The organism is Streptomyces sp. NPDC004788 (genome assembly GCF_053601115.1).
Map to the genome: position 1 here is coordinate 1 of NZ_JBSGBF010000038.1, position 57,517 is coordinate 57,517.

Annotated in this window: 49 protein-coding genes, 1 tRNA gene, 1 other RNA gene and 1 pseudogene (1 of these 52 cut by a window edge); 40 read left to right on the forward strand and 12 right to left on the reverse strand. The window is 72.4% G+C overall.

Features of this window, described 5'->3' with window-relative positions; translation table 11 throughout:
* Positions 1-137: 137 nt before the first annotated feature.
* Positions 138-323 (reverse strand): hypothetical protein, encoded by a 186-nt coding sequence (locus tag ACWEJX_RS18590; RefSeq protein WP_451608515.1) that lies wholly within the window; start codon positions 321-323, stop codon positions 138-140.
* A 234-nt stretch (positions 324-557) separates the two neighbouring features.
* Here ACWEJX_RS18590 and ftsE point away from each other — a divergent pair, with 234 nt between their 5' ends.
* From ftsE to ACWEJX_RS18620, 6 genes are all read left to right on the forward strand, one after another.
* Complete coding sequence (gene ftsE, locus ACWEJX_RS18595) at positions 558-1,247, forward strand: cell division ATP-binding protein FtsE (RefSeq protein ID WP_403800706.1); 690 nt, start codon at positions 558-560, stop codon at positions 1,245-1,247.
* A gap of 19 nt (positions 1,248-1,266) precedes the next feature.
* Positions 1,267-2,187 carry a permease-like cell division protein FtsX gene (ftsX, locus tag ACWEJX_RS18600; RefSeq protein ID WP_403800709.1) on the forward strand — a complete coding sequence of 307 codons (921 nt, stop codon included), beginning with the start codon at positions 1,267-1,269 and terminating at the stop codon, positions 2,185-2,187.
* A 79-nt stretch (positions 2,188-2,266) separates the two neighbouring features.
* Positions 2,267-3,454 (forward strand): S41 family peptidase, encoded by a 1,188-nt coding sequence (locus tag ACWEJX_RS18605; protein WP_451608516.1) that lies wholly within the window; start codon positions 2,267-2,269, stop codon positions 3,452-3,454.
* Positions 3,455-3,472: 18 nt separating this feature from the next.
* Complete coding sequence (gene smpB, locus ACWEJX_RS18610) at positions 3,473-4,015, forward strand: SsrA-binding protein SmpB (RefSeq protein ID WP_451608517.1); 543 nt, start codon at positions 3,473-3,475, stop codon at positions 4,013-4,015.
* A 141-nt stretch (positions 4,016-4,156) separates the two neighbouring features.
* Positions 4,157-4,525: a transfer-messenger RNA gene (gene ssrA, locus ACWEJX_RS18615) on the forward strand.
* Between the two features lie 132 nt (positions 4,526-4,657).
* Positions 4,658-5,743 (forward strand): hypothetical protein, encoded by a 1,086-nt coding sequence (locus tag ACWEJX_RS18620; RefSeq protein WP_451608518.1) that lies wholly within the window; start codon positions 4,658-4,660, stop codon positions 5,741-5,743.
* An 83-nt stretch (positions 5,744-5,826) separates the two neighbouring features.
* Here the strand turns inward: ACWEJX_RS18620 and ACWEJX_RS18625 are convergent, their stop codons facing one another.
* Positions 5,827-7,113, reverse strand: a complete 1,287-nt coding sequence (locus ACWEJX_RS18625) for an MFS transporter (protein ID WP_451608519.1) — start codon at positions 7,111-7,113, stop codon at positions 5,827-5,829.
* 84 nt (positions 7,114-7,197) lie between these two features.
* On the opposite strand from ACWEJX_RS18625, the gene ACWEJX_RS18630 reads away from it, so the two are divergent.
* From ACWEJX_RS18630 to ACWEJX_RS18645, 4 genes are all read left to right on the forward strand, one after another.
* Positions 7,198-8,181 carry a LysR family transcriptional regulator gene (locus ACWEJX_RS18630; RefSeq protein WP_451608520.1) on the forward strand — a complete coding sequence of 328 codons (984 nt, stop codon included), beginning with the start codon at positions 7,198-7,200 and terminating at the stop codon, positions 8,179-8,181.
* Positions 8,182-8,280: 99 nt separating this feature from the next.
* A complete protein-coding gene (locus ACWEJX_RS18635) occupies positions 8,281-9,636 on the forward strand; it encodes a nitrate/nitrite transporter (RefSeq protein ID WP_451608521.1) in 1,356 nt (451 codons plus the stop codon).
* A 128-nt stretch (positions 9,637-9,764) separates the two neighbouring features.
* Entirely contained in the window at positions 9,765-11,177 is a 1,413-nt protein-coding gene (locus ACWEJX_RS18640) for a uroporphyrinogen-III synthase (protein ID WP_451608522.1), read from the forward strand.
* Positions 11,178-11,216: 39 nt separating this feature from the next.
* Positions 11,217-11,753 carry a GNAT family N-acetyltransferase gene (locus ACWEJX_RS18645; RefSeq protein WP_451608523.1) on the forward strand — a complete coding sequence of 179 codons (537 nt, stop codon included), beginning with the start codon at positions 11,217-11,219 and terminating at the stop codon, positions 11,751-11,753.
* Here ACWEJX_RS18645 and ACWEJX_RS18650 read toward each other — a convergent pair.
* Positions 11,750-12,586: an MmyB family transcriptional regulator gene (locus tag ACWEJX_RS18650; protein ID WP_451608524.1), complete on the reverse strand. Its 837-nt coding sequence runs from the start codon at positions 12,584-12,586 to the stop codon at positions 11,750-11,752. The genes ACWEJX_RS18645 and ACWEJX_RS18650 overlap by 4 nt on opposite strands.
* A gap of 395 nt (positions 12,587-12,981) precedes the next feature.
* Between ACWEJX_RS18650 and ACWEJX_RS18655 the strand changes: the two genes are divergently transcribed.
* From ACWEJX_RS18655 to ACWEJX_RS18670, 4 genes are all read left to right on the forward strand, one after another.
* The gene (locus ACWEJX_RS18655) at positions 12,982-13,578 is read left to right on the forward strand and encodes an ABATE domain-containing protein (RefSeq protein ID WP_451608525.1); all 597 of its coding nucleotides are present in this window, start codon (positions 12,982-12,984) and stop codon (positions 13,576-13,578) included.
* 63 nt (positions 13,579-13,641) lie between these two features.
* On the forward strand, positions 13,642-16,038 hold the full coding sequence (locus ACWEJX_RS18660; protein ID WP_451608526.1) for a HelD family protein: 2,397 nt from the start codon (positions 13,642-13,644) through the stop codon (positions 16,036-16,038).
* A 443-nt stretch (positions 16,039-16,481) separates the two neighbouring features.
* Complete coding sequence (locus ACWEJX_RS18665) at positions 16,482-17,918, forward strand: malic enzyme-like NAD(P)-binding protein (RefSeq protein WP_451608527.1); 1,437 nt, start codon at positions 16,482-16,484, stop codon at positions 17,916-17,918.
* A 373-nt stretch (positions 17,919-18,291) separates the two neighbouring features.
* Positions 18,292-18,573, forward strand: a complete 282-nt coding sequence (locus ACWEJX_RS18670; RefSeq protein WP_389218793.1) for an HU family DNA-binding protein — start codon at positions 18,292-18,294, stop codon at positions 18,571-18,573.
* A 184-nt stretch (positions 18,574-18,757) separates the two neighbouring features.
* On the opposite strand, the gene murA is transcribed toward ACWEJX_RS18670, so the two are convergent.
* The gene (murA, locus tag ACWEJX_RS18675; RefSeq protein ID WP_403800769.1) at positions 18,758-20,098 is read right to left on the reverse strand and encodes a UDP-N-acetylglucosamine 1-carboxyvinyltransferase; all 1,341 of its coding nucleotides are present in this window, start codon (positions 20,096-20,098) and stop codon (positions 18,758-18,760) included.
* Positions 20,099-20,360: 262 nt separating this feature from the next.
* Between murA and ACWEJX_RS18680 the strand changes: the two genes are divergently transcribed.
* The 15 genes from ACWEJX_RS18680 to ACWEJX_RS18750 all read left to right on the forward strand — a co-directional run bounded on the left by ACWEJX_RS18680 (position 20,361) and on the right by ACWEJX_RS18750 (position 38,242).
* Positions 20,361-20,921, forward strand: a complete 561-nt coding sequence (locus ACWEJX_RS18680) for a YqgE/AlgH family protein (RefSeq protein ID WP_451608528.1) — start codon at positions 20,361-20,363, stop codon at positions 20,919-20,921.
* Between the two features lie 29 nt (positions 20,922-20,950).
* Positions 20,951-21,238 (forward strand): DUF3039 domain-containing protein, encoded by a 288-nt coding sequence (locus ACWEJX_RS18685; protein WP_451608529.1) that lies wholly within the window; start codon positions 20,951-20,953, stop codon positions 21,236-21,238.
* Between the two features lie 186 nt (positions 21,239-21,424).
* Positions 21,425-23,059 carry a beta-N-acetylhexosaminidase gene (locus ACWEJX_RS18690; RefSeq protein ID WP_451608530.1) on the forward strand — a complete coding sequence of 545 codons (1,635 nt, stop codon included), beginning with the start codon at positions 21,425-21,427 and terminating at the stop codon, positions 23,057-23,059.
* 265 nt (positions 23,060-23,324) lie between these two features.
* Positions 23,325-24,224 (forward strand): FAD binding domain-containing protein, encoded by a 900-nt coding sequence (locus ACWEJX_RS18695; protein WP_451608531.1) that lies wholly within the window; start codon positions 23,325-23,327, stop codon positions 24,222-24,224.
* Complete coding sequence (locus tag ACWEJX_RS18700) at positions 24,221-25,501, forward strand: 2Fe-2S iron-sulfur cluster-binding protein (RefSeq protein WP_451608532.1); 1,281 nt, start codon at positions 24,221-24,223, stop codon at positions 25,499-25,501. The genes ACWEJX_RS18695 and ACWEJX_RS18700 overlap by 4 nt, the downstream gene beginning before the upstream one ends.
* Positions 25,502-25,527: 26 nt before the next feature.
* On the forward strand, positions 25,528-27,807 hold the full coding sequence (locus ACWEJX_RS18705) for a xanthine dehydrogenase family protein molybdopterin-binding subunit (protein ID WP_451608563.1): 2,280 nt from the start codon (positions 25,528-25,530) through the stop codon (positions 27,805-27,807).
* 68 nt (positions 27,808-27,875) lie between these two features.
* Positions 27,876-28,439 (forward strand): hypothetical protein, encoded by a 564-nt coding sequence (locus ACWEJX_RS18710; RefSeq protein ID WP_451608533.1) that lies wholly within the window; start codon positions 27,876-27,878, stop codon positions 28,437-28,439.
* A gap of 22 nt (positions 28,440-28,461) precedes the next feature.
* A complete protein-coding gene (locus ACWEJX_RS18715) occupies positions 28,462-29,949 on the forward strand; it encodes a hypothetical protein (RefSeq protein WP_451608534.1) in 1,488 nt (495 codons plus the stop codon).
* A 17-nt stretch (positions 29,950-29,966) separates the two neighbouring features.
* Complete coding sequence (mycP, locus tag ACWEJX_RS18720; protein ID WP_451608535.1) at positions 29,967-31,328, forward strand: type VII secretion-associated serine protease mycosin; 1,362 nt, start codon at positions 29,967-29,969, stop codon at positions 31,326-31,328.
* 142 nt (positions 31,329-31,470) lie between these two features.
* Entirely contained in the window at positions 31,471-31,926 is a 456-nt protein-coding gene (locus tag ACWEJX_RS18725) for a hypothetical protein (RefSeq protein WP_451608536.1), read from the forward strand.
* A gap of 5 nt (positions 31,927-31,931) precedes the next feature.
* Positions 31,932-33,785, forward strand: coding sequence for an alpha/beta hydrolase (locus tag ACWEJX_RS18730; RefSeq protein WP_451608564.1), 1,854 nt, complete (start codon positions 31,932-31,934; stop codon positions 33,783-33,785).
* Positions 33,786-33,886: 101 nt separating this feature from the next.
* The gene (locus ACWEJX_RS18735) at positions 33,887-34,366 is read left to right on the forward strand and encodes a hypothetical protein (protein WP_451608537.1); all 480 of its coding nucleotides are present in this window, start codon (positions 33,887-33,889) and stop codon (positions 34,364-34,366) included.
* Positions 34,367-34,768: 402 nt separating this feature from the next.
* Complete coding sequence (locus tag ACWEJX_RS18740; protein WP_451608538.1) at positions 34,769-35,191, forward strand: hypothetical protein; 423 nt, start codon at positions 34,769-34,771, stop codon at positions 35,189-35,191.
* 21 nt (positions 35,192-35,212) lie between these two features.
* Complete coding sequence (locus tag ACWEJX_RS18745; RefSeq protein WP_451608539.1) at positions 35,213-37,573, forward strand: hypothetical protein; 2,361 nt, start codon at positions 35,213-35,215, stop codon at positions 37,571-37,573.
* Between the two features lie 24 nt (positions 37,574-37,597).
* Complete coding sequence (locus ACWEJX_RS18750; RefSeq protein ID WP_451608540.1) at positions 37,598-38,242, forward strand: hypothetical protein; 645 nt, start codon at positions 37,598-37,600, stop codon at positions 38,240-38,242.
* A 42-nt stretch (positions 38,243-38,284) separates the two neighbouring features.
* On the opposite strand, the gene ACWEJX_RS18755 is transcribed toward ACWEJX_RS18750, so the two are convergent.
* Positions 38,285-38,355 (reverse strand) — tRNA-Cys (locus ACWEJX_RS18755).
* A gap of 189 nt (positions 38,356-38,544) precedes the next feature.
* Between ACWEJX_RS18755 and ACWEJX_RS18760 the strand changes: the two genes are divergently transcribed.
* From ACWEJX_RS18760 to ACWEJX_RS18780, 5 genes are all read left to right on the forward strand, one after another.
* The gene (locus ACWEJX_RS18760; RefSeq protein WP_451608541.1) at positions 38,545-40,047 is read left to right on the forward strand and encodes an MFS transporter; all 1,503 of its coding nucleotides are present in this window, start codon (positions 38,545-38,547) and stop codon (positions 40,045-40,047) included.
* 272 nt (positions 40,048-40,319) lie between these two features.
* The gene (locus ACWEJX_RS18765; protein ID WP_451608542.1) at positions 40,320-40,502 is read left to right on the forward strand and encodes a hypothetical protein; all 183 of its coding nucleotides are present in this window, start codon (positions 40,320-40,322) and stop codon (positions 40,500-40,502) included.
* Positions 40,499-40,924: a type II toxin-antitoxin system death-on-curing family toxin gene (locus ACWEJX_RS18770; protein ID WP_451608543.1), complete on the forward strand. Its 426-nt coding sequence runs from the start codon at positions 40,499-40,501 to the stop codon at positions 40,922-40,924. Before ACWEJX_RS18765 ends, ACWEJX_RS18770 begins: the two co-directional genes overlap by 4 nt.
* 316 nt (positions 40,925-41,240) lie before the next feature.
* A complete protein-coding gene (locus tag ACWEJX_RS18775) occupies positions 41,241-43,031 on the forward strand; it encodes a DEAD/DEAH box helicase (protein ID WP_451608544.1) in 1,791 nt (596 codons plus the stop codon).
* Positions 43,032-43,549: 518 nt separating this feature from the next.
* Entirely contained in the window at positions 43,550-44,191 is a 642-nt protein-coding gene (locus tag ACWEJX_RS18780) for an IclR family transcriptional regulator (protein WP_403800816.1), read from the forward strand.
* Between the two features lie 46 nt (positions 44,192-44,237).
* Here the strand turns inward: ACWEJX_RS18780 and ACWEJX_RS18785 are convergent, their stop codons facing one another.
* Positions 44,238-45,278 (reverse strand): winged helix-turn-helix domain-containing protein, encoded by a 1,041-nt coding sequence (locus tag ACWEJX_RS18785; protein WP_451608545.1) that lies wholly within the window; start codon positions 45,276-45,278, stop codon positions 44,238-44,240.
* A gap of 85 nt (positions 45,279-45,363) precedes the next feature.
* Between ACWEJX_RS18785 and ACWEJX_RS18790 the strand changes: the two genes are divergently transcribed.
* Together ACWEJX_RS18790 and ACWEJX_RS18795 are read left to right on the forward strand one after the other, a co-directional pair.
* Positions 45,364-46,572 carry an acetylhydrolase gene (locus tag ACWEJX_RS18790; RefSeq protein WP_451608546.1) on the forward strand — a complete coding sequence of 403 codons (1,209 nt, stop codon included), beginning with the start codon at positions 45,364-45,366 and terminating at the stop codon, positions 46,570-46,572.
* Positions 46,573-46,607: 35 nt separating this feature from the next.
* Complete coding sequence (locus ACWEJX_RS18795) at positions 46,608-47,411, forward strand: S16 family serine protease (RefSeq protein ID WP_451608547.1); 804 nt, start codon at positions 46,608-46,610, stop codon at positions 47,409-47,411.
* Here ACWEJX_RS18795 and ACWEJX_RS18800 read toward each other — a convergent pair.
* From ACWEJX_RS18800 to ACWEJX_RS18815, 4 genes are all read right to left on the reverse strand, one after another.
* Entirely contained in the window at positions 47,344-48,663 is a 1,320-nt protein-coding gene (locus tag ACWEJX_RS18800) for an MFS transporter (RefSeq protein ID WP_451608565.1), read from the reverse strand. The genes ACWEJX_RS18795 and ACWEJX_RS18800 overlap by 68 nt on opposite strands.
* A 143-nt stretch (positions 48,664-48,806) precedes the next feature.
* Positions 48,807-48,983: a hypothetical protein gene (locus ACWEJX_RS18805; protein WP_451608548.1), complete on the reverse strand. Its 177-nt coding sequence runs from the start codon at positions 48,981-48,983 to the stop codon at positions 48,807-48,809.
* Positions 48,984-49,028: 45 nt separating this feature from the next.
* On the reverse strand, positions 49,029-49,652 hold the full coding sequence (locus tag ACWEJX_RS18810) for an ArsR/SmtB family transcription factor (RefSeq protein WP_451608549.1): 624 nt from the start codon (positions 49,650-49,652) through the stop codon (positions 49,029-49,031).
* Between the two features lie 143 nt (positions 49,653-49,795).
* Positions 49,796-50,275, reverse strand: a complete 480-nt coding sequence (locus ACWEJX_RS18815) for an Lrp/AsnC family transcriptional regulator (protein ID WP_389206670.1) — start codon at positions 50,273-50,275, stop codon at positions 49,796-49,798.
* 121 nt (positions 50,276-50,396) lie between these two features.
* On the opposite strand from ACWEJX_RS18815, the gene hppD reads away from it, so the two are divergent.
* Positions 50,397-51,542, forward strand: coding sequence for a 4-hydroxyphenylpyruvate dioxygenase (gene hppD, locus ACWEJX_RS18820; protein ID WP_403800837.1), 1,146 nt, complete (start codon positions 50,397-50,399; stop codon positions 51,540-51,542).
* A 125-nt stretch (positions 51,543-51,667) separates the two neighbouring features.
* Here hppD and ACWEJX_RS18825 read toward each other — a convergent pair whose 3' ends face one another.
* A complete protein-coding gene (locus ACWEJX_RS18825; protein WP_451608550.1) occupies positions 51,668-53,239 on the reverse strand; it encodes a hypothetical protein in 1,572 nt (523 codons plus the stop codon).
* Positions 53,240-53,337: 98 nt separating this feature from the next.
* Between ACWEJX_RS18825 and ACWEJX_RS18830 the strand changes: the two genes are divergently transcribed.
* Positions 53,338-54,717: an FAD-binding oxidoreductase gene (locus ACWEJX_RS18830; protein ID WP_451608551.1), complete on the forward strand. Its 1,380-nt coding sequence runs from the start codon at positions 53,338-53,340 to the stop codon at positions 54,715-54,717.
* 115 nt (positions 54,718-54,832) lie between these two features.
* On the opposite strand, the gene ACWEJX_RS18835 is transcribed toward ACWEJX_RS18830, so the two are convergent.
* Entirely contained in the window at positions 54,833-55,327 is a 495-nt protein-coding gene (locus ACWEJX_RS18835; protein ID WP_451608552.1) for an SsgA family sporulation/cell division regulator, read from the reverse strand.
* A 320-nt stretch (positions 55,328-55,647) separates the two neighbouring features.
* Between ACWEJX_RS18835 and ACWEJX_RS18840 the strand changes: the two are divergent.
* Positions 55,648-55,767: pseudogene (locus ACWEJX_RS18840) on the forward strand (DUF2510 domain-containing protein); the annotation flags it as partial.
* A 1,017-nt stretch (positions 55,768-56,784) separates the two neighbouring features.
* Positions 56,785-57,517 carry the 5' portion of an RDD family protein gene (locus tag ACWEJX_RS18845; RefSeq protein ID WP_451608566.1) on the forward strand. Its footprint extends 173 nt past the window's final position, so 733 of the gene's 906 nt are visible here — the first part of the coding sequence; it begins with the start codon at positions 56,785-56,787; the stop codon falls past the right edge of the window.

Consider the following 57,517-nt stretch of genomic DNA (forward strand, 5'->3'; position numbering starts at 1 on the left):
ACCGCTCCCTCCCGCTTCTCGTGCCGGGGGGGCGCCCCGCCGTCTGAGGTCGCTCAGACTCGCGACCTGGTGAGGGCGGGCAGCGCAATCCAAGCGCTCCCGGCCCTCTCGTACGTCCAGGGGGTGTCCTCGGGCCCCTACACGCCCTGCGCCACCACCAGCAGCGCCATCGCGGCCAGCAGGGCGATCACCAGGGTCAGCAGCATCGCCGGCGTCAGGCCCGTCGGCTGGGGCAGACGCTCGCGGTTCGCGCGGCAGACGGGGCAGCGGCCCTCGGCGACGGGCGCCGCGCAGTTGGCGCACACCAGACGGTCATAGGTCATGCGCTCTCCTCCTCCCGCACGGGGGTGCTTACAAGAAGAACGCTCGGAGCGACCCCGGCGTTCCCCTACCACTGTGCCAGCTCCGGCGCGTTTCGGCGCGCCCCGCGGAATCCGGCCGGCGGGACCCGGGAGGACGAAAAGGATAAAGCGTACAAGCCTGGAGCGCGACTGCACGGGCCATCCCCGTTCGCGTAGTGTCACGCACACCTACTCCCGGCCGACCGTGGTGCATCCGTGATCCGATTCGACAACGTCTCCAAGTCCTATCCGAAGCAGAACCGCCCCGCGCTCCGGGATGTCTCCCTGGAGATCGAGAAGGGGGAGTTCGTCTTCCTCGTCGGTTCGTCCGGCTCCGGAAAGTCGACCTTCCTGCGGCTGATCCTGCGCGAGGAGCGCGCCAGCCAGGGCCAGGTGCACGTGCTGGGCAAGGACCTCGCCCGGCTCTCCAACTGGAAGGTGCCGCACATGCGCCGCCAGCTGGGCACCGTCTTCCAGGACTTCCGCCTGCTCCCCAACAAGACCGTCGCCGAGAACGTGGCCTTCGCCCAGGAAGTCATCGGCAAGCCGCGCGGCGAGATCCGCAAGGCAGTGCCGCAGGTGCTCGACCTGGTCGGTCTCGGCGGCAAGGAGGAGCGCATGCCGGGCGAGCTGTCCGGCGGTGAGCAGCAGCGCGTCGCCATCGCCCGGGCCTTCGTCAACCGCCCGATGCTGCTGATCGCGGACGAGCCCACCGGCAACCTCGACCCGCAGACCTCCGTCGGCATCATGAAGCTGCTCGACCGCATCAACAGGACAGGGACCACCGTCGTCATGGCGACCCACGACCAGAACATCGTCGACCAGATGCGCAAGCGCGTCATCGAGCTCGAGGGCGGCCGGCTCGTCCGCGACCAGGCCCGCGGCGTCTACGGCTACCAGCACTGACGGGCGGGGGAGAAGTCACATGCGCGCCCAGTTCGTGCTCTCGGAGATCGGCGTCGGTCTCCGCCGCAACCTCACGATGACCTTCGCCGTCATCGTCTCCGTCGCCCTGTCCCTCGCCCTCTTCGGCGGCGCCCTGCTCATGCGCGAGCAGGTCAGCACGATGAAGGACTACTGGTACGACAAGGTCAACGTCTCCATCTTCCTCTGCAACAAGAGCGACGCCGCCTCCAGCGCCAAGTGCGCCAAGGGCGCCGTCACCACGCAGCAGAAGGACCAGATCGAGGCCGACCTCAAGAAGATGACGGAGATCGTGGAGACGGTCCACCACGAGTCCGCCGACGAGGCGTACAAGCACTACAAGGAGCAGTACGGCGACACGGCCATCGCCTCCGTCGTCACCCCGGACCAGATGCAGGAGTCGTTCCGGGTCAAGCTGAAGGACCCCGAGAAGTACAAGGTCGTCGCCACCGCCTTCGCCGGCCGCGACGGCGTTGAGTCGGTCCAGGACCAGCGCAACATCCTGCAGAACCTCTTCGACCTGATGAACGGCATGAACATCGCCGCCCTCTGCGTCATGGGCCTCATGCTGATCATCGCGCTGATGCTGATCGTCAACACCGTGCGCGTCTCCGCGTTCAGCCGGCGCCGCGAGACCGGCATCATGCGCCTGGTCGGCGCGACCAACTTCTACATCCAGATGCCCTTCATCATGGAGGCCGCCTTCGCCGGCCTCCTCGGCGGCGGCGTCGCCTGCGTGCTGCTCCTGGTCGGCCGCTACTTCCTCATCGACCACGGCATCGCCCTCGCCGACAAGATGCAGCTGGTGAACTTCATCGGCTGGGACGCGGTCCTCTCCAAGCTCCCGCTCGTCCTCGCGATCGGCCTGCTGATGCCGGCGCTCGCCGCGTTCGTGGCGCTGCGCAAGTACCTCAAGGTGTGACAGTTCCCTCCGGGTGACGCGATGGCGTCGTGCGGCCAACCGCCGTGCGGCGCCATCTGCTTGTCCTACAGTGGGCGGCATGCGTGCCGGTGCCGGCCCCGAGTTCTGTCGACGGCCCCGCGGAGTTCTCCGTGGGGCCGCTCTGACGTTGGTCTTCGCCGGAGTGATCGGCACCGCCGCCGCCACCGGTGCGCTGCCCCGGCAGCAGGACCCCCGGGAGACTCCCGGTGCCGCGCCCTCGCCCCGTACGGTCACCGCCGCCGGCACCGTCGACCGGGAGGCCCTCGCGCGGGCCGCCGCTCAGGCCGTCGCCGACGGGAAGTCCGGGAAGAAGGCGGCGGAGGAGTTCGTCAGCCGCAGCGGGGACCGGTGGGGGGCGGTGTACGACAAGAAGGAGTACGCCGAGTTCGAGCAGACCCTGGACGGCGCGTACACCGGGGTCGGGCTGTCCGCGCGGCGGGGCGCCGACGGGCGGGTCGAGATCAGCCGGATACGGGGCGGCGGGCCCGCCGAGCGGGCCGGGCTGCGGGTCGGGGACCGGCTGACCGCGATCGACGGGCGGCCGGTCGGCGGGCTGAGCGTCTCCGAGATCGTCTCGCTGCTGAGGGGCGAGGGCGTCACGGGTTCCACCGTGACCCTCGGCGTCGAGCGGGGTCGCGCCGGCTGGACCGAGACGCTGCGCCGGGCCCGGCTCGTCACCGATCCCGTCACCGTCCGGCGGCTCGCCGACGGCACCGTGCTGATCCGGGTCGCCGCCTTCACCAAGGGCACCGGCGAGCGCGTCCGGCAGGCCGTGCGCACCGCGCCGGCCCGGGCCGGCGTCCTGCTCGACCTGCGCGGCAACTCCGGCGGCCTGGTCGCCGAGGCCGCCACCGCCGCCTCCGCCTTCTTCGACGGCGGCCTCGTCGCCACGTACGACGTCGACGGCACCCAGCACGCCGTGTACGCGGAAGCCGGCGGCGACACCGCCCGCCCCCTGGTCGCGCTGATCGACGGCGGCACCATGAGCGCGGCCGAGCTGCTCACCGGCGCCCTGCAGGACCGGGGCCGGGCCGTCACGGTCGGCTCGCGGACCTTCGGCAAGGGCTCGGTGCAGATGCCGAGCACGCTGCCGGACGGCTCGGTCGCCGAGCTGACCGTCGGGCACTACCGCACGCCCGCCGGGCACGCCGTCGACGGCCACGGCATCACCCCGGACGTCGCGGTCGTCGGGCAGGCGGAGGAACGGGCCCGCACGGTATTGAGTGGCCTCGGAGGGGCCTCGTAGTGCGAAAATGACCGCACTATGGCAAAGGGACTCGTCAACGTGCAGGGCAAGCCTGCGAAGAAGAAGACCCAGGACAAGGGGCCGGAGCGCAAGCTCATCGCGCAGAACAAGAAGGCGCGGCACGACTACCACATCCTGGACACGTACGAGTGCGGTCTGGTGCTCATGGGCACCGAGGTGAAGTCGCTGCGGATGGGCCGGGCGTCGCTGGTCGACGGCTTCGTCCAGATCGACGGCGGAGAGGCCTGGCTGCACAACATCCACGTGCCCGAGTACTCCCAGGGCAGCTGGACCAACCACTCGGCGAAGCGGAAGCGGAAGCTGCTGCTGCACCGCGCCGAGATCGACAAGCTGGAGCAGAAGGCGTCCGAGACGGGTCACACGATCGTGCCGCTCGCGCTGTACTTCCTGGGCAGCCGGGTGAAGTGCGAGATCGCCCTGGCCAAGGGCAAGAAGGAGTACGACAAGCGGCAGACGCTGAAGGAGAAGCAGGACACGCGCGAGGCGAGCCGTGCGATCGCGGCGGCGCGGCGGCGGCAGCGGGCGGCGGAGGCCAGGTAACCCGGGCCACCGGGGGACAGCCACCGGTCACCCGGGCGACCCGGGCGGCAGCCGCCGGGAATACGCTGGCGACCGTCGGCGTTGGTCACGTACGATGGGCCACGCACCTCACAGAGGGTGCGCGGATTGAAAAATCAACATGGGGATGATCGGTTTCGACAGCGGATGTCGAAGCAGGGGAAGCGTGTCGAGGAAGCGGCAATGATCTCGTTAACCACGCGCCGAAACCAATAATCGCCAACACCAAGCGCGATTCCTTCGCCCTCGCTGCCTAAGTAGCGACTTGCGAAGTGTCAGCCCGGGGCTGTTCCCGACCCGGATCCTGGCATCATCTAGGGGACTAAACCTTGATCCCGGTCACGGGGTGAAGAGGGAAACCAAACAGTGACTGAGCCCGTTCCGGACTTGTCTGGGTGATCCGGAGGGCCGAGAAACTCGTACCAGACTGCACACGGAGAAGCCCTGATTCCGCACCGTTGGACGCGGGTTCGATTCCCGCCATCTCCACTCATCCCATGTGGGCGAAGGCCCGGCAGCAGCAGCTGCCGGGCCTTCGTCATGTCCGCCCTCTTGCCGGACTTGGTCTGGACCTGCCAACCTGCGGTCGCCGCCCCCCACGCCACGGCACCCCCGGAGGTACGTATGCGCCACAAGGGACTCCTCGCGGTCCTGCCCATGCTCCTCGCCCTCCTCGCCCCCACCGCCTCGCCCGCCTCGGCCACCGCCGCCGCCCCCGTCCAGGTCTACGGCGCCTGGCACTGCGGCGACGACTACTGCACCTGGTCCACCGTCCGTGACGTCGCCGAGTTCGACGCGAAGAACCACTGGCTGATCGACCGCGGCGACGGGCGCCCCTCCGTCAACCTGGTCGTGCTCAGCTTCGTCGACCCGCTCAAGCTGCTGCACCGCACCACCGACGCCGGCACCGCGAGCGGCGTGCCCGTCGGCATGAGCCGGGAGATCGTCCAGTACTTCACCTCGCACGGCATCCGCGTGATGCTCTCCGTCGGCGGCATCACCTACACCGACGCCTGGGACGCCGCCCTCGCCGAGGATCCCGCGCAGCTCGGGCGGAACGCGGCGGCCGTCGCCGCCGACCTCGGCGTCGGCATCGAGATCGACTACGAGCAGAACACCGCGCCGAACCTGACCGGGCTCCAGTCCTTCATCGACGCCTACCGCTCCGTGCACCCGTACGACGCCGGCGGCACCGACCCGGCCGCCCGGCTCACCATCGACACCGCGGCCGGCGACCGCTGGCTCATCGACCTCAACCGCAAGGCCACCGCCGACTGGCTGCGCACCGACCGCCCGGTGCTCGACTACGCCAACGCCATGGTGCCCGCCCGGCCCACCTCCGCGAGCTCGCACATCGCCAACTGGCAGGAACACCTCGACGGCAAGCCCCAGTTCTCGCCGCCGGTCGCCCCGCTCGCCCCGGCCAAACTCACCGCCGGGCTCTACATCGCGTACGGCCGCAGTCCGCTGCCCGAGTGCACCGACTACGCCAACTCGCTGCAGAAGGCGACGGGCGACTGGGTGCGCGGCGCGGCGCCGAACGGTGCCGGGACGACGGCAGGGCTGCTCGGCTACATGTTCTGGGCGGCCGAGAAGCCCTCGACCCGCGGCCTCGGCACCCAGGAACCGGACGGCTGCGCGGGCGGGGTCGGGGGAGGGGCCACCGCTTTCGGGGTGCAGCCGCCGATGGGGCCGCTGCGGCAGAGCTGAACCGCCCGGTCGGCCCACGCATGGCGACCGGCCCGGTCCGTGCGGCCGGCGCCGCGACCGGCCCGGTCGTGCGGCCGGCGTCGTCAGTGCGATGCGCGGCGGCCCGTGCCCGTCGCCGCGCACACCACCCCCGCCACCGCCGCCGCCAGCGGCGGGACCAGGTAGCCGTACGTCGCCGTCGGGGCGTGCTCGGCGAGCCAGCCGCCCGCGGCCGAGCCCGTCGCGATGCCGCCGAGGAGTGCGGTCACGGCCAGGGTCATGCCCTCGTTGAGCTGGGCCTGCGGGGTGAGGCGCTGGACGAGGGTCATGCCCGTGACCATGGTCGGGGCGGTCGCCATGCCCGCCAGGAGCAGGGCGCCCGCGAGGGCGGGGAGCCAGCCGGTGGAGGCGGCGGCGAGGAGGGGGAGGGTCATCAGGGTTGCCATGGCCGCGAGGCAGATGGCGAGGCCGGGTGCGCGGCGGACGCGGCCGTAGAGCAGGCCGGCGGCGCAGGAGCCCGCCGCCTGGAGGGCGAGGACGGGGCCGGCGGCGGGGCCGTCCACGTAGGCGAGGGTGACCACCTCCATCGAGCCGAAGACCGCGCCGGTGGCGAGGAACACCACGAGCAGCGCGGGCATGCCGGGCACCCGCAGCGGCGAACCGGACGCGGCGGCGGTGCGCGGGGCGACGGGCGGTTCGGTGGTGCGCTGCGCGGCGAAGAGCAGTACGCCGGCGAGGAAGAGGGCGGCGGCGACGAGCGTGCCGGCCTCCGGGAAGAGCGAGGAGCAGAGGAACGCGGCCAGGACCGGGCCGAGCATGAAGCACAGCTCGTCGGCGGCCTGTTCGAAGGCGTTGGCGGTGTGCAGGGCGGCCTTGGCGTCCGGGGCGTCCCTGAGCAGATGGGCCCAGCGGGCCCGGGACATGCCGCCGGTGTTGGGGGCGGTGGCGGTGAGCGCGGTGGTGAGGAAGAGGGTCCAGGCGGGTGCCTGGGCGTGGGCGCAGAGGAGCAGGACGAGCCGGCCGAGGACCGCGTGGACGGTGGCGGGCACGGCGACCCGGGCCTGGCCGTGGCGGTCGACGAGCCGGGCGATCCAGGGCGCGGTGAGCGCTCCGGCGGCCATGCCGGTGGCGCTGACGGCGCCGGCGAGGGCGTACGAGCCGTACGCCCCGGCGATCATGACGACGGCGCTGACGCTGAACATGCCCATGGGCAGCCGGGCGATCAGATTGCCGAGGGTGAAGGCGCGGGCGCCGGGGAGGGCGAACAGGCGGAGGTAGGGGTTCGCGGGGGTGCGAGGGGTACGGCGAATCCGAGCGGGGGTCTCGCGGTAGCGAGGAGTGAGGGCGGGGCCCGCGGGGGTGAGCATCAGGTCCGGGGTGCTTTGCGGCATGGATCAAGGGTCATTTGGCATGGCCCTGGCGGTCCAACACCAAATCGGTCGCCATTCACGCACTTCTGTTGTTGACTGCGGCAAGTGAGCCCCGCCAACGACCTCGACCCCCGTCTGCTGCGCGCCTTCGTCGCCGTCGCCGCGGAACTCCACTTCACCCGCGCCGCCGCCCGCCTCTTCGTCGCCCAGCAGGCGCTCAGCCGGGACATCCGGCGCCTCGAACGCGACCTGGGCGCCGAGCTGTTCGTCCGCAGCACCCGGCAGGTCGCGCTCACCGCCGACGGCGAACGGCTCCTGCCGTACGCGCACAAGGTGCTCGCCGCCCACGACGAACTCGCCGACGCCTTCCGCGGTGAGGTCCGCGCGCTGCTCGTCGACCTCAACAGCGCGGGCCTCGCCCACGAACGGGTGCTCGCGCGGGCCCGTGAACTCGCCCCGCACCTGGAGCTGATGGCCCGCTACGAGAGCGGACTCACCGGCGCCGTACGGGAGATCCTCACCGGGCGGCTCGACGCCTCCTTCGGGCGGTACGGCGGGCTCGCGCCCGAGCTGCGGGCCCGGGTCGAGGCGCAGTTCGTGCGGTACGAGCCGATGGCCGTGCTGCTGCCCGAGGGCGACCCGCTCGCCGGCCTCGCCGAGGTCCCGCTCGACGCGCTCGCCGGCCGGCAGGTCTACGCGGGCGCCGGCAACGACCGCACCCCCGAGTGGACCGACCTCGCCGCCCGGCTCTTCGAGGGCCGCGGCATCCGGGTCGCGCCGCCCGCGCCGCTCGTCGTCGGCCGGGAGGAGTTCCGGCGGGTCATGGCCAAGGCCCCGACCCCGGTCCTCGCCGTCGTCGACTTCCCGCCGATGCCCGGCAGCGTCCTGCGGCCCCTCGTCGACCCCGTGCCGCTGTCGCCGGTGAGCCTCGTCTGGCGCCGGGGCCTGCGCCACCCCGCCCTCGACGCCCTGCGCCGCGCCGCCGCCGAGATCGGCGCCCGGGAGGGGTGGCACGCGCGCCCGCCCGGCTCGTGGCTGCCCGACGGGGAAGCGCTGGGCGCGCTCACAGCAGCCCCGCGCTCCGGGTGAGAGCAAGGTTCCGTCCCCGTCACCTCACGGCGCCGCCCCCGGAAACGCGGCGTTCCTAGCGTCGGTCGGACAAGGGAACCGACAGCGCGGAGGTGCGAGATGGGCGGCCGGTGGATCGAACACTGGGAGCCGGAGGACGAGACCTTCTGGCGGGAGCGGGGGGAACGGACCGCGCGCCGGAACCTGTGGTTCTCGGTGCTCTCCGAGCACATCGGCTTCTCCGTCTGGAGCCTGTGGTCGGTCATGGTCCTCTTCATGGGGCCGCAGTACGGGATCGACCCGGCGGGCAAGTTCTTCCTGATCGCCACCGCGACCCTCGTCGGGGCCGTCATCCGCGTCCCGTACACCTTCGCCGTCGCCCGCTTCGGCGGCCGCAACTGGACGGTGTTCAGCGCGCTGTTGCTACTGCTGCCGACGGGCCTCGCGTACGCGGTGATGGAGCCGGGGACCTCGTACGGGACGTTCCTGCTCGTCGCCGCGCTCACCGGGGTCGGCGGCGGCAACTTCGCCTCCTCCATGACCAACATCAACGCCTTCTTCCCGCTGCGGAAGAAGGGCTGGGCGCTCGGGCTCAACGCGGGCGGCGGCAACATCGGCGTACCCGTCGTCCAGCTCGTCGGGCTGCTCGTCATCGGCACCGCCGGGGCCCTGCACCCGCGGATCGTGCTCGGCGTCTATCTGCCGCTGATCGTGGTCGCCGCCGTCTGCGCCGCGCTGTTCATGGACAACCTGGCGCCCGTGAAGAACGACACCGGCGCCGCCAGGGAGGCCGTGAAGGCGCGGCACACCTGGATCATGGCCTTCCTCTACATCGGGACCTTCGGCTCGTTCATCGGCTACAGCTTCGCCTTCGGGCTCGTGCTCCAGACCCAGTTCGGGCGCACCCCGCTCCAGGCGGCCTCGCTCACCTTCATCGGCCCGCTGCTCGGCTCGCTCGTCCGGCCCGTCGGCGGCGCGCTCGCCGACCGGCACGGCGGCGCCCGGATCACCCTGGCCACCTTCGCCGCGATGGCCGTCGCCGCCGGGGTCGTGCTCTACGCCTCCGTCGCCGGGTCGCTCGCCGTGTTCCTGGTCGGCTTCGTCGCGCTGTTCGCGCTCAGCGGCCTCGGCAACGGCTCCACGTACAAGATGATCCCGGCCATCTTCCTCGCGCAGGGCTACGAGAAGGGGCTCGGCGGCGAGGCGGCCGAGGCGCACGGCCGCCGGCTGTCCGGCGCCGCCATGGGGCTCATCGGCGCGGTCGGCGCGCTCGGCGGCCTCGGCATCAACCTGGCCTTCCGGGAGTCGTTCAGCTCGACCGGCTCCGGCACCGGCGCCTTTGTCGCCTTCCTCGTCTTCTACGCGGCGTGCATGACCGTCACCTGGGCGGTATACCTTCGCCGGCCGTCCACCGTGGCGCCCGTGCCCGACACGGCGGCCGACGTCCTGCCGTCGCGCGCCGCCGCCGAGGTGTGAGCCGGAGGGATGCGTCACAGTGGTCGCGGAGGGCCGTAACGACCAGGAAATACGGGTGAACCCGGACCGACATCCCGGCCCGGCAGTGTCGGCGGGCGTGGACGAGCCAGGCAGGGGATGAGCACGGCATGGGCGATCAGGGCGTGGGCGAGCAGCAGGCTGCGGACGAGCAGCAGGGCGCGGATGAGCGTGGCGCCGCCGAGGAGGTCGCGGGCGAGCGGCCCGGCGGCGACCACGGCGTCGGCGAGCAGACCGTGGGCGAGCGGGGCGTCGGCGACCAGGCCGCGGGTGGGCAGGGCGCGGAGGCCGCGGGTGGCCAGGCCGCGGGTGGGCAGCAGGCGGGCGAGCCGGTAGCGGACGAGCAGCAGGCGGGCGACCAGGCCGCGGGCGCCCCCGGGCCGGGTGGGCACGGGCCCCTCGCGGGCTTCACCGTCGGCGTCACCGCCGCCCGGCGCGCCGACGAACTCATCGCGCTGCTGCGCCGCCGCGGCGCGGCGGTCGTCCACGGCCCCGCGCTGCGGATCGTGCCGCTCGCCGACGACACCGAACTCCTCGCCGCCACCAAGGACCTCATCGACCACGCCCCGGACGTCGTCGTCGCCACCACGGCGATCGGCTTCCGCGGCTGGATCGAGGCGGCCGACGGCTGGGGCTTCGGCGAGGCGCTCCTCGACCGGCTGCGCGGGGTCGAACTCCTCGCCCGCGGACCCAAGGTGAAGGGCGCGGTGCGGGCGGCCGGGCTCACCGAGTCCTGGTCGCCGTCCTCCGAGTCGATGGCGGAGGTCCTCGACCGGCTGCTCGGCGAGGGCGTCGCCGGCCGGCGCATCGCGCTCCAGCTGCACGGCGAGCCGCTGCCCGGCTTCGTGGAGGCGCTCACCGAGGGCGGCGCGGAGGTCGTGCCCGTCCCCGTCTACCGCTGGATGCCGCCCGAGGACCTCGCCCCGCTCGACCGGCTCCTCGACGCCACCGTGGCCCGCGCCCTCGACGCGGTGACCTTCACCAGCGCCCCGGCCGCCGCCTCGCTCATCGACCGGGCGCGGGAGCGCGGGCTGCTCGACGAGCTGGTGACGGCGCTGCGGCACGACGTGCTCGCGGTGTGCGTGGGCCCGGTGACCGCGTTGCCGCTGCAGGCCCTCTCCGTCGACACCCACCAGCCCGAACGCTTCCGGCTCGGCCCGCTCGTCCAGCTGCTCTGCCGCGAACTGCCCGCCCGGGCCCGGGTGTTGCCGGTCGCCGGGCACCGCGTCGAGATCCGCGGCCACGCCGTCCTCGTCGACGGCGCGCTGCGCCCCGTGCCGCCCGCCGGGATGGCCCTGCTCGGGCTGCTCGCCCGTCGCCCCGGCTGGGTCGTCGGCCGCGCCGAGCTGCTGCGCGCCCTGCCGGGCGCGGGCCGCGACGAGCACGCCGTGGAGACCGCGATGGCCCGGCTCCGTACCGCCCTCGGCACGCCGAGGCTCATCCAGACCGTGGTCAAGCGGGGCTACCGGCTCGCGCTCGACCCGGCGGCGGACACCAAGTACGGGGCCGAGGAGGGCCGTTAGCGCGTCGCGTCGGCCCGCGCGGGCGTTTACGGTACGCGGATGAGCACCGTACGGATCAGACCCGCACGCCCCGAGTCCCCCGCCGACGCCGCCGCGCTCGCCGCGGCCGTGTCGCGCAACCGCGCGTACATGCGGCCCTGGGAGCCGTACCGCCCCGAGGCGTACTACACCCCGCAGGGCCAGGCCGAGCGGCTCGGCGACGGAGCCCGGCGCTGGTTCGCGGTGGACGAACTCCCCGAGGGGGAGCGGGTCGTGGGTGTGGCGATACTCTCCGGGATCGTCCTCGGCCCGTTCCGCAGCGCTTCGCTCGGCTACTGGGTGGACCCGGAGTACGGCGGCCGGGGCCTGGCCACCGCCCTGACCGAGGAGGTCTGCCGGGCCGGCCGCGAGGAGCTCGGCCTGCACCGGATCGAGGCGTCCACCCTCCTCGACAACCACGCGTCCCAGCGGGTCCTCGCCAAGTGCGGCTTCGAGCAGATCGGCACCGCGCCCCGCTACCTGCACATCGACGGCGCCTGGCGCGACTCCCACCTCTTCCAGCGGATCCTGCACGACGACCCGCCGCCGCTGCCTTAGAACTCCGAGGCGCGGGCGCGGAGCATCGGGGCGCGGGCGTGGGCCTTCTGGAGGCCCGGGCGGAAGATCATGATGATCAGCCGGGCGCCCGGCGCGGTGAGCGGCTGGGCGGCGCAGATCGTGACGTGGCCGCGGCCCAGGAGGGCGTGGTGGATCGGGCGTTCGTCACCGTCCGGGTGGATGTGCGCGCCGCCCGCCTCCCACAGCGGGCCCAGCTCCGGGTCGTCCCGGACCTCCCGCTCGATCCGCCGCAACGTCTCGTCGTCGCGGCGCGCGGCGATGGCGGCGTGCAGCTGGGGCAGGATCAGCGGGGCCCAGCCGTGCCGCCAGTCGATGAGGGTGGTGTCGCGGGCCTCCTTGTCGAGGAGCATCCAGCGCATGGTGTTCGCCGGGGCCCGGCCGCCCGGGTACATGTCGGCGAAGTGCCGGTTGTGCGCGAGGAGGTTCCAGGAGGCGTCGGTGACGTACGCCATGTGCGAGATGCCGTCGACGGCCTCCTGCCACACCCCGGGCACCTCCAGGCCCGAGGAGGCGTGCAGCGGCCCGGGCGGGTCGCCGATCCCCGCGTACCGGCACAGCGACACCCACTCCTGCTCGTTCAGGCCGAAGAGGCGGGCGACCTGGCGGAGGTAGTCGGCGGGCGGGTTCGGGTAGCGGCCCGTCTCCAGGCGGTTGTACGTGTCGACCGCGCGCAGCGTCAGCTCGTCGACCTGCTGCTGCGAGAGGCCGCGGGCGCGGCGGCCGCGACCGGTCGGCCGGGAGAGGCCGTGCGCCTCGGGGGCGATCAGCTCGCGGCGCTCCTTGAGGAGGGCCCGTAGTGCCGTCTTGTTCACCACACCCCCTGTGCCTGTGCATGTACGTTGCGCTTTGTGCCTTGTCTTGATTTTCCCGTGTGCGAATTCGTAGGAAAAACGGCTCGTAGATATTAAACCGTTCAACGTTCATGCTGGCGGTGCCTCGCGCTGACCTGCGAGGACTCCACGGACGACCGGACGGCAACCCCCCGAGCCGTTCGGTTTCCAGTCGGCCCGGGCGGCTCCCCCGTACGCCCGGGCCGACTCATTTTCCGCCGTTTCCCGCGCCTCCCCGGCCACTGCCGGGCACGCGCCCCCTGGCCACACCCGGCTCCCGGTAGCACCCTGATGACGAGTCCGACGACGAGTCCGACGACGGGTCCGGCGACGGGTCCGACGACGGGTCCCGGCGAGGCGGGAGGGGTGGCGTGGGCATGGCTTCTCGGGCGGCGGGGTTCGTGTCCGGACGCGTCTGCCTCGACCTCGCCGCCGAACCCCTCGACCGGCCCGAGACCCTCGCCCGCTTCCTGCGCGCCACCGGCCTCGTCCCGCCCGCCGTCCGCCTGCGCGCCCTCGACAGCCGGTGGCTGCGCGCCTTCCGCGAGCTGCGCGACTGCGTCGCCGACCTGGTCACCGCCCAGGTCGAGGGCCGCCCGGTGCGGCCCGCCGCCCTGGAACTGCTCAACGCGCTCGCCGCCGCGGCCGCGCCGCCCGCGCCTCGCGCCGTACCCACCCGCTCCGGCCGTCTCGTCCGCACCCTCAGCCGCGAACCCGACTGCCGTGCCCTGCTCGCCGCCGTCGCCCGCGACGCCGTCGACCTGCTCACCGACCCGGCCGCCCGGGTCCTGCTGCGCCGCTGCGAGGGCCCCGGCTGCCGCCGCTGCTACCTCGACACCTCGCGCGGCCGGCGCCGCCGCTGGTGCTCCAGCGAGGCGTGCGGCAACCGCGCCCGGGTCGCCCGGCACCGCGCCGCCCGGCTGGAGAACCCGGACCACGGCGCGGCGGCCCGCCGAGAAGGGGCCCGCCCCTGACATATCGCCCCTGGGTGGCGTACGCTCGACGGCTGCCCAGTGCACGTCAGAAGGGGGCCCGAGGTGGCCGCGCAGGAAGCCGTCGACACGGTCAGGGACCGTGAGATCGGTGTCGAACAGGAACATCTGGATCAGGTCTACCGCCGCCTCGAGGAGAAGATCCACGAGGCCGAGTTCCTGATGACCGACGCCGCCAAGCGCGGCCAGGTCGGCACGCCCGGCGCCCTCGCCGAACGCGACGCCCAGGTCTTCCGGGCCGGCATCCACCTCAACCGGCTCAACAACGAGTTCGAGGACTTCCTCTTCGGCCGGATCGACCTGCTCCACGGCAAGGACGGCAAGAAGGGACCCGACGGCGCCTACACCTCCGTCGAGCCCGCCGACGACGCCGTACGCCCCGACAGCACCGCGGACATCGGCGAGACCCTGCACATCGGCCGCCTCGGCGTCCTCGACTCCGACTACGCCCCGCTGGTCATCGACTGGCGCGCGCCCGCCGCCGCCCCCTTCTACCGCTCGACGCCCGTGGACCCGGGCCGGGTCGTACGGCGCCGGGTCATCCGCTCCAAGGGCCGCAGGGTGCTCGGCGTCGAGGACGACCTGATGCGCCCCGAACTGAAGGCCACGCTCGACGGGCGCGAGCTGCCGGTCATCGGCGACGGCGCCCTCATGGCCGCGCTCGGCCGGGCCCGCAGCCACACCATGCGGGACATCGTCTCCAGCATCCAGGCCGAGCAGGACCTGGTCATCCGGGCGCCCGCCGCCTCCGTGACCTACGTCGAGGGCGGGCCGGGCACCGGCAAGACCGCCGTCGCCCTGCACCGCGCCGCCTACCTGCTCTACCAGGACCGGCGCCGCTACGCGGGCGGCATCCTGATCGTCTCGCCGACCCCGCTGCTCGTCTCGTACACCGAGGGCGTGCTGCCCTCCCTCGGTGAGGAGGGCCAGGTCGCCATCCGCGCGCTCGGCTCGCTGGTCGACGGCGTCGAGGCCGACGCGTACGACGAGCCGGCCGTCGCCCGGATCAAGGGCTCGTCGCGGATGCTCGCCGTGCTGCGCAAGGCCGCCCGCGGCGCCCTGGAGACGCCCGCGCCCAGAACGCCCGCGCCCAGAACGCAGGCGCACGCGCAGGCGCAGACGCAGCTCGCGATCGGGGACGAAGCGGGCGAGGACGGCGACGAGGACGAGACCCCCAAGGCACCGGCCGGCACGCCCACCCTGCTCCGCGTCGTCGCCTTCGGCCGCCGCCTGGAGCTGGATGCCGACGAGCTCAGGCGCATCCGGCACAACGTGCTCGGCGGCACCGCACCGGTCAACCTGCTGCGGCCGCGCGCCCGCCGGCTGCTGCTCGACGCGCTGTACGCCAAGTCCGGCGCCGCCGGCCGGCACAGCGACCCCGAGCTCGCCGCCGAGCTGCGCTCCTCCTTCGACGAGGACGTGTCCACCGAGGACTCCTTCCTCGGCTTCCTCGACGCCTGGTGGCCGGAGCTCACCCCGCGCCTGGTGCTCGACGCCATGGCCGACGAGAAGCGCCTCGGCCGCTGGGCGCGCCGGGTGCTCAACCCGGGCGAGGTGCGCCGTCTCGCGCGCTCGCTGCGCCGTCCCGGCCTGTCGGTGCACGACGTGGCGCTCCTCGACGAACTGGCCACGCTCCTCGGCACGCCGGCCCGGCCGCGCAAGAAGCGCGAGTACGACCCGCTGGACCAGCTCACCGGCCTGGAGGAGCTGATGCCGGTACGGGAGGAGACGCAGCGCGAGCGGGCCGAGCGGCTCGCGGCGGAGCGCACGGAGTACGCCCACGTCATCGTCGACGAGGCCCAGGACCTCACGCCCATGCAGTGGCGCATGGTCGGCCGCCGCGGCCGGCACGCCACCTGGACGGTCGTCGGCGACCCGGCCCAGTCCTCCTGGTCCGACCCGGACGAGGCCGCCGCGGCGCGCGACGAGGCCCTCGGCACCCGGCCGCGCCGCCGCTTCGAGCTCACCGTGAACTACCGCAACCCGGCCGAGATCGCCGAGCTCGCCGCCAAGGTGCTCGCGCTCGCGATGCCCGGCAAGGAGGCGCCGAAGGCGGTGCGCTCCACGGGCGTCGAGCCCCGCTTCGTACCCGTGGCCGAGAAGGGCGAGCTGGCCGAAACCGTACGGTCGGAGGCGGAGCGGCTGCTCGGCGAGGTCGACGGCACGGTCGGCGTGGTCGTCGCCATGGACCGGCGCAGGGAGGCGGCCGGCTGGCTGGCCGGGCTCGGCGACCGGGTGGTGGCGCTCGGCTCGCTGGAGGCGAAGGGCCTGGAGTACGACGCCACGGTGGTCGTCTCGCCCGCGGAGATCGCGGACGAGTCGCCGGCCGGTCTGCGGGTGCTCTACGTGGCCCTCACCCGGTCGACGCAGGCGCTGACGGTGATCTCGGGCGACCGGGACCTGCCGGACGCGGACGGCGTGCCGGACCTCCTGCGGGACTGATTTCAAGTCATCCCGCGCCGGAGGAATCGCGTGCGCGGGTGGTTTGTTAGCCTTGTCGTGACACCGGCTCGATCCAAGCCCCCGGGCCCAACCTTCGTCCCTCAGAGGGACCACTTGCCGCGAGGCGAGCATGGCGGGTCGGTGTCACTTGCTTGCAGAGGTCCTCGTCACCTTCGGGTGACGGGGACCTCTTCCGTTTCCCGCCCGCTCTCCCGGCTGCCCTCCCTTCCGCTCTCCCGGTCGCTTCATCGGGTCGCTTCTCCCGGCCGCTTCCCCGGCGGCCCTTCTGTTTCCGCACCGTCTCTCGTATGGTGGAAACTACTTTCCGAAAACGAAAAGACCGTATTACCTGCTACCGGCAGGTAGGTGCGACGATCGGAGGGCGCCGCCGGGCAACCAGCCGGTCGGCGTAGCAACGAAGCTAGGGAAAGAGGAACACGGCCATGGCAACGGCGCCCAGCGTCTCGTACTCGATGACGGTCCGGCTCGAGGTGCCCGCGAGCGGCACCGCGGTCTCCCAGCTCACCACGGCGGTCGAGTCCCACGGCGGTTCCGTCACCGGTCTCGACGTCACCGCGTCGGGCCACGAGAAGCTGCGCATCGACGTCACCATCGCCGCGACCTCCACGGCCCACGCCGAGGAGATCGTCGAGCAGCTGCGCGGCATCGAGGGCGTCACCCTCGGCAAGGTCTCGGACCGTACGTTCCTGATGCACCTCGGCGGCAAGATCGAGATGGCGTCCAAGCACCCCATCCGCAACCGGGACGACCTCTCCATGATCTACACCCCGGGCGTGGCCCGGGTGTGCATGGCGATCGCCGAGAACCCCGAGGACGCCCGCCGCCTCACCATCAAGCGCAACTCCGTCGCAGTCGTGACGGACGGCTCCGCCGTCCTCGGCCTCGGCAACATCGGCCCCAAGGCCGCCCTGCCCGTCATGGAGGGCAAGGCGGCCCTCTTCAAGCGCTTCGCCGGCATCGACGCCTGGCCGATCTGCCTGGACACCCAGGACACCGACGCCATCGTCGAGATCGTCAAGGCCATCGCCCCCGGCTTCGCGGGCATCAACCTGGAGGACATCTCCGCGCCCCGCTGCTTCGAGATCGAGGCCCGGCTGCGCGAGGCCCTCGACATCCCGGTCTTCCACGACGACCAGCACGGCACCGCGATCGTCGTGCTCGCCGCGCTGACCAACGCGCTGCGCGTGGTCGGCAAGGGCATCGGGGACGTACGGGTCGTCATGTCCGGTGCCGGCGCCGCCGGTACGGCCATCCTCAAGCTGCTCATCGCGGCCGGCGTGAAGCACGCCGTCGTCGCCGACATCCACGGCGTCGTGCACGCGGGCCGCGAGGACCTGGTGGACGCCGCGGCCGGCACGCCGCTGCGCTGGATCGCCGACAACACCAACCCGGAGGGCGTCACCGGCACCCTCAAGGAGGCCGTCGTCGGCGCCGACGTCTTCATCGGCGTCTCGGCCCCGAACGTGCTCGGCGGCGAGGACGTGGCCGCGATGGCCGAGGGCGCGATCGTGTTCGCGCTCGCGAACCCGGACCCCGAGGTGGACCCGGCGATCGCCCGCCAGACGGCCGCCGTCGTCGCCACCGGCCGCTCCGACTTCCCGAACCAGATCAACAACGTGCTGGTGTTCCCGGGTGTCTTCCGCGGTCTGCTCGACGCCCAGTCCCGCACGGTGAACACCGACATGATGCTGGCCGCGGCCACCGCGCTCGCCGACGTCGTCACCGAGGACGAGCTGAACCCGAACTACATCATCCCGTCGGTCTTCAACGACAAGGTCGCCGGCGCCGTCGCCGGCGCGGTGCGCAACGCGGCCAAGGCGGCGGGCGCCGGCGCGAACAACGGCGTCAACGGCGTCTGAGGCTCCCCGGGGTGCGGTGGCGGCGCGGTGCCCGTGCGGGTGCCGCCGAGCGTGTCGCGAGTCGCCGCACCCCAAACCCGCCTTTAGGGTGGTAGTCCGGCTCCGCACCGTCCGCGCGGAGTCGACGCAACGTCACCAGTACGGGCCACTGGCGCTTTTCGTGTGACCCCAGAGGGTGCCGGATTGGCGTTCCCGCCGCTGGTGGGGGCAGGATGCGGTCTGGGCGCGAGGGTCCGGCACCAGACCCGGGTCCGGGGAGTGTCCGAGGGCCCTGGCAGCATCGGCTTCGCAGTGCCCATCATGCGGCCCCGCCGCGTGGCCCGCCTCACAGGCAACCCGCCTCACAGGCAAGAAGAAACACGGGAGTAAAGAAATGAACCGCAGTGAGCTGGTGGCCGCCCTGGCCGACCGCGCCGAGGTGACCCGCAAGGACGCCGACGCCGTGCTGGCCGCCTTCGCCGAGATCGCCGGCGAGATCGTCGCCAAGGGCGACGAGAAGGTCACCATCCCCGGCTTCCTGACCTTCGAGCGCACCCACCGTGCCGCTCGCACCGCGCGCAACCCGCAGACCGGCGACCCGATCAACATCCCGGCCGGCTACAGCGTGAAGGTCTCCGCGGGCTCCAAGCTCAAGGAAGCCGCCAAGGGCAAGTAAGGCCTGTAGGCAGCGCGCCGAGGCCGTAGAGGCGGCCTGAGGCAAGCAGAAGGGCGGCCACCCTGTCAGGGGGTGGCCGCCCTTTCGTTCGTCCGCCTGTCGTCCGTCTGCGGGCCCTGGGGCGTCCGCCTGCGGGGCCCCGGGGCCTGTCCGTCCTCTGCGGCGGCCCTGGGGCCTGTCCGTCCTAGACGAGCGCGCTGCCCGGCAGCTCGACCTTGGCGCCCAGCTCGACGAGCTTCTCCATGAAGTTCTCGTAGCCGCGGTTGATCAGGTCGATGCCGTGCACCCGGCTGGTGCCCTGGGCGGCGAGGGCCGCGATCAGGTACGAGAAGCCGCCGCGCAGGTCGGGGATGACCAGGTCGGCGCCCTGCAGCTTGGTCGGGCCGCTGACGACCGCCGAGTGCAGGAAGTTGCGCTGGCCGAAGCGGCAGGCCGAGCCGCCCAGGCACTCGCGGTACAGCTGGATGTGGGCACCCATCTGGTTCAGCGCCGAGGTGAAGCCGAGCCGCGACTCGTACACCGTCTCGTGCACGATCGACAGGCCGGACGCCTGGGTCAGGGCCACCACCAGCGGCTGCTGCCAGTCGGTCTGGAAGCCGGGGTGCACGTCGGTCTCCAGGGCGATCGCGTTGAGCGAGCCGCCCGGGTGCCAGAAGCGGATGCCCTCGTCGTCGATCTCGAAGGCGCCGCCGACCTTCCGGTACGTGTTGAGGAAGGTCATCATCGAGCGCTGCTGCGCGCCGCGGACGTAGATGTCGCCCTCGGTCGCGAGCGCCGCCGACGCCCAGGAGGCCGCCTCCAGGCGGTCGGAGAGGGCGTGGTGGTTGTAGCCGCCGAGCTTGTCGACACCGGTGATCCGGATGGTCCGGTCGGTGTCGATGGCGATGATCGCGCCCATCTTCTGCAGCACGCAGATGAGGTCCTCGATCTCCGGCTCCACGGCCGCGTTCGACAGCTCGGTGACGCCCTCGGCGAGGACGGCGGTGAGCAGCACCTGCTCGGTGGCGCCGACGGAGGGGTACGGCAGGGCGATCTTGGTGCCGCGCAGCCGCTGCGGGGCCTCCAGGTACTGCCCGTCCGCGCGCTTCTCGATCGTCGCGCCGAACTTGCGCAGCACGTCGAAGTGGAAGTCGATCGGCCGGCCGCCGATGTCGCAGCCGCCCAGGCCCGGGATGAAGGCGTGGCCGAGGCGGTGCAGCAGCGGGCCGCAGAAGAGGATCGGGATCCGCGAGGAGCCGGCGTGGGCGTCGATGTCGGCCACGTTGGCGGACTCGACGTGCGTCGGGTCCATGATCAGCTCGCCCGGTTCCTCGCCGGGGCGGACCGTCACGCCGTGCAGCTGGAGCAGCCCGCGGACCACCCGGACGTCACGGATGTCGGGGACGTTGCGCAGTCGGCTCGGCTCGCTGCCGAGCAGGGCGGCGACCATCGCCTTGGGCACGAGGTTCTTCGCGCCGCGAACGCGGATCTCGCCCTCCAGCGGGGTTCCGCCGTGGACAAGCAGGACATCGTCTGTGCCGGTCATGGATCTCGCGTTCCGGGTCGTCGGTCGGGTGGCCAGAGAAAAGGGTAAGGGGCGATCAGACCCCGATTGTGTGGCCGAGGGGGCCTCGCGAATGTAATGAATGAGGCACAACACCCTCCGTCTACGTGATCTTGCGGAGCGTCACCGTCCACTTGTCCCCGGTCCGCACCCCGGAGCGGGGCGAAGCCGCGACGGCGCACGCCTACCCCGGACCCGGCCGGACAACCCCCGCGATCGCCGAAGATGCGGGATCATGTGTCGCATGACCGAGGTGTCCTCGCTCACAGGCCGGCTGCTCGTCGCGACACCCGCCCTGGCGGATCCCAACTTCGACCGCACGGTGGTGCTGCTGCTCGACCACGACGACGAGGGCTCCCTCGGCGTGGTCCTCAACCGCCCGACGCCCGTCACGGTCGGCGACATCCTCGCGCCCTGGGCCGCGCTCGCCGGCGAGCCCGGCGTCGTCTTCCAGGGCGGCCCCGTCTCGCTCGACGCCGCCCTCGGCATCGCCGTCATCCCCGGCGACGAGGGCCCGCTCGGCTGGCGCCGGGTGCACGGCGCGATCGGCCTGGTCGACCTGGAGGCCCCGCCCGAGCTGCTCGGCCCGGCCATCGGCGCCCTGCGCATCTTCGCCGGATACGCGGGCTGGGGCCCCGGCCAACTGGAGACCGAGCTCCGCGACGGCGCCTGGTACGTGGTCGAGTCCGAGCCCGGCGACGTCTCCTCGCCCCGCCCGGACACCCTCTGGCGCCAGGTCCTGCGCCGCCAGCGGGGCGAGCTCGCGATGGTCGCCACGTACCCGGACGACCCGTCGCTCAACTGAGGCCCCGCGCTTTCAGTACCCTGGGCCTCATGAGCACTCTCGAGCCCGAGCGCGGGGCAGGTACGGGAACCCTCGTCGAGCCGACGCCGCAGGTTTCCAGTGGTGACGGCGACCACGAGCGCTACGCCCACTACGTCCAGAAGGACAAGATCATGGCGAGTGCCCTCGACGGCACTCCCGTGGTGGCACTGTGCGGCAAGGTCTGGGTACCGGGCCGCGACCCGAAGAAGTACCCCGTGTGCCCGATGTGCAAGGAGATCTACGAGTCCATGGGCTCCGGCGGGGACAAGGACAAGGGCGGCAAGGGCGACAAGTAGTCCGGCGTCAGTCGTCCGGGCCGCCTCGTCGCGGCCCGGGGGCGGCCCTCGTCCGGCGTGCTTCGGCGCGCGGGACGAGGGCCGTTTCGCGTCCGGTGCGCTTCGGCGCGCGGGACGAGGGCCGTGTCGCTTCGACTGGTCCAGACCTCTTGTGGGTGATGGTGGTCCGCCCCTAGCCTCACCCGGGTGGCTTCCGAACCGGACCTGATCCCCGCGCCCGTACGCGTCGAGGGCCCGTACCGCTGCGGCTTCGTCCTCGACCGGCGGACCACGCTCGACGCCGCGCCCGGGACCGGGACCACCGAACGCTGGCTGCGCACGGTGCTCGGCGCCGCCTTCGCGCTGCCGCTGCGCGACGCGGCCGGCGCGAACGCGACGAACAGCGTCCGGCTGCGCGTCGACGACGGCCTCGCCCCCGAGGCGTACCGCCTCGACGTCCTGGCCCACCAGGTCGTCGAGATCACCGGCGGCAGCCCGGCCGGGGTCTTCTGGGGCGCCCAGACGCTCCGTCAGCTCCTCGGTCCCGACGCCTTCCGCAGGGCGCCCGTCAGGAAGCGGCCCGTCGCCGCCCTGGCGGCGCAGACGATCGAGGACGAACCCCGCTTCGCCTGGCGCGGCCTCCTCCTCGACGTCGCCCGCCACTTCATGCCCAAGGACGACGTCCTCCGGCAGCTCGACCTGATGGCCGCGCACAAGCTCAACGTCCTGCACCTGCACCTCACCGACGACCAGGGCTGGCGCATCGAGATCAAGCGCCATCCGCGCCTCACCGAGGTCGGGTCGTGGCGGGCACGGAGCAAGTGGGGGCACCGGGCCTCGCCGTTGTGGCACGACACGCCGCACGGCGGCTACTACACGCAGGACGACATCCGCGAGATCGTCGCCTACGCCGCCGACCGGCACATCTCGGTCGTCCCCGAGATCGACCTGCCGGGACACGCGCAGGCCGCCATCGCCGCGTACCCGGAACTGGGCAACACCGACGTCATCGACACCACCGCCCTCTCCGTCTGGGACACCTGGGGCGTCAATCCGAACGTACTCGCCCCCACCGACACCGTGCTCCGCTTCTTCGAGGGCGTCTTCGAGGAGGTGCTCGACCTCTTCCCGTCGAGCTTCGTTCACGTGGGCGGCGACGAGTGCCCCAAGGACCAGTGGCGGGCCTCCCCGGCCGCCCAGGCCCGGATCAAGCAGCTCGGCGTCGGCGACGAGGACGGCCTGCAGTCCTGGTTCATCCGCCACTTCGACCGCTGGCTCGCGGACCGCGGCCGCCGGCTCGTCGGCTGGGACGAGATCCTGGAGGGCGGCCTGGCGGAGGGCGCGACCGTGTCCTCCTGGCGCGGGTACGCGGGCGGGGTCACCGCCGCCGAGGCGGGCCACGACGTCGTCATGTGCCCCGAGCAGCACGTGTACCTGGACCACCGTCAGGCGCCGGGCGACGACGAGCCGATGCCCATCGGATACGTACGGACCCTCGCCGACGTCTACCGCTTCGAGCCCGTGCCGCCCGGCCTCGCGCCCGAGGCCGCCGCCCACGTCATCGGCACCCAGGCCAACGTGTGGACCGAGGTGATGGAGAACCGGTCCCGCGTCGACTACCAGACCTATCCGCGGCTCGCCGCCTTCGCCGAGGTCGCCTGGTCCCGGCTGCCCGCGCCCGAGGCCCGCGACCTGGCCGGATTCGAGCGCCGGATGAACGCCCACTACCTGCGCCTGGACGCCCTCGGCGTCGACTACCGGCCACCCGCCGGACCCCGCCCCTGGCAGCGCCGGCCCGGCGTCCCCGGCCGCCCGCTCGACGGGGCGCCCCCGAACAGGTGAGGCAGCGCGGGAGCGCAAGAGGCGCGCGTGTGAGGTAGCTATCGCCCCGGGTTCACCCACACGTGGCAAAAGGGAAGTTACCGTCGCTCACGGGAGTTCCCCTCGCGTCCCGGACGGAACGTCCTTCGCGGACCCTCGCGACGTACGGCTCGGAAGATGTGCCAGAGTTTCCACGTCCGGGCGGTGAGCACGTACGGTACGCCCACACAGGCGTGACAGCCGGGACGGTCGGGGATCTCCGGGGACACCGGGAAGGGGCAGCGGGTTGACCACGCACGCACCACAGACGGCACCGCACACGGCGCGGTCCGTGACGCCTTCCGTGACGCTGCCCGCCTCGCTCGACGAGGCCGTGGCGGCGCTCACGGAGATGCCGGCCGCCGTTCCCGTGGCCGGCGGCACCGACCTCATGGCCGCCGTCAACCGCGGCCAGCTGCGCCCCGCCGGCCTGGTCGGCCTCGGCCGGATCAACGAGATCCGCGGCTGGCAGTACCAGGACGGCCACGCGCTGCTCGGCGCCGGCCTCACCCACGCCCGCATGGGCCGCCCCGACTTCGCGGCCCTCATCCCCGCCCTGGCCGCCGCCTCGCGCGTCGCCGGCCCGCCGCAGATCCGCAACGCCGGCACCCTCGGCGGCAACGTCGTCTCCGCCGCGCCCACCGGCGACTCGCTGCCCGTGCTCGCCGCCCTGGAGGCCGACCTCGTCGTCGTCGGCCCGCTCGGCAGCCGCGAGCTGCCCGTGAGCCATCTGCTCGCCGGGCGGGACATGCTCGCCCCCGGCGAGCTGGTCGCCTTCGTCCGCGTGCCGCTGCTGCACGCCCCGCAGGTCTTCCTCAAGGCCACCGGCCGCACCGGCCCCGCCCGGGCCACCGCCTCCGTCGCCGTCGTCCTCGACCCGGCGCGCCGCGGGGTGCGCTGCGCGGTGGGCGCGATCGCGCCGATGCCGCTGCGGCCGCTGGAGGCCGAGCAGTGGATCGCCTCCCTGGTCGACTGGGACGGCGAGCGGGGCCTGGCCCCGGAGGCGCTGACCGCGTTCGGCGAGTACGTGGGCGCCGCCTGCGTTCCGGACCCGCCCGGCGACGAGCAGTTGCCCCCGGGCGTACTGCACCTGCGGCGCACGGTCGCCGCGCTGGCCCGACGGGCACTGGGGAGGGCGCTGTCGTGAGCGACGCACACGAGGACCGCACGGGGCAGGCGGGCGGCTGGGAGCCGATCCCGCAGAGCGAGGGGTACGACGGCGACGCCACGGCCTTCGTGCAGCTGCCGCCCGACTTCATGCTGGACGGCGTCCCGCTGGAGGCGCCCGGGCACGGGTACGTGCCGCCGCTCATCACCCCGCTGACGCCGCTGGCGCCGGAGGACAGGCCGGTGTGGCCGGGGCCGTCCGTGGACACCCCGACCGCCTCCTGGACCATCCCGACGATCGAGGACGGCGCGGAGGCGCTGGAGGACTCGGGCGAGTACACGACCTCCCGGCTCGCGCAGTACACGGGCGACGCCCCGGCCACGCTGCCGGGGGGCGCGCCGGCGCCGTGGGCGGTGCAGGAGCCGGAGCCCGTGGCCGCGGCCGTACCCGTGGCCGAGCCGGCGCCCGCGCCCGAGCCCGTACCTGTAAGTGAACCCGTACCCGTACCCGCACCCGTGCACGAAGGGGTGGAGCCGGATCCGGAGCTCGTGCCGGAGCCGGAGCCGTCGCCGGAGTTCGTACGGGAGCCGGAGCCGTCGCCGGAGTTCGTACGGGGCCCGGAGCCGGCGTCGCCGGAGTTCGTACCGGAGCCGGAGCCGGTGCCGGCCTCGGAGCAGGCACCCGCACCCGCCGTCGTGGCGGAGGTCTTCGCTCCGGACAGCACCGTCGACAGCGACGAGCACCCGCACATCTCCTACATGCTGCGCGTGAACGGCGCCGACCGCCCCGTCACCGAGTCGTGGATCGGCGAGTCGCTGCTCTACGTGCTGCGCGAGCGGCTGGGTCTCGCCGGGGCCAAGGACGGCTGCTCGCAGGGCGAGTGCGGCGCGTGCAACGTGCAGGTCGACGGCCGGCTCGTGGCCTCCTGCCTGGTGCCGGCGGCGACCGCGGCCGGGAGCGAGGTGCGGACGGTCGAGGGCCTGGCCGTGGACGGCGAGCCGTCCGACGTGCAGAAGGCGCTGGCCAAGTGCGGGGTGCAGTGCGGCTTCTGCATCCCCGGCATGGCCATGACCGTTCACGACCTGCTCGAGGGCAACCACGCCCCGACCGAGCTGGAGACCCGGCAGGCGCTGTGCGGCAACCTGTGCCGCTGCTCCGGCTACCGGGGCGTGCTCGACGCCGTACGCGAGGTCGTCGCCGCGCGCGGGGCCGAGGCCGCCGAGGGCGAGGACCCGGAGGTGTCGCTGTTCGGCGACGAGGCCGGCGCCCGTATCCCGCACCAGATCCCTCACCCGCACGACGGAGGCATCGCGTGACCAGCGACCCGACGACCACGGAGGCGGTGGATTCCGGCCTCGTTCCCGGCCCGGGGCCCGGCGGTCTGGGCATCGGCGTGTCGCTCCCGCAGGCCGACGCGCGCGCGAAGACCGAGGGCACCTACCCGTACGCCGCCGACCTGTGGGCCGAGGGCCTGCTGTGGGCCGCGATCCTGCGCTCCCCGCACCCGCACGCCCGGATCCTGTCGATCGACACCTCGGCCGCGGCCGAGATGCCCGGGGTACGGGCCGTGGTCACCCACGCCGACCTGCCCGGCGCCGCCACGTACGGCCGCCAGGTCGCCGACCGCCCGGTCTTCGCCGCCGACCTGGTCCGCCACCACGGCGAGGCCATCGCCGCCGTCGCCGCCGACCACCCCGACACGGCCCGGCTCGCGGCCGCCGCCATCGCGGTCGAGTACGAGGTCCTGGAGCCGGTCACCGACCCCGAGAAGGCGTTCGCCGCGCCGCCGCTGCACCCCGACGGCAACCTGATCCGGCACATCCCGCTCCGCTTCGGCGACCCCGACGCGACCGGCGAGGTCGTCGTCGAGGGCCTGTACCGGATCGGCCGACAGGACACCGCCCCCGTCGGCGCCGAGGCCGCGCTCGCCGTGCCGCGCCCCGACGGCGGCGTCGAGCTCTACACCGCCTCGACCGACCCGCACACCGACCGCGACCTCGCCGCCGCCTGCTTCGGCCTGCCGCCCGAGCAGGTCAAGGTCGTCGTGACCGGCGTCCCCGGTGCCACCGGCGACCGCGAGGACCCGGGCTTCCAGATCCCGCTCGGCCTGCTCGCCCTCCGTACCGGCTGCCCGGTCAAGCTCACCGCCACCCGCGAGGAGTCCTTCCTCGGCCACGCCCACCGCCACCCCACCCTGCTGCGCTACCGCCACCACGCGGACGCCGAGGGGCGGTTGGTGAAGGTCGAGGCGCAGATCCTGCTCGACGCCGGCGCGTACGCGGACTCCTCGGCCGAGTCGCTCGCCGCCGCCGTCTCCTTCGCCTGCGGCCCGTACGTCGTCCCGCACGCCTTCGTCGAGGGCTGGGCGATGCGCACCAACAACCCGCCGTCCGGCCATGTGCGGGGCGAGGGCGCGATGCAGGTGTGCGCGGCGTACGAGGCGCAGATGGACAAGCTGGCGGCCCGGGTGGGCGTGGATCCGGCCGAACTGCGGATGCGCAACGTCCTGGCCACCGGCGACATCCTGCCGACCGGCCAGACCGTCACCTGCCCGGCCCCGGTCGCCGAACTGCTCGCCGCCGTACGCGACTTCCCGCTCCCCGAGCTCCCGATGGACTCCCCGGAGGAGGACTGGCTGCTGCCCGGCGGCCCGGACGGCGCGGGCGAACCCGGCGCGGTCCGGCGGGGCGTCGGCTACGCCATCGGCATGGTGCACATGCTGGGCGCCGAGGGCACCGACGAGGTCTCCACGGCCACCGTACGGGTCCTCGACGGCGTCGCCACCGTCATCTGCGCGGCCGTCGACACCGGCTCCGGCTTCTCCACCCTCGCGCGCCAGATCGTCCAGGAGACCCTCGGCGTCGAGGAGGTCCACGTGGCCCCCGTCGACACCGACCAGCCCCCGGCCGGCCCCGCCACCCACGGCCGGCACACCTGGGTCTCGGGCGGTGCCGTCGAACGCGCCGCGAAGATGGTCCGCACCCAGCTTCTCCAGCCGCTGGCCCACAAGTTCGGCATGTCGACCGAGCTGCTCCAGATCAACGACGGCAAGATCACCTCGTACGACGGCGTCCTGTCCACGACGGTCGCCGAGGCCATGGCCGGCAAGGAACTCTGGGCCACCGCCCAGTGCCGCCCCCACCCGACCGAGCCGCTCGACGAGTCCGGCCAGGGCGACGCCTTCGTCGGCCTCGCCTTCTGCGCGATCCGCGCCGTCGTGGACGTCGACGTCGAGCTCGGCGCGGTCCGCGTCGTCGAGATGGTGGTCGCCCAGGACGTCGGCCGCATCCTCAACCCCGCCCAGCTCGCCACCCGCATCGAGGCCGGCGTCACCCAGGGCGTCGGCGCCGCCCTCACCGAGAACCTCCGCACCTCCCGCGGCCTCGTCCGCCACCCCGACCTGACGGGCTACGCCCTTCCGACGGCCCTGGACGCCCCCGACATCCGCATCGTGAAGCTGGTGGAGGAGCGCGACGTCGTGGCCCCGTTCGGCGCGAAGCCGGCGAGCGCCGTCCCGGTGGTGACCTCGCCGGCCGCGGTGGCGGCGGCGGTACGGGCGGCGACGGGACGGCCGGTGAACCGGCTGCCGATCAGGCCGCAGGCGGCGGTGGTGACTGTCTGAGGGGCGCTCTAGAGTGAACTCCTGTATGTGAAGCGCGGTTTGTGTTTCATGCGGGAGGAGCGCCAGGCATGGAAGCGTATCTGGACGGCGCGGGTGGCACGTCCGCGATGAGCGCCATGCGCGGCATGAGCGCGGAGGCCCTGCACTACAACTCCGAGTCGATGTTGGAGTTCAAGAAGGGCGTCGACGAGATGATCGCCGACCTCCTCGCCTCTCCGGCCGCCCCGAAGGCGGTGGGGGCCGACCCGGTGGCGCGCGGCCAGTTCGGCGGGGGCGGCGCCCAGTGGATCGAGGCGCACGAGATCTTCTCCTCGTACACAGGTGTGCTGGCGGAGCTGACGAGGCTCTCCGGGCTGCTGTCCGACTGCCTCGAGGGCATGGGCATCGCCGTCGGCATCTCCAAGAACGGCATGGAGGACACCGACGACGACATCCGCAGCCGGATGCTGGCCATCAGCCGGCGGGTGGCGGATGCCAAGACGGAGGCCGACAAGCGGGCGGGCCACGACACGACGCCGTCCGGGAAGCCGGACGCGACGGGTACGGGAGGCGGTACGGGGACGGCGCCGCGGCCATCCGCGCCGAAGCCCACGCAGACGGCCGGCGGCGACGCCGGCGCCGACCTCGGCTGAACTCGGGGAGGGTTGACCTTCGGTGGAGCTCAACGACAACGGCGGGGGCGGCGGCGGAACCGACTTCCGTGCCATGCCGCACCAGCAGATGCTGAACTGGCTCGACCAGGCCAGCAGCTTCCACGTGCGCGACGCGGGCGACCGCCTGGAGCGGGCCGCGACGAAGATGCGGGAGATCGCGGAGGAGTTGCAGAAGCGCCCGGGCGGTGTGCGGTGGCAGGGCGAGGCCGAGAAGGCCTTCATGCAGTGGACCGCCAGCCTGGCCAGCACCACCCACAGCCTCGCCGACTACAGCTCCCACTCGGCGAACTGGCTGACCCAGACCGCCGACGCGATCGCCGCCGCCCAGAGCGCCATCCCCCGCTACACCTCCAACGCCGAGGCCAAGGAGAACCTGGCGGCGGCGCAGAAGTACCACAACGACCCGGACGCCCAGACGATCGCCCGCAACGCCCGGTCGCAGATGGCGCCGGACGGCGCGGACGCGGCCGCGATCAAGGCGCAGGAGGAGGCGAACAGGCAGGCGGCGGCGGGGGAGATGGAGCGGCTGTCGGGGACGTACCAGTGGTCGAGCCAGCAGATGAAGAGCTTCCAGATGCCGTCGTTCCAGCCGCCGCCGACGGCGTTCGTACCGCCGCAACGCGACATGAGGGATGGTTCCTCGTACCTCGGAACGACGCCGGGGAACGAGGCCCGTGCCACGGGCACCAGCACCGATACCAGAACGAGCACGACGCGTGCTCAGCCGGACGTGAGGTCACTGCCCGACGCACAGGTCGTCCCACCGTCGCACGACACCACAGGGCCCACGCCTGTGATCCGGCCCGAGGCGCCGGTCGACCTGGGCATCGACAGCGTGCACACGCTGCCGCCGCCCACGACCGGCACTCCGCCGACCACCGGTATGCCTCCGACGACCGTCACGCCGCCCACCATCGGCCAACCGCCGATCCCTCCGTTGGCGCCGCCCTTCACCATTCCTCTGGGACCGAGCGCTCCGCGCCCGATCCCGCCCGTCAGCGGCGTCAAGGCGCCTCCGGTCCCGGGTAGCCGGAGCGGGCTCGGTCCGACCGGCCCGCTGCCCGGGATGCCCCGCGAGGGCATCACCGGCGGCCGCGCCGTGCCGAGCAACCCCGGCCGACCCGTCACCGGCCTTCCTCGCGGCACGGTGATCGGCCAGGAGCCTACCGGCGGACGCACCGGCAACGGCGTCGGCCGTGTCCCCATGGGCGGTCACCCCATGGGAGGTCACGCGGGCGGCCCCGGCGGCGGGCAGGGCGGCATCAGCGGCGGCCGTCGGCTCGCCTCCGAGACGGGCGGGGTGGTGGGCGGCCGTGCGCAGCGGCCCGGTGCCGTGGGCGGGCGCCCGTTCACGCCCGGCGGATCCGGTCTCGTGCGCGGTGCGAACCACGGCGAGGAGAACCGGGGCGAGCGCCCCGACTACCTTGTCGAGGACGAAGAGACCTGGCAGCAGGGCGGCCGTCGTACGGCACCGCCCGTCATCGACTGATCGGCGCGAGGGAGCAGATGCGTACCAGCGGTATTCGATGGAGCCGGGCTCGGAAGCTCGCCTCGGCCGGCCTGGGCATGCTGCTGGTGGGCATCGCGTCCGGGCCCGCGCATGCCGAGAGCATCCGTGCGCAGCAGTGGCATCTGGACACCCTGCACGCGGAGGAGATCTGGCAGATCAGCAAAGGCGAAGGCGTCACGGTCGCGGTCATCGACTCGGGCGTTGAGAAGGGCAATCCCGACCTGAGAGGGCGCGTGCTCGACGGCAGGGACTTCGCGACCGACAAGCCGGGTGACGAGTTCACCGACTACGACGGACACGGGACGGGCATGGCGGGCCTTATCGCCGGAACCGGCGCCAGGGACGGTGGGAACGGCGCCTTCGGACTGGCGCCCGGCGCCCGGATTCTTCCCGTACGTGTGCCCCACCTCGATGCGGGTCGCGGAAGCCAGAAGGACAGCGATGACGACTTCAACCGCGACATCCCCCCGGCTATTCGGTACGCCGCCGACGCGGGCGCGAAGGTCATCAACATCTCGCTGGGGGCAACGGTCGGCTCCCAAGGGCTGACCGATGCCGTGAAGTACGCCCTCGACAAGGGGGCACTGGTCTTCGCCTCGGTCGGCAACAGCGGGGAAAAGGCCAACGAGGTCGAGTACCCAGGCGCCACCCCCGGCGTCGTCGGCGTCGGCGCCATCGACAAGAAGCTGACCAGAACCAAGGAGTCCGAGTACGGACCGCAGGTCGACATCGTGGCGCCGGGTGACCAGATGGTCCACGCCTGCGGCGGCGGCACCGGCCTGTGCAAGTCCCACGGCACCAGCGACGCCACCGCCCTCGCCTCCGCCTCCGCCGCCCTCATCTGGGCCAAGCACCCGGACTGGACCAACAACCAGGTCCTCAAAGTCATGTTGAACACCGTCGCCGCCCCGAACGACGGCGGTGGCCGCAACGACTACCTCGGGTACGGCGCCATCCGCCCCCTCCGCGCCCTGAAGACGCCGGGCGACCCCGGCCCCGCCGACGTCCGGCCGATCCCGGACCTGCCGGCGAAGGAGACCGCGTCGCCCTCCGCCGCCCCGTCCCGGTCAGCCATCCAGTCCGCCCTTCCCGCACCGGTCCCTGCCGCACAGGAGAAGGGCGACAGCGGCGGCGACAGCGGCCTCTGGATCGCCCTCGGTATCGGTGCCGCCGTCCTTGTCGGTGGGGCCGCCACGGCTGTGGTCGTACGCTCCCGCCGCCGGAACGGGGCACCCATGGCCGCCGCGCCTTTCGGCCCTCCGCCGGCACACCCGTACCCGCGAACCGGCCAGGATCAGTCGGACTCGTATGGGCAGAGCGCGCAGTACGGGCCGCCGCCGGGACCGGGACGGCGTTGACACGTTTCCCGGGCAGGCGGAAGGGAACGTGCGCGGATGCCCCGTTGCACTTGCGTACGGACAGGGTGATCCCGGTAGCGTGACCGGGCACTCGAAGCGGAAACGCGTTGCCGTACAGGCAAGTTGACAACGGGGAGGGCCGATGGCTGCCGAAGTGCAACCGCGAAGCAGTTTGGATCAGTTAAGTCGTTCCGAGGGCGCGGGTACGTCCTCGGAACGGGGGATGAACCTTTCGGGCGTCGCTCCCGCGTCCGGCGGGGCCCATGGGGAGGCGGACTACAAGCAGTCCAAGGGTCCGTGGACGAGCGCTGCGGGCGCCGTTGTGGAGCTGCGGTCGGACACCGACGCAGGATTGACGCAACTAGGGGTCGCCCACACCGGCGTTCAGGCCAACACCGAGGGGCTGGAAACCACCGCGGCGCTCAGCGCCGTGCTGTATTCCTGGCAGGAAAGGCTGAAGGCCGTCCGGGACGAGGCCGGCAACCTGGAGTCGCCGCTGCGACAGGTCGCCAAGGATCACGGTGAAATGGAGAACTCCCTGGCGGCCGATTTCGCGGCCGTGGCGCCCGTGCCCACGCAGGACAAGGGCGGTCGGTGACAGTGATGATGTCGATGCAGGAGCTGAAAGACCTGAAGCTCAGCGAGCTGCTGGAAGCCGCGAAGGGCTGGGGCGAGGTCAGCAAGCGGGCGTACGAGTCCCGCAGAAAGGTCGACAGCGAAGTCATCCCCAAGCTGACTGACGTCACCAAGGGGATGGGGACCTTGTCGGCGGCCATGCGGCTGGGCCGGCTCGGCCGGAACTACCAGTACATCCACACCGAGTGCGGTCTGCTGCAGGTATCGCTCGAAGGTCTGGCGGAGGAACTCGCCGCACCCCAGCGCAAGCTCCTCAACGCACTGGCCGATGCCGAGCACCTCGGTTTCACGGTGCATCCCGACGGATCGGTCAGCTACCCGGCTGCCGGCCCGGAGGTCGATGGCCAGAAGCCCCTGGGTGACACCGTACGGCGGTCGGACGGGTTCCTCGGGCGGATGGCGGACGACGTCGCGGCTGCGACGAACCCCAACCCGAACGCCGCGAGAGCGCAGGACATCGCCGACGCGATCGGCACCGCTCTCTCGGAGGCCCAGACGATCGACAGTGAGTACGCCGCTGCCGTGCGCCGACTCAAGGCGGAGCAAGGCCTCGACGTCACCGAGAACACCTGGGCCGACGTCAGCAAGGACGCGGGCGCGGTCCACGGTGCGGCGGATGACGTCTACAAGAGTCACATCCCGCTGGACGAGAGCCCCGCCAGGCGAAAGGAGTGGTGGGACGGGCTCAGCGAGGAGGACCGGATCGCGTACATGGCCGCGTACCCCGACACCATAGGCAACCTGGACGGCATTCCGGCAGTGGCGCGGGACGAAGCGAACCGCGCCTACCTGCCTCAGCTCATGGGGAAGCTCCTCGATCAGGGCGACGAGGAGTCCATGACCAAGCTGGACGGTCTCAGGGGCATCCAGGACAAGCTGAACACGACCACTGAGCCGCCCATGTTCCTGCTCGGCGTCGGAGACCAGGGGAATGGACGTGCCATCGTGGCGTACGGCAACCCGGACACGTCCAAGAACGTCTCGGCGTACGTTCCCGGGTTGGGTACCAAACTCAACGCGGAATTCGCGGACGGAACGGTGAAGCGGGCCTACGACACCGCGCGCGGTGCCCAGCTGAACGATCCGTCGAGTGCGTCCATCGTGTGGCTGGGCTACGACGCTCCCCAGGACATCGACGTGATGTCGGAGGAGGACGCCCAGCGGGGAGCCCCCGCGTACAGCTCCTTCATGGAAGGACTGTCGGCCACGAACGGTCTCGGCGAGGACGCGCACATCACGGCGATCGGCCACTCCTACGGTTCGCTGACGGTCGGCCAGGCCACCCAGCTTCACGACGGTGGCATCCCGGGAGTCGACGACATCATCCTGGTGGGTAGCCCCGGCGTCGGGGTGGACAAGGCCACGGATCTGGGCGTCGACCCGGGCCATGTCTTCGTCGGCGCGGCCGACAACGACGTCGTCACGAAGCTTCCGAGCAAGGACGAAGCGAAGGTGGCCGGCGGAGGCGGCCTGCTCGGCGGCATCGTGGGCACGCTGACCGGTGGCCCTGTCGGTACGGTCACGGGCGCGATCTCAGGCGGACTCGCTGGGTACGGTGTTGCGGAAACGTTCGACCGCGGCCATGACGACATCTACTTCGGCAAGGATCCGGCGAGCGAGGCATTCGGCGCCACCAGGTTCCGAGTCGACCCCGGTCCCGAGCTGGTGGACGTCAAGTTTCCTGAGTTCTGGGAGACCCGGCCGGATCTCCATGCACACTCGAACTACTTCACACCTGAGAAGGACCAGATGTCGGCTGACAACATCGCTGCCATCGTCGCTGGTGAGCCCGGCAAGATCATTCCGGAGGCGCGACGATGAAGGGACTGCGAGCGCTGGCCGCCGCATGCCTCGCGTTCCTTCTCACGGGCTGCTCACTGGCAAGCGGAGGACCGGCGCGGAGCGGTGAGGAGAAGGTACCGATGATGAACATGCAGCAGGCCGCAGATCGGGCGGACGAGATCCTGGATGACGTTCTCGCCGCTATCGTTCCGCCGGTGCAGTGGACGCACCGGCCGACCATGGCCGGCAACTGCTCGACCGATCGCTCGCGCACCGTGATGACGATCATCTCCGAAGAGCGCAGGGGAGCGTTCCTGGGCCTGGTCGACCGGCATTGGAAGAGCAAGGGCTTCACGTTCCGCGCGACGAGCAAGGACAAGCAGGCGGCCTATTACCTGAGCCCCGATGGGTTCCAGGCCAAAGTGCTGATCGGCTGGAAGGGGCAGGCGCACTTCGAGGTGACGACGCCCTGTGTCGAGAAGTCCGACGTCGCACCTCCCACGTCTCCGCCCAACGGCGTCGACTACTACAACAAGCCGCCCACGGCACCGAACGTGACCTCGGAGTTCTGGTCCGCGACGGCACCCGTCCCGGGTACGACAGCGAGCCCGAGCAGCTGAGCCCGGGTGGGCCTGGCAGCCAGGTGTGACTGCCGGGCCCGCTGGTGGTCGTCCCTCGACGTTTCCTGCTCCGAGGTACGACACCCTCGGCGGTTACTGCGGGCCGTGCTTGGGCGTCGCAAGCATCCGGCGGAGGCCCGTGCTCGGGCGTCGCCGGGCGGGATCCTCTCCTCGCGTACGAGACGACCCCGCTACACGTCCGGAGTACAAGCCTTCGGCACCGGCGCCCACGACGAGGCGCGTTTCCCCAGCTCCAAGAGGCACGGCTGCCTGGCGAACGGCGTTCCGTGCGAGGCACGTTCTTGACGTCTTCGGCTCGCCGTACCCGTATGCATGAGTAAACTCCGGCCCTTCGGAAGGGAAGACTCCACCGAGCCACGCGGGTGACCGCCGGGGGGAATCGTGTCGTTCGACGAGGAATGGGCCGCTGAGCGCAGCGCCGCCGCGGCCCGCGTGGGCATGCGGCTGAACCAAGCGCCCGCAGGTCCCGGAGGGGGCGGCGCGGCCGACCTCAAGGTGCGGCAGGACCATCTGGGCGCGATCGGACATGCCGCGTACGAGCTGCACGGGCGGCTGCTGAAGGACGGGAAGCATGCGGGCGGCGACACGGTGGAAGCCGCGAGTGGCTTGTCGAAGCACGGATTTCGGACGGGTTCGGCCATGGCGGCGGTCGAGGAGACCTGGTCCTCCCAGCTCCGCACGCTGCTCGACGCGTGCGCGCACATCTCCAACCACCTGGACTACAGCGCGGCCGCGCACGTGAAGGACGACGAGGAGATCAGAACGGCCCTCGCCGTGTCCAGGATCAGCGAGTACTTCAAGTAAGCCGGCGGGGAGGGGCACACCGTGCTGACCTTTGACAACGTGTACCAGGCGCCGCTCGACAAGATGAAGGCCGCCGCCGACCGCTGGTCCGAGATAAAGGCCAAGCTGGACACGCTCGCCGAGGACGCCCGCACGACGATGGCCGCCAAGGCCAGGGACGACGACTGGCGCGGCGTGAACGCCGAGGTGACGAAGCCCTTCATCGCCAAGACGGCCAAGGAGTTCGTGGACGCGGCGAAGGCGGCCGACGGCATCCACAAGGTCCTCCAGGACGGCTACCAGACCTTCAGGAAAGCAAAGGACGACCTCAGGAAGATCGTCGAGACGGAGGCGCCGCACCAGGGCCTGGTGGTGAAGAGCGACGGGACCGTCGAAGCGGCGTATTCGCTGGCGAAGGACGCGGTCGCGGACTACGACCAGGTCCATGCCGAAGCCCTGCGCAAGCAGCGCGTCGATATCGCGGCACTGCGCCGCCGCATCGACGTCATCCTCGAGAACTGCGACGACGCCGACGTGGCCTGCGCCAACGCGCTCCGCGCCGACATCACCCGCGACAAGCACGACTTCAGCGCGCCGAAGTACACCAGCCTGGACGCCGAGGAGGCCCAGCGGGCGGTCGACCTGGCCCGGAAGGGCCGGGACCTCTCCCACGAGGAGCTGGTGCGGCTCAACGACCTGCTCGGCGACAACAAGGGCTCGAAGGAGTTCTCCAGGGCGTTCTACGGCGGTCTGGGGCCCAAGGGTGCGCTGGAGTTCTTCGGGCAGCTGTCCACCGACACGTGCGACGACGACACGGGCCGGTTGGACAAGCAGCGGCTGGCGGACGTCCAGGCGCTGCAGAAGAACCTGGGCCTCAACCTCGCCACGGCGACGCAGGGCGGGGACAAGTGGACCGAGCACTGGTCCACCGAGATGCGCAGGCTCGGCACCGAGCGCATCCCGCTCGCCAAGTACGACAACAACCCGGCGTTCGGCTACCAGCTGCTCGGCGGCATCATGCGGTACGGGGACTACGACCCGAAGTTCCTGGTACCGATCGCTGAGCACGTGACCCAACTGCACGCGAAGGAGCCGTACCTCTTCGCCAACAGCAAGCCGATGATGGCGGGCTGGTTGCAGGACCAGTTCAACCCGTCCGGCGTGAACGGCGCCGGGTTCGACCCGGTGATTCCGATGCTGGAGGCGCTGGGGCACAGCCCGGAGGCGGCGAAGGAGTTCTTCTCGGCGGAACCGACGGCGTACGAGAGGGACGGCAGCGTCGGCGGCACGCTGAACCTCGGCAAGGACAAGGACGGCCACAACGTCGCGAGCTACCTCGACTTCTTCGCCAACGAGAAGTACGAGTTCTTCCCCGATATCGACGGCCACGACCCCGACGCCATGAAGAAGTCGGCGGACTACATGCCGGATGCCCTGGGGCACGCGTTGGAAGCGGCGACGCTCGGCCACGCGTGGGACGATCCCAGGCCAGAGCTCCGGCGTGATGCAACAACGGCCGAGATCATGACCCACGTCGTCGAGAAATACGGCGGAGACGCGGCGCTTCTCAAGAAGCACCAGTCCGCCTTGGCGGACAGCCTCGGGAACATGGGCGCCGGCTACATCGACGATCTCAACTGGGCACTCACCGATAACGATCCCAGCAGTCCTTACGCGCCGAATGCCAACGGAAAGGACCCCAAGGCCCTCCTGGCACTTCATCCGTCCTTCGGGCGGGACGCGGCAGTCGACTTCCTGAGCACCCTCGGGCAGCACCCCGACGCGTATGCCACGGTGTCCACGGCCGAGCGTCTCTACACCTCCAGTGTGCTGGAGGCTCAGGTAGGCCATGACGGCCGGATCGATGAGGGGCATGTCCGTGAGGCTGCCAGGACCGGTGCCACGCTTCAGGGAGTGCTGGACCAGTCGCGTGCCCAGCAGGTCGAGGCCGAGGGAATGAAGGCCCATGAGGACTACGAGAAGGCGCAGGCGAAGAAGGCGGCCTGGGTCGAGTTCGGCACCACGGCAGCCATTGCGGCTGGCGTTGCCTTCCTTCCGGCCACCGCTGCCGCCGCGGGGGCTGCCGCGATCATCGTTCCGCTCGCGGTCGACACGGGGTCGGGCGCGATGGAGACGCTCGCGGGACAAGTCATCGGAGATTGGTCCGACAAGTCCTTGGATGATCACAAGGAATCCGCGGAGGGCCAGATCCACGACGACAAAAAGGCCATCTATCAAGCCGGCAGGTACAGCGCCGAATCACCGATGGAGCGTTTCATCGAGGCGCACCGCCCACAAGTGAGCGGCGAGCTCAAGCAGGATCTCATCGAGTCCGTGGACATCGGCTACGCGAAGGGCAACGACTTCGCCGGGCAAACCGGCAATGCTCCGGAGACGGACTGATCAGCGATGGAGGCAGGGAAAGCCATGAGGAGAACGTTCAAGTCGGTCGTCTCGGGACTGGTTGCCTGCGTTCTCCTCACCGCCTGCGACGGTGCCCAGGAGCCCGAGGAGCAGCGTGTCACTGCTGCTCGGCAATGCGACGACACCCTGTCGCCCGATGCGGCCCGCGCTCTCGAAACCGTGCTGGGAACCGAGAGGTTCGACCACGATCCGAAGGGCGGTCTGGATCGGGTCGTGGCGCAGCTGACCGAGGACTACGCCCAAGGTGGGCTGCGGTCGCGGAGTCGTCCCCTCTGTCGAGCTGGAAGGGCGGACAACGGCATGGACCAGATCGACATCCTCTTCGCCCGGTATGACGACAGCGACCTCATCGGAGATGCCCAACCCGTCGGTCTGCACCCATATGAGATGGGGCGGGAGGCGTTCTCGGGGCCGAAGAAGGCATACCTGTTCGTCACATGTGTCAGTCCCCGACTCAAGGGGTCTCACGAGCAACCCGCCCGTATTCGAGGGGCGCTGAGGTTCAACCGATCCAAGCTGCCCGACACCCCCGCCGTCCGCGAAGCCAACCTCACCATCCTCCATTCCGTCACCCTTGCCGTCGTGAAGAGGCTCGGCTGCCGGAACAACGCCGGCCTCCCCGACACGCCTGTCTTCATCGCGAAATAGGACAGGGGCGGCTCTCCTCAGGAGAGCCGGCCCCGTCTCGCGAGACCGTGATCGGAATCGAACCGACGTAACTCGCTTTGCAGGCGAGCCCCTGACCATTCGGGCACACGGTCGTTGTGGTGACGAGAAAGACGTTACGAGGGGGCGCCCGGCAGCTCAACGGTTTCGCTCGGGCTGCAATACGACTGCCATACGGCGTTCACAGGGGGGTGGGCGGCGTCCCGGTCCTACGACCATCGGGGGAGCGGGGCTGCGACCACGGACAGGGGTCATATCCGCGTTCGGCCCTTACTCTGGGGCGTATGAGCGCCCTCGAACCGCGCGACACCGATGTCGCGCCGACCGCCGCCCCCGCCGCCGTGCCGCCCGCCCCCACCGGCGGCGGGTCCGTGCTCGATCGGGCTCATCGGGCGCTCAGCGTGGGGATCGTCTCCGTCGTGCTGCTGATCGCGTTCGAGGCGACGGCGGTCGGGACGGCGATGCCGGTGGCGGCGCGGGAGCTGGACGGGGTGTCGCTGTACGCGTTCGCGTTCTCGGCGTACTTCACGACGAGTCTGTTCGGGATGGTGCTGGCGGGGCAGTGGTCGGACCGGAGCGGGCCGCTCGCGCCGATCGCCGTCGGGATGAGCTGTTTCGCGGCCGGGCTGCTGCTGTCCGGGACGGCCGGGGCGATGTGGATGTTCATCCTGGGCCGGGCCGTGCAGGGGTTCGGCGGCGGCCTGGTGATCGTCGCGTTGTACGTGGTGATCAGCCGGGCGTACGAGGAGCACCTGAGGCCCGCGATGATGGCCGCGTTCGCCGCCGGGTGGGTCGTGCCGTCCGTCGTGGGGCCGCTGGCGTCCGGGACGATCACCGAGCAGCTGGGGTGGCGGTGGGTGTTCGTCGGCATCCCGGTGCTGGTCGTGTTCCCGCTGGCGCTCGCGCTGCCCGCGATACGCCGGACCGCGTCCGGGCCCGCCGACCCCGGCGCGCCCGTACCCGGCTGGGACGCGCGGCGGATCCGGCTCGCGCTCGGGATCTCGCTCGGCGCGGCGCTGCTGCAGTACGCCGGGCAGGAGCTGCGCTGGCTGTCACTGCTGCCGGCCGCGGCCGGCGCGGCGCTGCTCGTGCCGGCGGTACGGGGGCTGCTGCCTCGCGGCACCTACCGCGCGGCCCGCGGGCTGCCATCCGTGATCCTGCTGCGCGGCGTCGCCGCCGGATCCTTCATCGCCGCCGAGTCGTTCGTACCGCTGATGCTCGTCACCCAGCGTGGCCTCAGCCCCACGCTCGCCGGGCTCTCGCTCGCCGTCGGCGGCCTGACCTGGGCGTTCGGTTCGTGGGTGCAGTCCCGGCCGCGCACCGAGCCGTACCGCGAGCGGCTCGTGGCGGGCAGCATGGTGCTCGTCGCGCTGAGCATCCTCGCCGCGCCGAGCGTGCTGATCGAGGCCGTGCCGGTGTGGGTGGTGGCCGTGGCCTGGGCCTTCGGGTGCTTCGGGATGGGCATCGCGATCGCCTCCACGAGCGTGCTGCTCCTGAAGCTCTCCCCGCCGGAGGAGGCAGGCGCGAACTCCGCCGCCCTCCAGATCTCCGACGGCCTGTCCAATGTCCTGCTGCTCGCGGCCGGCGGAGCCGCCTTCGCCGCGCTCGGCGGGGGAGCGGTCGGGCACGCCGTCGCCGACGGTGCGGCGGCAGGAGCCGGAGCCGGAGCCGGGGGCGGCGCGCACCCGGCGGCCTTCGCCGCCGTCTTCGTGCCGATGGCGGTCGTCGCGGCGGCCGGCGCGTGGGTCGCGACGCGGCTGCGGAGCGGACGCATCCCGAGCCCCTGACCCGGGGTGTGCCAGGCGCCTCGGCGCGGCTGCCGTCGAAAACCCGCGCCGCCGCCCGAATCCGGGGGATCCCAGCCGCCGCTGCCCCCGGCGAAAGCCCGCCGCCCCGGCCCCGGGTCGAAAGCCCTTCGCCCCGGCCCCGGGTGATCCAAGACGCCGCCCCTGTCCCGGTCGAAAGCCCTTCGCCCCGGCGCCCGGGGGGGGCAGACGCCGCCCCGGCCCCTGGTCGAAAATCCTTCGCCCCGGTCCTGCGCCCCGCCTATCGTCGGCGCATGGTCCCGCCCTACGACACCGCCGCCCTCGCCGACCTCGCCGACGCCCGGGGCCTCTCCGCCGAAGAGCTCGTCGGCGAGGCCGTCCAGCGTTACCTGGACCTCGAAGCCACACTCGTACGGCACGAGGCCATGCGGCTCGCCCTCCGGCACGCCCCGCTGCTGAGGAGGCTCGGCGAATGAGCACGACGCGGGCCACCGCCCGCTTCCTCACCGTCGCCGAGGTGGCCGACATCGCCCGTATCGCCTTCACCGGCGACGGCGTGCCCGAACTCCGCGCGCCCGGGCTCCTGGAATCCGCGGTGCACCGGCCCCGGGCGCGCATGTATGGCGAGAGCGCGTACCGCGACCTCTACGAGCAGGCCGCCGTCCTCCTCCACGCCATCGCCTCGAACCATCCCTTCGTCGACGGCAACAAGCGCGCCGCCTGGCTCTCCGCGGCGACCTTCCTCGCCGTCAACGGAGTCGATCTCGGGGATCTCGGGGATCTCGGGGACGGCGGCCAGGAGCGGGCGTATGCGCTGGTCGTGGGCGTCGCTAGTGGCGAAGTGGCGGACATTCCGGCCATCGCGGAGCGCTTGAGAGGGTTGTCGGAAGGGCTGTAGGGAGGGCTTTCGGGCGGGGGGCGCCAGGGGGCCGCGGGGGGTCCGGGACGCGGTCCGGAAGGGGGCCGGGAGGGGGCCGGGCGAGAGCCCGGAAGGGGTCCGGGACGCGGTCCGGAAGGGGTCCGGGAGGGGACCCGAGAAGAGTCCCGAAAACGGTCCCGAAGCCGGTCCCGAAGACGGGCCGGGATACGGTTCCCCAGCAGTGTGAGGACTCTCTCACGCTGCCGCGGCACGGTCCCTTCCATAGCCGCTCGCGGCAGTCGCACCGGTAAGGTGGCCCGGTTGTCATATCTGGACGAGCGTCGAACCGGAGATCGTGACTACTACCGCTACCTCCTCCCATCACCTCTCTCCCGCCTTCCCCGGCCGCGCCCCCTGGGGCACCGCCAACAAGCTGCGAGCCTGGCAGCAGGGCGCGATGGAGAAGTACATCCAGGAGCAGCCCCGTGACTTCCTCGCGGTCGCCACGCCGGGCGCCGGCAAGACCACCTTCGCGCTGACCCTCGCGTCCTGGCTGCTGCACCACCACGTGGTGCAGCAGATCACGGTCGTGGCACCCACCGAGCACCTGAAGAAGCAGTGGGCGGCCGCCGCGGCGCGGATAGGGATCAAGCTCGATCCCGACTACAGCGCGGGGCCGCTCAGCAAGGAGTACCACGGCATCGCGATCACGTACGCCGGTGTCGGCGTGCGGCCCATGCTCCACCGCAACCGCAGCGAGCAGCGCAAGACCCTCGTCATCCTCGACGAGATCCACCACGCCGGAGACTCCAAGTCCTGGGGCGAGGCGTGCCTGGAGGCCTTCGAGCCGGCGACCCGCCGGCTCGCGCTCACCGGCACGCCCTTCCGCTCCGACACCAACCCGATCCCCTTCGTCACGTACGAGGAGGGGAACGACGGCATCCGGCGGTCGTCGGCCGACTACACCTACGGCTACGGCAACGCCCTCAACGACAACGTCGTCCGACCGGTCATCTTCCTCTCCTACAGCGGCAACATGCGCTGGCGCACCAAGGCCGGCGACGAGATCGCCGCCAGGCTCGGCGAGCCGATGACCAAGGACGCGATCTCGCAGGCGTGGCGCACCGCGCTCGACCCGCGCGGCGACTGGATGCCGAACGTGCTGCGCGCCGCCGACCAGCGGCTCACCGAGGTCCGGAAGTCCATTCCGGACGCCGGCGGCCTGGTCATCGCCTCCGACCAGGACTCGGCCCGCGCGTACGCCAAGCTGATCCGCGAGATCACCGGCACCAAGGCGACCGTCGTGCTCTCCGACGACGCAGGCGCCTCCGGGCGGATCGACGAGTTCAGCGAGAACACCGACCGCTGGATGGTCGCCGTCCGCATGGTGTCCGAGGGCGTCGACGTGCCGCGGCTCGCCGTCGGCGTGTACGCGACGACGATCTCGACTCCGCTCTTCTTCGCGCAGGCCGTCGGCCGCTTCGTGCGATCCCGCAGGCGCGGCGAGACCGCCTCCGTGTTCCTTCCCACCATCCCCACCCTGCTCTCCTTCGCCAGCGAGATGGAGGTCGAGCGCGACCACGTCCTCGACCGGCCGAAGAAGGAGGGCGAGGAGGACCCGTACGCCGAGTCCGAGAAGGAGATGGCCGAGGCGGAGAAGCAGCAGGACGAGGACACCGGCGAGCAGGACATGCTGCCCTTCGAGGCCCTCGAGTCCGACGCCGTCTTCGACCGCGTGCTCTACAACGCCGCCGAGTTCGGCATGCAGGCCCACCCCGGCAGCGAGGAGGAGCAGGACTACCTGGGCATTCCCGGTCTCCTCGAACCCGACCAGGTGCAGCTCCTGCTGCAGAAGCGGCAGGCCCGGCAGATCGCGCACAGCCGCAAGAAGCCGGACACCGAGGCCGACCTGTTGGAGCTTCCGGCGGAACGGCGCCCCGTCGTTTCCCACAAGGAGCTCCTTGAGCTGAGGAAACAGCTCAACACGATGGTCGGTGCGTACGTTCACCAGAGCGGCAAGCCGCACGGCGTGATCCACACCGAGCTGCGCCGGGTGTGCGGCGGACCGCCGAGCGCCGAGGCGACCGCCGGACAGATCCGCGAGCGGATCAAGAAGGTCCAGGAGTGGGCCACCCGCATGCGGTGAGCCGCTCCCGAGGAGTCGTTCCCGGGCTGCTCCCGGGCTGCTCCCGAGCCGTACCCGAGTCGTTCCGGGGCTGCTCCCGAGCCGCTCCGGAACCGCTCCGGAACCGCTCCCGAGCCGTCCCCGGACACAAGGCGCATAACGGAATCGAGGCCCGTACGCAGGCGGCGTACGGGCCTCGGCCATGTCCGGAACCGGCCCCCACGGTCGGAACCGGGCACACCTCCCACGCTACGGGGACGAACCGGGCGCCCTTGTCCGCCAAAGTCCCGTGTTCGGGCGACTTAGGTCCCGAACCGCCCGTATCCGGTCGCACGCGCCCGGATTCTGGACGAGGTCTTCCGCTGAGCGGGACAGGTCGCTACTGTCCCGGCTCAAGCAAACGCCCCGTGGCAGCGCCGCCGCGGAGCGCAGCCGGTGTGCCCCGTCCTGCCGGCGGCCTCTGACGTGCGTCGCCGATGGGACCGGTGCCGCAGCTTTCGTACGAGTCCGCTGTCACTCACTCCGAAGGAGAGGGCGTCGTGACCGCGGAAACCTCCCAGACGCTCGACCGGGGACTTAAGGTCCTCAAACTGCTAGCCGACACCGACCACGGCCTGACCGTCACCGAGTTGTCCAACCGACTCGGTGTGAACCGGACCGTCGTCTACCGTCTGCTCGCCACGCTCGAACAGCATGCCCTCGTACGCCGCGACCTCGGCGGCCGCGCCAGGGTCGGCCTCGGCGTGCTGCGGCTCGGCCGGCAGGTCCACCCGCTCGTGCGGGAGGCCGCGCTGCCCGCGCTGCGCTCCCTCGCCGAGGACATCGGGGCGACCGCCCACCTCACCCTCGTCGACGGTGCCGAGGCGCTCGCGGTCGCCGTCGTCGAACCCACCTGGACCGACTACCACGTGGCCTACCGGGCCGGCTTCCGCCACCCGCTCGACCGCGGTGCCGCCGGCCGCGCCATACTCGCGGCCCGCGCCGGCGAACTCATCGAACCCGGCTTCACCCTCACCCACGGCGAGCTGGAAGCCGGCGCCAGCGGCGCAGCCGCGCCCCTCGTCGGCGTCACCGGCATAGAGGGCAGCGTCGGTGTGGTGATGCTCGCGGACGCGGTGCCGGAGCGGGTGGGACCGCGCGTCGTGGACGCGGCCCGGGAGGTCGCCGACGCGTTGCGCTAGGGCGCGCGGCTGCCAGGGCCACGGCCCAGGGGGCGCGGGTCCGGGTTCAGCGCGCCGCCATGTGGGGGTGTGCCCACCCTTCCACCCCTGCGGAACGCATGCCCACCACCAGGTCCGCGAGCGACGTCCGCTCGTGGGTCACCGACCTGCCCGTCCTCCTCGTCGTCACCAAGCCCGCCGCCCGCAGCGCCCCCGCGTGCGCTGATGCCGTCGCATTGCTCACCCCGAGTGCCCGTGCCAACGCCGACGTGGTGTGGGGCTCGGTGAGCAGGCGGAGGAGGTGCGCGCGGGTGCGGCCCAGGACGGCCGCCAGGGGCTCGTCCGGGTCGCCCTCGGCTTCCGGTACGGGCGGGAGGCCGGGGCCCGCCGGGTAGGTGAGGACCACGGGGCGGGCCGGGAGGTCCTGGAGGAGCGGGCCCGCCGGGTGGTGGAAGGTCGGGAGGAGGACCAGGCCCCGGCCCGCGAGGTGGACGTCGCGGGCCTGCGGGGGACCCTCCGGACGAAGTCCTGGGGAGGCCGGCCACTCCCAGACGGCACCGCTCAGCCGGGCGTCCGGCGCGAGAGCCGTCAGGGCGGCGGCCAGGCCGTGCTCGGCGACCGCGAGGGCGTGCCGGGCGAACTCCTCGCGGTGCAGGTCCTGGATCAGCGGCCAGACCGGGGCGAGCACCGTCTCGTACGCGGCCCGCTGGGCCCGGCGCACGGTCTGCCAGGACGCCTCCTCGCCCACGTACAGGCCCCGGACCCAGCGCGGTGCGGGCAGGGAGGCGGGCCCCGCCCCGTACACCCGCGCCAGCTCGGCGCGGACGACCTCCGGGCCCGTCGCGCGGATGAGGTCGAAGCTGTCGGCGAGGGTGTCGCCGAGGACGTCGAGGAAGGACGGCGGGCGGCCCGCCGGCACCAGGTCGGCGAGCGGTTCGGCGGCGGCCGGCAGGGTGCGCAGGACCCGGCCGCGCCAGCGGCCGAACAGCGGGTCCCGGCAGGGCGCGACGGCCGTCGCCAGGGCCGCGTGCAGTTCCTGGAGCGGGGCAGGGCGGGGCGCGAAGCGGACCCGGGCGAAGTCGTCCGCCGTGAAGTGGATGCGCAGCACCGGCACAACTCCCCGTCTTCCGCCAGCCTTTCGGGCAGGCCCTGAACCTTCGCGCCGCAAGGGGCACCGCTCCGACGATGCTTGCATGACTTCTCGACGCACGAACTCTCCAGGCACGAACTCTCGGCGTACGGCTTCTCGGCACACGACCTCCCGGCGCACCGTCCTCACCGGCGCCCTGCTCGGCACCGCCGCCGCCCTCCTGCCCGGGATCGCGCAGGCCGCCCCCGCGGTCCGGCTTCCCGCGCTCCGGCTGCCCGCGCCGACCGGCCCGCACCCCGTCGGCCTGCGCACCGTCCACCTCACCGACCCCTCGCGCACCGACCCGTGGGTCGGCGGCCCGCGCGAGGTGATGCTCACCGTCCTCCACCCGGCCCGCACCGTCCGCGGCTGCCCACGCGTCCCGCAGCTGAGCCCGGCCGCCGCCCAGGTCTTCGCCCAACTCGCGCCGCACGTCCACCCCGGCCTGCCCGAGGCGGGCGCGGTCGACTGGGGCGCCGTCCTCACCCACGGACACCTGGACGCGCCCCCGCTGCCGGGGCCCTGGCCCGTGCTGCTCTACAGCCCGGGCGGCGGCGACTCCCGCACCCTCGGCACCCATCTCGCCGAGGACCTGGCCAGTCACGGCCGGATCGTCGTCCTCGTCGACCACCCGGGCGACGCCAGCCAGGTGGAGCTGCCGAGCGGGATCCGGGTCACCGTGCTGCGCGGGGAACCGGACCCGGTGACCTTCCGCACCATGATCGACACCCGGGTCGCCGACCTCTGTCTCGTCCTCGACCACCTCCCCGGCCTCCTTCGCGACCACGTCCCCTGCCTCCTCGCCGGGCACCCCCCTCGCCGCTTCCCCGACGCCCGCGCCATCGGGATCTACGGGCACTCCGCCGGCGGCACCGCCGCCGTCCACACCGCCCTCCGCGACCGCCGCGTCCGCGCCGTCGCCGACCTGGAGGGCTATCTCGACCTGGACGACCTCGACCCCAAGGGCTCCCTCCACGACTTCGACCGGCCCCTGCTGCTCCTCCGCACCGACGGCTTCGACGGCGCCGCCCGCATCGAACGCTCCTGGGCCGGCCTCCCCGGCACCCGCGCCCTGCTGACGGGCGCCGACCACTGGGCGCTCACCGACTACGCGGCCCTGGTGCCCCAGCTCCAGAGCGCCGGTCTGGTGACCCCCGGCACCCGCGCCGCGCTCGTCGGCACCGCCGACCCGGCCGTGACCGTCGCGGCGCTACGCCACCGGGTCGGCGCCTTCTTCGCTCGCCGGCTGCCCCAGGCCCGCCCGGCGGCCTAGCGGGCCACCGGGCGGGCGCCCAGTAGATTGGGGGCGTGCTCTCCCGTCTCGCAGGTATCCCGCGCACCCGTGCCCTCGCGTTCTGTGCCGTGCCCGTCGTCGCGCTGCTCGCCGTCGCCGGGCTCGCGCCGCTGCCGTTCTCGATCGCGCAGCCCGGCACGACCGCCGACGTGCTCGGCAAGGACCAGGGCCGCGAGGTGATCACGGTCTCCGGCGCCCCGGTCCGGCCGACCGAGGGACAGCTGCGGATGACCACGATCCTGGCGACCGGCCCGTCCGCCTCCGTCGACCTCGGGGACGTGACCGACGCCTGGTTCCGCACCGACCGGGCCGTGCTGCCGAAGTCCTCCGTCTACCCGCCGGGGCAGTCCGACAAGGAGATCGAGCAGCACAACCTCGGCCAGATGAAGGAGTCGCAGGACGCGGCCACCCTCGCCGCCCTCGGCTATCTGAAGCTGGACCCGAAGACGGTGAAGGTGAACCTCCACCTCGCCGACGTCGGCGGCCCCAGCGCCGGACTGCTCTTCTCCCTCGGCATCGTCGACAAGATCAACGGTGACGGTGACGGCGGTGACCTCACCGGCGGCCGGACCGTGGCCGGTACGGGCACGATCGAGCCGGACGGGAAGGTCGGCGCCGTCGGCGGTGTGTCCCTGAAGACGCAGGCCGCCGCGCGCGACGGCGCCACCGTCTTCCTGGTGCCGAAGGACGAGTGCTCCCAGGCGCAGTCGGAGCTGCCGAAGGGGCTGCGGCTCGTCCCGGTCACCGCGCTCAGTGACGCGGTGTCGTCCCTGCGGGCTCTGGAGCAGGGCCAGGAGTCGAAGATCCCGAGCTGCTAGGGCCGGAAGCGCGCGCGGAGGCGGGGGCGGGGGCGGAGGCGCGCGCTGAGGCCGGGGCGTCCAGCTCGCGCCAGACCGGGAACAGCAGCGGCGACAGGGTGGCCAGGACGAACGCCCCGCCGACCGTGAGCAGCGCCCCCGTGATGCCCACGCTCTCGACCAGGAAGCCGGCGGCCAGCCCGCCGAGCGGGGTCGTGAGCAGCACGGCGGCCGTGCTGGCGCCGCCGACGCGGCTGCGCAGTTCCTCGGGCACCACCTCGTAGAAGGCCGTGGTGAGGATCGGGTTGAGCACCCCGGCGCCGAGCCCCCCGAGCACCGCCGCCACCACCATCGGCGCGACGGTGTCGGTGAACGCGGCCGTGATGATCGGCGCGCCGGATATCAGGAAACCCGCGGTGAAGACCGGGCGGCGCGGGAAGCGGTGGCCCAGCGCGCCATAGAGCAGCGCACCGGCGAGGGCACTGCCGCCGAAGACGGCGACCAGCAGGCCCTGCGCGGCCGAGCCGCCCAGTTCCTCGCGGGCGTGGATCGGCAGGAGCACCGCGCTCCAGCTCAGGGCGAGCCCGTTGGTGACCATCACCATCAGGTCGACGGCGAGCAGCAGCCGGGTGCGCAGCAGGAAGGAGTAGCCCTCGCGCAGGTCGGCGCGGTAGGCGGCGAGGTTCAACGCCGGTGCGCCGCGCAGGGGTTCGGCCGCCGGGACGCCGCGCAGGCCCGCCAGGACGAGCAGCGCGGAGACCAGGAAGGTGACGCCGTCCACGTACAGCACCGTGTCGGCGCCTATCAGCGCCACGAGCAGGCCGCCGACGGCGGCGCCGGTCATCCGCGCGCCGCGTGACACCGCGTCGTAGAGGCTGGCGGCGCGGGACAGCGGCGTGCCGGCGCGCTCGGCGAGGTCGGGGACGAGGACATGGCGGGCGGTCTCGCCGGGCGCGTGGAAGAGGCCGGTGACGCCCATCAGCGCGCACAGCATCCAGAACCGCAGCAGCCCGGCCCCGTTGAGCAGTGGAATGGCGGCGAGCGCGAGCGCGCAGACCAGGTCGGAGACGACGGAGACCCGGCGGCGGCCGATCCGGTCGAGCACGGGCCCGCCGGCGATCGCGGAGACGACGACGGGCACGGCGGCGCAGAAGGCGACGAGGCCGGCCTTGCCGGGGCTTCCCGTGGTCTCCAGGGCGAACCACGGGACGCCGATGAGGGTGAGCGAGTTGCCGCTGATGGAAATGGCGTTGGCGGTGAGGACGCTCGCCAGTGGAGTGCGTGAGCGGCTGTCTGTGCGGCTGTCTGTGCTGGTGTCTGTGCGGGTGTCTGTGCGGGTGCGTGAGCGCACGGTGGAGTCCCCCCGGTTTCGTTCGCTCGTTCGGCTCGTTCGGTCGTTCGGCTCGCTCGGCCAGGTCAGGCGGCGCGGACGGTTATGCCCTGCGGCTCGGCGACGGCGAGCCTGAGGCCGAACTCGACGAGCCTCCACCCCAGTTGGACGCGTACGGGAGTGGTCGGCGCGGCGGTGGCCGCGGACCGCTGGAGTTCGGTGGCGGTCAGGCGGTGCAGTGCGAGGTGGACGTCGGCGTGCATGGATGTGGCCTTTCCGGTCGTGGTGGCGGTCGGGCGGTCGGGCGGTCAGTTCGCGCCGTGCTGGGGGAAGGCGTGCAGGTGCATGCGGACCCGCTGGGCGTCGGCGGCGTCCGGGTCGGCGGCCGTGCTGTACTCGTTGATCAGGTCGTGGATCTTCTCGTTGAGCTCGCTCTGCCGCTCCGGGGTCAGGTGGAGCGTGAAGTCGCTCATGTCCGAGGCGCCCACCCAGATGTCGGCCCACTGGTGGCGGGTGCCGAGGTAGGTGTTCAGCTCCTGCGTGTGGATGTTCGCGATCTCGTGGAGATAGACCTCGATGGCGCCCTGGACCTCGGGGTCGGGGTTCTTGTACAGCGCCTCGTCGAAGCTCGTGCCGCCCGCCACCGCCTGCCACCAGCGCTCCCGCCCCTTGCCGCGGTCCGGGGCGTCCTCGATGAAGCCGTGGGCGGCGAGCTGGCGCAGGTGGTAGCTGGTGGCGCCGCTCGACTCGCCCAGCCGCTCGGCCAGTTGGGAGGCGGTGGCAGGGCCCTGGTGACGCAGGGCGCGCAGCAGTTGGATCCGCAGCGGGTGGGCGAGCCCGCGCAGGGAGCGCGGGTCCAGCACGCGGGGGCCGGGCTGCCGCTCTTCGTGTGCGGCTTCCTGTCCGGCTTCGGGTTCGGGCTTCTCGGGCATGACTCAACAGTAGAGTTGCAAAGAACCCTCTGCAAGGGTTTTTTGCAGAGACTTCTTTGTAACTCTCACGAGTGAGGGATGCGAGTGAGGATGCGAGTGAGGGATACGAGTGGGGATGCGAGTGGGGATGTGCGGGTGATGGCCTACCGCGGCGGCTGGTCCTCCGCCGCCTGTTCCACCAGCGGGATGATCCGCAGCGGGACCGGGTTCTCCATGACGATCGCCGTCGAGGCCCGGACGATGCCCTCGAAGCCGACCACGCGGTCGATCACCCGCTGGAGATCGGCGTTGGAGCGGGCCACGAGCCGGCACAGCATGTCCCCGTGTCCGGTCGTCGTGTGCAGCTCCAGGACCTCCGGCACGGTCGCCAGGTGCCCGCGCACGTCCGCACCCTGGCCCTGCTTGATCTCCAGGGTCGCGAAGGCCGTGACCGGATAGCCGAGGGCTGCCGGATCGACCTGGGGGCCGAAGCCGCGGATGACTCCGTTCGACTGGAGCCGGTCGAGCCGTGCCTGGACCGTGCCGCGCGCCACGCCGAGCCGGCGTGACGCCTCCAGGACCCCGATCCGGGGCTCCTGCGCGAGGAGGACGATGAGTCGTCCGTCCAGATGATCGATCGCCACGAAGGCCTCCCGATGGTCATCATGTACAAGTCGCCCGCTCATACTGGCCGGTCGCTGGGCAGATTGACCAGTGGAACAAGAAACTATTGCGCAGCCTGCAGACCGGCGGGACGCTCATCACATGACTGAGACCATCGATCACACCACTTCCACCGCGCGTGAGGCCGATCCCTTCCCGGTGAAGGGTATGGACGCGGTCGTCTTCGCCGTCGGCAACGCCAAGCAGGCCGCGCACTACTACTCCACGGCCTTCGGCATGAAGCTGGTCGCGTACTCCGGACCGGAGAACGGCAGCCGCGAGACCGCCAACTACGTCCTCACCAACGGCTCCGCCCGTTTCGTGTTCACCTCCGTCATCAAGGCCACCACCGAGTGGGGCCGCTTCATCGCCGACCACGTCACCGAGCACGGCGACGGCGTGATCGACCTGGCGATCGAGGTGCCGGACGCGCGCGCCGCCTACGCCCACGCCGTCGAGCAGGGCGCCACCGGCCTCGTCGAGCCGTACGAGCTCAAGGACGAGCACGGCACCGTCGTCCTCGCCGCCATCGCCACCTACGGCAAGACCCGCCACACCCTCGTCGACCGCTCCGGCTACGACGGCCCCTACCTCCCCGGTTACGTCGCCGCCCAGCCGATGGTCGAGCCGCCGGCCAAGCGGACCTTCCAGGCCATCGACCACTGCGTCGGCAACGTCGAGCTCGGCAAGATGAACGAGTGGGTCGGCTTCTACAACAAGGTCATGGGCTTCACGAACATGAAGGAGTTCGTGGGCGACGACATCGCGACCGAGTACTCGGCGCTGATGTCGAAGGTCGTCGCCGACGGCACCCTCAAGGTGAAGTTCCCGATCAACGAGCCGGCGATCGCGAAGAAGAAGTCGCAGATCGACGAGTACCTGGAGTTCTACGGCGGCCCCGGCGTCCAGCACATCGCCCTCGCCACCAACGACATCGTCGCCTCGGTGCGCGCGATGCGCGCCGCCGGCGTGCAGTTCCTGGACACCCCGGACTCGTACTACGACACGCTCGGCGAGTGGGTCGGTGACACCCGCGTCCCGATCGACACCCTGCGCGAGCTGAAGATCCTCGCCGACCGCGACGAGGACGGCTACCTGCTGCAGATCTTCACCAAGCCGGTCCAGGACCGCCCGACCGTCTTCTTCGAGATGATCGAGCGCCACGGCTCCATGGGCTTCGGCAAGGGCAACTTCAAGGCCCTGTTCGAGGCGATCGAGCGCGAGCAGGAGAAGCGCGGCAACCTCTGACGGCTGCCGCTTTCCAGCCACCTCGCACGGCAGGGGCCCGACCCGGTGACAGCACCGGGCCGGGCCCCTGCCACGCCCCGGGCGGGTACGGGGGGCCCGCCCGGGGCACCCACACCGCACCCCAGCTACATGCCGGGCTTCTTCGGGACTTCGGGCTTCCCGGGCCGCTCAGGCTTCCCGAGCCGGGTGCCCTTCTCCGGCTGCGCGTTCGTCTCTGGCTGGGCGTCCTTCTCCGGTGGCGCGTCCTTCTCCGGGCGCACGTCCCTGGGCAGCTCGTCCGGCGGGTCGCCGAGCGCCGCCAGAGCCTCCTTCGCGCGGGGCGCGAGCAGCGGCGAGAAGTACGGGTTGATCCGCAGCGCCTCCGCGAGATGGCGGCGGGCCGGGCCGTAGTCCTCCAGGGCCCGCTCGATCTCCCCGCGGTGGTAGGCGAACAGCGCGCTGCGCAGCCCCTCGTCGGTGGCCTTCTTCGCGTACGTCAGCGCCTCCTTCGGCTCGCCCGACCGGAAGAGCGCCCAGCCGAGGGCGTCCGCCACCTGTACGGAACGGTGCCCGCCCGCCCAGGCGGCCCGCAGCCGCCGTACCGCGTCCGCCGTCCGCGCCGCGTCGCCGTGGTCCGCTTCCAGCAGACCGAGCGTGACCTCCGCCCCGGGCCACGCTGCCGTCCGCAGCCGCTCGTACAGCGCCCGCGCGTCCCCGTCCAGGCCGAGCGACTCGTCCAGCTCGGCCGCCTCCAGGACGTACTCCGGCAGCGGCAGCCGCTCCAGCGCCGCCCGCCAGTCCCGTACCGCCTCCCGCGTCCGGCCGAGCGCCGCCTGCGCCCGCGCCCGGCCAGCGAGAGCGGGCCCGTGATCCTTTACGAGGCCGAGCGCGGCCGCGTACTGCGCGAGGGCCTCCTTCGGCTCGCCCCGCTCCCACGCCAGGTCGCCGGCCCCGGACAGCGCCGCCGCCTTCTCCGGGGCCGTCTCCGCCAGCGCCACCGCGTCCAGGGCCGCCGCGCCCGCGTCCTCGCGCCAGCCGAGGTTGCGGTAGAGCTGTGCCGAACGCGCGCTGACCGCCGAGCCCGAGTGCAGCTCGGTCAGCGTCTCGGTCGCCTTCTGGGCCGCCGCGTAGTCGCCGAGACCGTCGTACGCGTCGATGAGGACCGGGTACGCGGCCCAGCGCTTCGGGTCCGCCTTCCGGGCCCGCTCGCCCCACTCCTTGCCCGACTTCCAGTCGCCGCGCGCGTTCGCGAGGGCCGCCATGCCGACCTGCGCGTCCAGGTTCCCGGAGTTCCCGGCGTTCCCGGTGTTCCCGGTGTTCCCGGTGTTCCCGGTGTTCCCGGTGTTCCCGGCGGTCCCATTGGTCCCGGCGCTCTTCGTCCTCAGGGAGCGCTCCAGGGCCCGCTCGGCCCGCGGCAGGTCCGCCGGATCCGCGCGCCGCAGCCCCCGCTCCGTATAGGCCGTGCCGAGCAGCGCCCATGACGCCGCGTCATCCGGATGGGCCCGCAGCCACGTCTCCCGGTCGCCGATCAGCGCGACCAGGTCGGGCAGCGCCGCCTGGGCCCCCGCGTTCGCCGCGTGTGTCGCGCGCTCGGCGGCCCCGGGCGGCCGCTCCGGGGTCCGGCCGACCAGCTCGGGCACGTACAGCAGCGCCGTCGCCGCGAGCACCGCGCCCACGCCGGAGGCGAGGACCGTCCGCGACACGTTCTCGGGTCTCATGGCGCACACTGTGCGCCCGTACAACGCTGTACGAAGAGCACACGAGCCACCGGCGACGGCGGGTTCACACCGATGGCCCCGGGTGCCAGGCTGGACGTATGGACGATCTTCACGAGAGGCTCCACGAACTGCTCCTGGCCGGACTCCCCGCCGAGGCCGTGCTCACCGACCCCGACGTCACCGCCTCCTACGCCAATGACATGGCGAGCTTCTGTACGGCCGGCACCCCCGCGGCCGTCGTGCTCCCGCGCACCGTCGAACAGGTCCAGCACGTGATGCGCACCGCGACCGAACTGCGCGTCCCCGTCGTCCCGCAAGGCGCCCGCACCGGTCTGTCCGGCGCCGCCAACGCCTCCGACGGCTGCATCGTGCTCTCGCTCGTCAGGATGGACCGCATCCTGGAGATCGACCCGGTCGACCGGATCGCCGTCGTCGAACCGGGCGTCGTCAACGCCGTGCTGTCGCGGGCCGTCGCCGAACACGGCCTCTCCTACCCGCCCGACCCCTCCAGCTGGGAGACGTGCACCATCGGCGGCAACATCGGCACGGCCTCCGGCGGGCTGTGCTGCGTGAAGTACGGGGTCACCGCCGAGTACGTGCTCGGTCTCGACGTCGTCCTCGCGGACGGGCGGCTGCTGCGCACCGGCCGGCGCACGGCGAAGGGCGTCGCCGGATACGACCTGACCCGGCTCTTCGTCGGCTCCGAGGGCAGCCTCGGCGTCGTCGTCGGGGCCGTGCTCGCGCTCAAGCCGCAGCCGCCGGCCCAGCTCGCGCTCGCCGCCGAGTTCCCGTCGGCGGAGGCGGCCTGCGCGGCCGTCTGCACGATCATGGAGCGCGGCCACACCCCGTCGCTCCTCGAACTGATGGACGGCACCACCGTCCGGGCCGTCAACAAGCTCGCCCACATGGGCCTGCCCGACACCACCGAGGCGCTGCTCCTGTGCGCCTTCGACACCCCGGATCCGGCCGCCGACCTGGCCGCGGTGGGGGAGCTGTGCCGGGCCGCGGGCGCGACGGAGGTCGTGCCGGCGGACTCCGTCGCCGAGTCCGAACTCCTCCTGCAGGCCCGGCGCCTCTCGCTCACCGCCCTGGAGACCATCAAGCCGGCGACGATGATCGACGACGTGTGCGTGCCGCGCACGAAGCTCGCCGCGATGCTCACGGGCACGGCGGCGATCGCCGAGAAGTACGGGCTGACCATCGGCGTCTGCGCGCACGCCGGCGACGGCAACACCCATCCCGTCGTCTGCTTCGACCACGACGACGAGGACGAGTCGCGGCGGGCGCGGGAGTCCTTCGACGAGATCATGGCGCTCGGCCTCGAACTCGGCGGCACGATCACCGGCGAGCACGGGGTGGGCGTGCTGAAGAAGGAGTGGCTGGCGCGGGAGCTCGGGCCGGTGGGCGTGGAGTTGCAGCGTGGGATCAAGAAGACGTTCGACCCGCTGGGCCTGCTGAACCCGGGCAAGCTTTTCTGAGGCTTCCGCCGGGTCCTCCGCCGGGGCTTCCGCCGGGTCCTCCGTCGACGCTTCCGCCGGGTCCGTCTTCGAGTCCGTCTTCGAGTCCTCTTCTACGGGGTCCACGGGCCGCGGCTCACAGGTCGCCGTCCGCGGACTCGTCCGACGGCCACGGGTCGCGCAGCCACAGCTCGTCCGCCAGGACGGTGGTGGCGAACAGCTCGGCCAGACCGTCGTCGATGCCGAGCTGCTCGGTCTCGGTGCCCGGCGGCACCACGCGCAGGGTCCGCTCCAGCCACGCGGAAACCTGCGCGGACGGGGCCTCCAGGAGGGCGTCGCCGTCGGGGGAGGACAGGGCCATCAGGATGACGTTCCGCCCGTCTACCTTCGTCGGCCAGATCCGCACGTCCCCGTGCCCGCACGCCCGGAACACGCCCTCCACGAGCAGTTCGCGCGCGAACGTCCAGTTGACCGGGTGGTCCGAGCCGACGTGGAAGGTGATGTGGACGGCGTACGGGTCGTCGGTGCGGTAGGCGAGGCGGGCGGGGACGGCGACGGAGCGCTCGGGGGACAGGACGAGCTTGAGCTCGAGCTCGCGCTCCACGACGTTGTTGTTGTCGGTGTTCTGCATGGCGGGTGGCCTCTCTGGGTGGGGCCCATGGGTGGGCCTTCACTGGGAGAGAGGGGCGTCGGGCGGATCCATTACGCGACTACGGAAAAGTTTCTGGGAAATTTTCTGGAGCGGGTCCGGCGTGAGTGCGGGGCCGGTCTACGGGGGTAGGCGGGGGCCCGAGGATCACTCTGGGTGACGTTTTCGTGAGGGTGTCCCCCGAAGGCGGGCTTTCTGGTGGGCTCCTTGTCCCAGCGGGGTCGTTCTTCGTTACTGTCCTCCCTGGGCCGCGGGCGCGGTCCGAGCGGATCAAGGCGTTGTGACGGAACGGAGTCGGGGCAGTGGCTACTCCTCCAGGAGGCGGCGGAGACGTACCGCAGGCGGGCTACTACCCGGACCCGTCCATTCCGGGGTACATCCGCTTCTGGAACGGCAACGCGTGGGTCCCCGGCACCAGCCGGCCGGCCCCCAAGGAGGGCGAAGCCCTCCCCGGCGCGCCCCGTTCCGCCGCCGCCCAGCCGGCCCCCTCGGTCGAGGAAACGGGCCCCATGTTCCTGGACGAGGCCCCCGCGGCCTCGGCCTGGCAGGCCTCCACCTCCCAGCAGACGGGCTTCGGCGGCGAGCGCGACCAACGCGTCTCCTGGGGACGCCCGGACGCGACGGACCCGCGCTCGGCGAGCACGGGGTGGCCCGCGGCCGGCGGCGGGGGCGGACAGCAGGCCGCGCCCGCCGACACCGACGCGGCACACCCGGCGGTGCCGGGCCAGGCGGCCGGCGCTGCGCCTGCCTGGCCCGCCGCCGGTGGGTCGACTGACACCCGATCGGGTGCTTCTGCTGACGCTGCTTCGGCTTGGCCCGCGGCCGACGCGCAGACCGGCGCGGGCGCGCCTTCCGGTGACCCTACGCCCGGCGGCGCTGCCGCCACCGGCGCGGCCGGGTCCCCTGCTTGGCCTGCCGCCGGGAGCGGCGCCGAGCCGGCAACCGCCGGCACGGGCGGCGCTCGTGGGGCGGGCTCGGTCCACGGGGCCGGGGTCGGGGCCGGGGCCGGGGCCGGGACGCCTTCGGACGGTCGTACGCCCAGCGGTGCCGCCACCGGCGCGGCCGCGCCGGGGCAGGGGTCCGGAGGGTCCCCTGCTTGGCCTGCGCCCGGCGCCGGCACCGACGGCGCGCGTGGTGCGACTCCCCCCGGTGGGCAGGCCTCAGGCCGCGCCGTCACCGGTTCCGCGGCCCCGGAGCCGTCCGCCGGTGCCGGCTCGGCGGCGGTACGGGGCGACTCCGCCGACTTCGGCGGCCGGGGGCCCGGTGCGGCCTCCGCAGCCGGCAACGGCGTCCAGGGCTCCGACGACACCCCGGCCGTGACACCGGGAGGCCCCGCGGCCGAAGGCGCGGCCTCCGGGCCTGGCCGAGGCAGTGGGCCGGGGCACCCCGCGGCCTGGTCCGGCACCGCCTCGCCGCGCTCCGAGGCGAACGCCGCCCCGGTGGCGCCCTCCTGGCCCTCCGTCGGCTCGCAGCCCGCGGCCCCCGCCGCCGCGTCCGCGCGGCTCGGCGGGATGCCCATAAACCCGGCCACTTCCCCGCAGGGCGCGGTCTCGCAGGGCGCGGCCCTGCCGGCCGCCGCGTCCCACGGCGCGGCCCCGCACTCCGCCGCCCCGCAGGCGGCAGCCCCCCACGGCGCTGCTCCACAGTCCGCCGCCTCGCAAGGGGCAGCCCCGCACGGCGCGGCCCTGCCGGCCGCCGCCTCCCACGGCGCCGCCCCGCAGTCCGCCGCCCCGCACGCCGCCCCCGCCCCCTGGGCCCCCCAAGGCCAGTCCGGCCCAGCTCCCGACTCCGCCGCGCCCCCCGTCGTCCCCTGGAAGCCTCCCGTCGACGACGTCTTCACCTCCGCCGCTCGCGAGCAGGCCGCCGCGCGGCCGGCCGGGATGGGGCGGCGGTTGCTGGCACGGATCATCGACGGGGCGGTCTTCGGCGCGGCCGTTGGGGCCGTGGCGTATCCCTTCGTCAGTGCGGCGCTCGCGCACATCGAGGAGAAGATCGAGGCGGCGCGGCAGTCCGGGGTGACCGTGCAGGTGTGGCTGGTCGACTCGACGACGGCGGTGCAGTTCGGGATCGTGCTGGCCGCGTTCTTCGTGCTCGGGGTCGTGTACGAGGTGGTGCCGACCGCCAAGTGGGGGCGCACGCTGGGGAAGAAGGTGTGCGGGATCCAGGTGCGGG

Excerpts from the sequence above, each read along its gene's own strand:
- ACWEJX_RS18590 (WP_451608515.1), bottom strand. The coding sequence starts at position 323 with ATGACCTATGACCGTCTGGTGTGCGCCAACTGCGCGGCGCCCGTCGCC.
- ftsX (WP_403800709.1), top strand. The coding sequence starts at position 1,267 with ATGCGCGCCCAGTTCGTGCTCTCGGAGATCGGCGTCGGTCTCCGCCGC.
- ACWEJX_RS18605 (WP_451608516.1), top strand. The coding sequence starts at position 2,267 with ATGCGTGCCGGTGCCGGCCCCGAGTTCTGTCGACGGCCCCGCGGAGTT.
- smpB (WP_451608517.1), top strand. The coding sequence starts at position 3,473 with ATGGCAAAGGGACTCGTCAACGTGCAGGGCAAGCCTGCGAAGAAGAAG.
- ACWEJX_RS18620 (WP_451608518.1), top strand. The coding sequence starts at position 4,658 with ATGCGCCACAAGGGACTCCTCGCGGTCCTGCCCATGCTCCTCGCCCTC.
- ACWEJX_RS18625 (WP_451608519.1), bottom strand. The coding sequence starts at position 7,113 with ATGCCGCAAAGCACCCCGGACCTGATGCTCACCCCCGCGGGCCCCGCC.
- ACWEJX_RS18635 (WP_451608521.1), top strand. The coding sequence starts at position 8,281 with ATGGGCGGCCGGTGGATCGAACACTGGGAGCCGGAGGACGAGACCTTC.
- ACWEJX_RS18640 (WP_451608522.1), top strand. The coding sequence starts at position 9,765 with ATGGGCGATCAGGGCGTGGGCGAGCAGCAGGCTGCGGACGAGCAGCAG.
- ACWEJX_RS18645 (WP_451608523.1), top strand. The coding sequence starts at position 11,217 with ATGAGCACCGTACGGATCAGACCCGCACGCCCCGAGTCCCCCGCCGAC.
- ACWEJX_RS18655 (WP_451608525.1), top strand. The coding sequence starts at position 12,982 with ATGGCTTCTCGGGCGGCGGGGTTCGTGTCCGGACGCGTCTGCCTCGAC.
- ACWEJX_RS18665 (WP_451608527.1), top strand. The coding sequence starts at position 16,482 with ATGGCAACGGCGCCCAGCGTCTCGTACTCGATGACGGTCCGGCTCGAG.
- ACWEJX_RS18670 (WP_389218793.1), top strand. The coding sequence starts at position 18,292 with ATGAACCGCAGTGAGCTGGTGGCCGCCCTGGCCGACCGCGCCGAGGTG.
- murA (WP_403800769.1), bottom strand. The coding sequence starts at position 20,098 with ATGACCGGCACAGACGATGTCCTGCTTGTCCACGGCGGAACCCCGCTG.
- ACWEJX_RS18680 (WP_451608528.1), top strand. The coding sequence starts at position 20,361 with ATGACCGAGGTGTCCTCGCTCACAGGCCGGCTGCTCGTCGCGACACCC.
- ACWEJX_RS18685 (WP_451608529.1), top strand. The coding sequence starts at position 20,951 with ATGAGCACTCTCGAGCCCGAGCGCGGGGCAGGTACGGGAACCCTCGTC.
- ACWEJX_RS18710 (WP_451608533.1), top strand. The coding sequence starts at position 27,876 with ATGGAAGCGTATCTGGACGGCGCGGGTGGCACGTCCGCGATGAGCGCC.
- mycP (WP_451608535.1), top strand. The coding sequence starts at position 29,967 with ATGCGTACCAGCGGTATTCGATGGAGCCGGGCTCGGAAGCTCGCCTCG.
- ACWEJX_RS18725 (WP_451608536.1), top strand. The coding sequence starts at position 31,471 with ATGGCTGCCGAAGTGCAACCGCGAAGCAGTTTGGATCAGTTAAGTCGT.
- ACWEJX_RS18730 (WP_451608564.1), top strand. The coding sequence starts at position 31,932 with ATGATGTCGATGCAGGAGCTGAAAGACCTGAAGCTCAGCGAGCTGCTG.
- ACWEJX_RS18735 (WP_451608537.1), top strand. The coding sequence starts at position 33,887 with ATGATGAACATGCAGCAGGCCGCAGATCGGGCGGACGAGATCCTGGAT.
- ACWEJX_RS18750 (WP_451608540.1), top strand. The coding sequence starts at position 37,598 with ATGAGGAGAACGTTCAAGTCGGTCGTCTCGGGACTGGTTGCCTGCGTT.
- ACWEJX_RS18760 (WP_451608541.1), top strand. The coding sequence starts at position 38,545 with ATGAGCGCCCTCGAACCGCGCGACACCGATGTCGCGCCGACCGCCGCC.
- ACWEJX_RS18765 (WP_451608542.1), top strand. The coding sequence starts at position 40,320 with ATGGTCCCGCCCTACGACACCGCCGCCCTCGCCGACCTCGCCGACGCC.
- ACWEJX_RS18770 (WP_451608543.1), top strand. The coding sequence starts at position 40,499 with ATGAGCACGACGCGGGCCACCGCCCGCTTCCTCACCGTCGCCGAGGTG.
- ACWEJX_RS18790 (WP_451608546.1), top strand. The coding sequence starts at position 45,364 with ATGACTTCTCGACGCACGAACTCTCCAGGCACGAACTCTCGGCGTACG.
- ACWEJX_RS18805 (WP_451608548.1), bottom strand. The coding sequence starts at position 48,983 with ATGCACGCCGACGTCCACCTCGCACTGCACCGCCTGACCGCCACCGAA.
- ACWEJX_RS18810 (WP_451608549.1), bottom strand. The coding sequence starts at position 49,652 with ATGCCCGAGAAGCCCGAACCCGAAGCCGGACAGGAAGCCGCACACGAA.
- hppD (WP_403800837.1), top strand. The coding sequence starts at position 50,397 with ATGACTGAGACCATCGATCACACCACTTCCACCGCGCGTGAGGCCGAT.
- ACWEJX_RS18825 (WP_451608550.1), bottom strand. The coding sequence starts at position 53,239 with ATGAGACCCGAGAACGTGTCGCGGACGGTCCTCGCCTCCGGCGTGGGC.
- ACWEJX_RS18830 (WP_451608551.1), top strand. The coding sequence starts at position 53,338 with ATGGACGATCTTCACGAGAGGCTCCACGAACTGCTCCTGGCCGGACTC.
- ACWEJX_RS18835 (WP_451608552.1), bottom strand. The coding sequence starts at position 55,327 with ATGCAGAACACCGACAACAACAACGTCGTGGAGCGCGAGCTCGAGCTC.